This window comes from Streptomyces acidiscabies (assembly GCF_020010905.1).
GTDB lineage: Bacteria > Actinomycetota > Actinomycetes > Streptomycetales > Streptomycetaceae > Streptomyces > Streptomyces acidiscabies.
Genome location: NZ_JAGJBY010000001.1, coordinates 1,853,865 through 1,910,410, shown reverse-complemented (window position 1 = coordinate 1,910,410; position 56,546 = coordinate 1,853,865). Strand labels below are relative to the sequence as shown.

At 71.3% G+C, this 56,546-nt stretch carries 50 protein-coding genes and 4 tRNA genes (2 of these 54 cut by a window edge); 34 read left to right on the top strand and 20 right to left on the bottom strand.

All coding sequences use genetic code 11. The features are described from left to right. The 8 genes from J8M50_RS09055 to J8M50_RS09020 all read left to right on the top strand — a co-directional run. Positions 1 to 816, top strand: partial view of a hydroxymethylglutaryl-CoA lyase gene (locus J8M50_RS09055; protein WP_010350197.1) — the 3' portion only. Its footprint begins 135 nt before the window's first position; only the last 816 of its 951 coding nucleotides appear in the window; its start codon lies beyond the left edge, outside the window; its stop codon occupies positions 814 to 816. Continuing rightward, on the top strand, positions 816 to 1,976 hold the full coding sequence (locus J8M50_RS09050; protein WP_010350198.1) for an acyl-CoA dehydrogenase family protein: 1,161 nt from the start codon (positions 816 to 818) through the stop codon (positions 1,974 to 1,976). Before J8M50_RS09055 ends, J8M50_RS09050 begins: the two co-directional genes overlap by 1 nt. A gap of 134 nt (positions 1,977 to 2,110) precedes the next feature. Further along, complete coding sequence (locus J8M50_RS09045) at positions 2,111 to 3,163, top strand: ABC transporter substrate-binding protein (protein ID WP_010350199.1); 1,053 nt, start codon at positions 2,111 to 2,113, stop codon at positions 3,161 to 3,163. Between the two features lie 73 nt (positions 3,164 to 3,236). Next, positions 3,237 to 4,679, top strand: a complete 1,443-nt coding sequence (gene desA, locus J8M50_RS09040; RefSeq protein WP_010350200.1) for a lysine decarboxylase DesA — start codon at positions 3,237 to 3,239, stop codon at positions 4,677 to 4,679. Continuing rightward, positions 4,663 to 5,931 carry a lysine N(6)-hydroxylase/L-ornithine N(5)-oxygenase family protein gene (locus tag J8M50_RS09035; RefSeq protein WP_010350201.1) on the top strand — a complete coding sequence of 423 codons (1,269 nt, stop codon included), beginning with the start codon at positions 4,663 to 4,665 and terminating at the stop codon, positions 5,929 to 5,931. The genes desA and J8M50_RS09035 overlap by 17 nt, the downstream gene beginning before the upstream one ends. Next, entirely contained in the window at positions 5,928 to 6,464 is a 537-nt protein-coding gene (locus tag J8M50_RS09030; protein WP_010350202.1) for a GNAT family N-acetyltransferase, read from the top strand. The genes J8M50_RS09035 and J8M50_RS09030 overlap by 4 nt, the downstream gene beginning before the upstream one ends. Then, positions 6,461 to 8,227 (top strand): IucA/IucC family protein, encoded by a 1,767-nt coding sequence (locus J8M50_RS09025; RefSeq protein WP_010350203.1) that lies wholly within the window; start codon positions 6,461 to 6,463, stop codon positions 8,225 to 8,227. The genes J8M50_RS09030 and J8M50_RS09025 overlap by 4 nt, the downstream gene beginning before the upstream one ends. 14 nt (positions 8,228 to 8,241) lie before the next feature. Further along, a complete protein-coding gene (locus J8M50_RS09020) occupies positions 8,242 to 9,114 on the top strand; it encodes a DUF4429 domain-containing protein (RefSeq protein WP_010350204.1) in 873 nt (290 codons plus the stop codon). Positions 9,115 to 9,206: 92 nt separating this feature from the next. On the opposite strand, the gene J8M50_RS09015 is transcribed toward J8M50_RS09020, so the two are convergent. Continuing rightward, on the bottom strand, positions 9,207 to 10,772 hold the full coding sequence (locus J8M50_RS09015; protein ID WP_010350205.1) for a purple acid phosphatase family protein: 1,566 nt from the start codon (positions 10,770 to 10,772) through the stop codon (positions 9,207 to 9,209). A gap of 199 nt (positions 10,773 to 10,971) precedes the next feature. Between J8M50_RS09015 and J8M50_RS09010 the strand changes: the two genes are divergently transcribed. Beyond that, complete coding sequence (locus tag J8M50_RS09010) at positions 10,972 to 11,229, top strand: hypothetical protein (protein WP_010350206.1); 258 nt, start codon at positions 10,972 to 10,974, stop codon at positions 11,227 to 11,229. A gap of 41 nt (positions 11,230 to 11,270) precedes the next feature. Beyond that, positions 11,271 to 13,088 (top strand): glutamine--fructose-6-phosphate transaminase (isomerizing), encoded by a 1,818-nt coding sequence (gene glmS, locus J8M50_RS09005; RefSeq protein WP_010350207.1) that lies wholly within the window; start codon positions 11,271 to 11,273, stop codon positions 13,086 to 13,088. A gap of 104 nt (positions 13,089 to 13,192) precedes the next feature. Here the strand turns inward: glmS and J8M50_RS09000 are convergent, their stop codons facing one another. Further along, positions 13,193 to 13,768, bottom strand: a complete 576-nt coding sequence (locus J8M50_RS09000) for a GPR1/FUN34/YaaH family transporter (RefSeq protein ID WP_010350208.1) — start codon at positions 13,766 to 13,768, stop codon at positions 13,193 to 13,195. 149 nt (positions 13,769 to 13,917) lie between these two features. Continuing rightward, positions 13,918 to 14,445: a universal stress protein gene (locus tag J8M50_RS08995; protein ID WP_010350209.1), complete on the bottom strand. Its 528-nt coding sequence runs from the start codon at positions 14,443 to 14,445 to the stop codon at positions 13,918 to 13,920. Positions 14,446 to 14,780: 335 nt separating this feature from the next. Between J8M50_RS08995 and J8M50_RS08990 the strand changes: the two genes are divergently transcribed. From J8M50_RS08990 to J8M50_RS08975, 4 genes are all read left to right on the top strand, one after another. Then, positions 14,781 to 15,116: a hypothetical protein gene (locus J8M50_RS08990; RefSeq protein ID WP_010350210.1), complete on the top strand. Its 336-nt coding sequence runs from the start codon at positions 14,781 to 14,783 to the stop codon at positions 15,114 to 15,116. A 377-nt stretch (positions 15,117 to 15,493) separates the two neighbouring features. Then, the gene (locus J8M50_RS08985) at positions 15,494 to 16,741 is read left to right on the top strand and encodes a helix-turn-helix domain-containing protein (RefSeq protein WP_010350211.1); all 1,248 of its coding nucleotides are present in this window, start codon (positions 15,494 to 15,496) and stop codon (positions 16,739 to 16,741) included. A 164-nt stretch (positions 16,742 to 16,905) separates the two neighbouring features. After that, entirely contained in the window at positions 16,906 to 17,508 is a 603-nt protein-coding gene (gene orn / locus J8M50_RS08980) for an oligoribonuclease (protein ID WP_010350212.1), read from the top strand. A gap of 109 nt (positions 17,509 to 17,617) precedes the next feature. Further along, a tRNA-His gene (locus J8M50_RS08975) sits at positions 17,618 to 17,690 on the top strand. Between the two features lie 40 nt (positions 17,691 to 17,730). Here the strand turns inward: J8M50_RS08975 and J8M50_RS08970 are convergent. Beyond that, complete coding sequence (locus J8M50_RS08970; protein ID WP_010350213.1) at positions 17,731 to 18,522, bottom strand: serine/threonine-protein kinase; 792 nt, start codon at positions 18,520 to 18,522, stop codon at positions 17,731 to 17,733. A 210-nt stretch (positions 18,523 to 18,732) separates the two neighbouring features. Between J8M50_RS08970 and J8M50_RS08965 the strand changes: the two genes are divergently transcribed. Continuing rightward, complete coding sequence (locus tag J8M50_RS08965; protein WP_010350214.1) at positions 18,733 to 18,987, top strand: hypothetical protein; 255 nt, start codon at positions 18,733 to 18,735, stop codon at positions 18,985 to 18,987. Positions 18,988 to 19,002: 15 nt separating this feature from the next. On the opposite strand, the gene J8M50_RS08960 is transcribed toward J8M50_RS08965, so the two are convergent. Further along, a complete protein-coding gene (locus J8M50_RS08960) occupies positions 19,003 to 20,049 on the bottom strand; it encodes a LacI family DNA-binding transcriptional regulator (RefSeq protein ID WP_029183342.1) in 1,047 nt (348 codons plus the stop codon). A gap of 350 nt (positions 20,050 to 20,399) precedes the next feature. Here J8M50_RS08960 and J8M50_RS08955 point away from each other — a divergent pair, with 350 nt between their 5' ends. From J8M50_RS08955 to J8M50_RS08940, 4 genes are all read left to right on the top strand, one after another. Continuing rightward, positions 20,400 to 21,737 carry an ABC transporter substrate-binding protein gene (locus J8M50_RS08955; protein ID WP_029183343.1) on the top strand — a complete coding sequence of 446 codons (1,338 nt, stop codon included), beginning with the start codon at positions 20,400 to 20,402 and terminating at the stop codon, positions 21,735 to 21,737. A gap of 5 nt (positions 21,738 to 21,742) precedes the next feature. Next, a complete protein-coding gene (locus J8M50_RS08950) occupies positions 21,743 to 22,756 on the top strand; it encodes a carbohydrate ABC transporter permease (RefSeq protein WP_010350217.1) in 1,014 nt (337 codons plus the stop codon). A gap of 10 nt (positions 22,757 to 22,766) precedes the next feature. Next, a complete protein-coding gene (locus tag J8M50_RS08945) occupies positions 22,767 to 23,675 on the top strand; it encodes a carbohydrate ABC transporter permease (protein ID WP_010350218.1) in 909 nt (302 codons plus the stop codon). Between the two features lie 234 nt (positions 23,676 to 23,909). Further along, positions 23,910 to 25,343 carry a GH1 family beta-glucosidase gene (locus J8M50_RS08940; protein ID WP_010350219.1) on the top strand — a complete coding sequence of 478 codons (1,434 nt, stop codon included), beginning with the start codon at positions 23,910 to 23,912 and terminating at the stop codon, positions 25,341 to 25,343. 102 nt (positions 25,344 to 25,445) lie between these two features. Here the strand turns inward: J8M50_RS08940 and J8M50_RS08935 are convergent, their stop codons facing one another. After that, positions 25,446 to 26,309: a spermidine synthase gene (locus tag J8M50_RS08935; protein ID WP_010350220.1), complete on the bottom strand. Its 864-nt coding sequence runs from the start codon at positions 26,307 to 26,309 to the stop codon at positions 25,446 to 25,448. A 121-nt stretch (positions 26,310 to 26,430) separates the two neighbouring features. Continuing rightward, on the bottom strand, positions 26,431 to 26,820 hold the full coding sequence (locus J8M50_RS08930; protein ID WP_010350221.1) for a hypothetical protein: 390 nt from the start codon (positions 26,818 to 26,820) through the stop codon (positions 26,431 to 26,433). Positions 26,821 to 27,104: 284 nt separating this feature from the next. Here J8M50_RS08930 and J8M50_RS08925 point away from each other — a divergent pair, with 284 nt between their 5' ends. Further along, positions 27,105 to 28,565, top strand: coding sequence for an NsdA family TPR-like regulatory protein (locus tag J8M50_RS08925; RefSeq protein ID WP_010350222.1), 1,461 nt, complete (start codon positions 27,105 to 27,107; stop codon positions 28,563 to 28,565). A 67-nt stretch (positions 28,566 to 28,632) separates the two neighbouring features. On the opposite strand, the gene J8M50_RS08920 is transcribed toward J8M50_RS08925, so the two are convergent. Beyond that, positions 28,633 to 29,226: a histidine phosphatase family protein gene (locus J8M50_RS08920; protein ID WP_010350223.1), complete on the bottom strand. Its 594-nt coding sequence runs from the start codon at positions 29,224 to 29,226 to the stop codon at positions 28,633 to 28,635. A gap of 189 nt (positions 29,227 to 29,415) precedes the next feature. Here J8M50_RS08920 and J8M50_RS08915 point away from each other — a divergent pair, with 189 nt between their 5' ends. The 7 genes from J8M50_RS08915 (at position 29,416) to J8M50_RS08885 (ending at position 35,738) form a co-directional block, all read left to right on the top strand. Next, on the top strand, positions 29,416 to 30,357 hold the full coding sequence (locus J8M50_RS08915) for a phosphatase PAP2 family protein (protein WP_010350224.1): 942 nt from the start codon (positions 29,416 to 29,418) through the stop codon (positions 30,355 to 30,357). Continuing rightward, positions 30,308 to 31,471: a hypothetical protein gene (locus J8M50_RS08910; RefSeq protein WP_010350225.1), complete on the top strand. Its 1,164-nt coding sequence runs from the start codon at positions 30,308 to 30,310 to the stop codon at positions 31,469 to 31,471. The genes J8M50_RS08915 and J8M50_RS08910 overlap by 50 nt, the downstream gene beginning before the upstream one ends. Beyond that, positions 31,462 to 33,051: a hypothetical protein gene (locus J8M50_RS08905; RefSeq protein ID WP_059047587.1), complete on the top strand. Its 1,590-nt coding sequence runs from the start codon at positions 31,462 to 31,464 to the stop codon at positions 33,049 to 33,051. Before J8M50_RS08910 ends, J8M50_RS08905 begins: the two co-directional genes overlap by 10 nt. Continuing rightward, positions 33,048 to 34,382, top strand: coding sequence for an AAA domain-containing protein (locus tag J8M50_RS08900; protein WP_010359775.1), 1,335 nt, complete (start codon positions 33,048 to 33,050; stop codon positions 34,380 to 34,382). Before J8M50_RS08905 ends, J8M50_RS08900 begins: the two co-directional genes overlap by 4 nt. 130 nt (positions 34,383 to 34,512) lie before the next feature. Next, on the top strand, positions 34,513 to 34,893 hold the full coding sequence (locus tag J8M50_RS08895; RefSeq protein ID WP_010359773.1) for a DUF8844 domain-containing protein: 381 nt from the start codon (positions 34,513 to 34,515) through the stop codon (positions 34,891 to 34,893). Between the two features lie 196 nt (positions 34,894 to 35,089). Then, positions 35,090 to 35,674, top strand: a complete 585-nt coding sequence (locus J8M50_RS08890) for a bifunctional DNA primase/polymerase (protein WP_010359772.1) — start codon at positions 35,090 to 35,092, stop codon at positions 35,672 to 35,674. Continuing rightward, positions 35,665 to 35,738: transfer RNA gene (locus J8M50_RS08885), tRNA-Lys, on the top strand. The genes J8M50_RS08890 and J8M50_RS08885 overlap by 10 nt, the downstream gene beginning before the upstream one ends. Before the next feature lie 91 nt (positions 35,739 to 35,829). On the opposite strand, the gene J8M50_RS08880 is transcribed toward J8M50_RS08885, so the two are convergent. Beyond that, positions 35,830 to 37,104, bottom strand: a complete 1,275-nt coding sequence (locus tag J8M50_RS08880; protein WP_010359771.1) for a M6 family metalloprotease domain-containing protein — start codon at positions 37,102 to 37,104, stop codon at positions 35,830 to 35,832. Positions 37,105 to 37,434: 330 nt separating this feature from the next. On the opposite strand from J8M50_RS08880, the gene J8M50_RS08875 reads away from it, so the two are divergent. Then, positions 37,435 to 39,309, top strand: coding sequence for a putative bifunctional diguanylate cyclase/phosphodiesterase (locus tag J8M50_RS08875; protein WP_050987408.1), 1,875 nt, complete (start codon positions 37,435 to 37,437; stop codon positions 39,307 to 39,309). A gap of 1,202 nt (positions 39,310 to 40,511) precedes the next feature. On the opposite strand, the gene J8M50_RS08870 is transcribed toward J8M50_RS08875, so the two are convergent. Then, on the bottom strand, positions 40,512 to 41,594 hold the full coding sequence (locus J8M50_RS08870; protein ID WP_010359769.1) for an LLM class flavin-dependent oxidoreductase: 1,083 nt from the start codon (positions 41,592 to 41,594) through the stop codon (positions 40,512 to 40,514). A 185-nt stretch (positions 41,595 to 41,779) separates the two neighbouring features. Beyond that, the gene (locus J8M50_RS08865; RefSeq protein ID WP_010359767.1) at positions 41,780 to 42,433 is read right to left on the bottom strand and encodes an aspartate racemase/maleate isomerase family protein; all 654 of its coding nucleotides are present in this window, start codon (positions 42,431 to 42,433) and stop codon (positions 41,780 to 41,782) included. 259 nt (positions 42,434 to 42,692) lie between these two features. Between J8M50_RS08865 and J8M50_RS08860 the strand changes: the two genes are divergently transcribed. From J8M50_RS08860 to J8M50_RS08850, 3 genes are all read left to right on the top strand, one after another. Then, on the top strand, positions 42,693 to 43,640 hold the full coding sequence (locus J8M50_RS08860) for a D-2-hydroxyacid dehydrogenase (protein WP_010359766.1): 948 nt from the start codon (positions 42,693 to 42,695) through the stop codon (positions 43,638 to 43,640). Positions 43,641 to 43,904: 264 nt separating this feature from the next. Next, entirely contained in the window at positions 43,905 to 44,663 is a 759-nt protein-coding gene (locus tag J8M50_RS08855) for an IclR family transcriptional regulator (RefSeq protein ID WP_010359765.1), read from the top strand. Positions 44,664 to 44,744: 81 nt separating this feature from the next. Next, positions 44,745 to 44,818: transfer RNA gene (locus J8M50_RS08850), tRNA-Lys, on the top strand. Here J8M50_RS08850 and J8M50_RS08845 read toward each other — a convergent pair. From J8M50_RS08845 to J8M50_RS08830, 4 genes are all read right to left on the bottom strand, one after another. Continuing rightward, positions 44,784 to 46,433: an AMP-binding protein gene (locus J8M50_RS08845; RefSeq protein ID WP_010359764.1), complete on the bottom strand. Its 1,650-nt coding sequence runs from the start codon at positions 46,431 to 46,433 to the stop codon at positions 44,784 to 44,786. The two genes, J8M50_RS08850 and J8M50_RS08845, sit on opposite strands and share 35 nt — an antisense overlap. 40 nt (positions 46,434 to 46,473) lie before the next feature. Further along, positions 46,474 to 46,992, bottom strand: a complete 519-nt coding sequence (locus J8M50_RS08840; RefSeq protein ID WP_010359763.1) for a DUF3592 domain-containing protein — start codon at positions 46,990 to 46,992, stop codon at positions 46,474 to 46,476. A 153-nt stretch (positions 46,993 to 47,145) separates the two neighbouring features. Next, positions 47,146 to 48,324, bottom strand: coding sequence for an SPFH domain-containing protein (locus tag J8M50_RS08835; RefSeq protein WP_029184586.1), 1,179 nt, complete (start codon positions 48,322 to 48,324; stop codon positions 47,146 to 47,148). A 73-nt stretch (positions 48,325 to 48,397) separates the two neighbouring features. Continuing rightward, complete coding sequence (locus J8M50_RS08830; RefSeq protein WP_059047589.1) at positions 48,398 to 49,699, bottom strand: peptidoglycan-binding protein; 1,302 nt, start codon at positions 49,697 to 49,699, stop codon at positions 48,398 to 48,400. 185 nt (positions 49,700 to 49,884) lie between these two features. Between J8M50_RS08830 and J8M50_RS08825 the strand changes: the two genes are divergently transcribed. Next, positions 49,885 to 49,958, top strand: a tRNA-Lys gene (locus J8M50_RS08825). Positions 49,959 to 50,365: 407 nt separating this feature from the next. Here the strand turns inward: J8M50_RS08825 and J8M50_RS08820 are convergent. From J8M50_RS08820 to J8M50_RS08800, 5 genes are all read right to left on the bottom strand, one after another. Next, positions 50,366 to 51,031, bottom strand: a complete 666-nt coding sequence (locus J8M50_RS08820; RefSeq protein WP_010356349.1) for a class F sortase — start codon at positions 51,029 to 51,031, stop codon at positions 50,366 to 50,368. 3 nt (positions 51,032 to 51,034) lie between these two features. Further along, the gene (locus J8M50_RS08815; RefSeq protein WP_010356348.1) at positions 51,035 to 51,763 is read right to left on the bottom strand and encodes a hypothetical protein; all 729 of its coding nucleotides are present in this window, start codon (positions 51,761 to 51,763) and stop codon (positions 51,035 to 51,037) included. A gap of 143 nt (positions 51,764 to 51,906) precedes the next feature. Further along, positions 51,907 to 52,686, bottom strand: coding sequence for an HAD-IIA family hydrolase (locus tag J8M50_RS08810; protein ID WP_010356346.1), 780 nt, complete (start codon positions 52,684 to 52,686; stop codon positions 51,907 to 51,909). A 247-nt stretch (positions 52,687 to 52,933) separates the two neighbouring features. After that, positions 52,934 to 53,743: a hypothetical protein gene (locus J8M50_RS08805; RefSeq protein ID WP_029184204.1), complete on the bottom strand. Its 810-nt coding sequence runs from the start codon at positions 53,741 to 53,743 to the stop codon at positions 52,934 to 52,936. 258 nt (positions 53,744 to 54,001) lie between these two features. Next, entirely contained in the window at positions 54,002 to 55,069 is a 1,068-nt protein-coding gene (locus J8M50_RS08800) for an ROK family transcriptional regulator (RefSeq protein ID WP_010356344.1), read from the bottom strand. Between the two features lie 56 nt (positions 55,070 to 55,125). Here J8M50_RS08800 and J8M50_RS08795 point away from each other — a divergent pair, with 56 nt between their 5' ends. Together J8M50_RS08795 and J8M50_RS08790 are read left to right on the top strand one after the other, a co-directional pair. After that, positions 55,126 to 56,205: a Gfo/Idh/MocA family oxidoreductase gene (locus J8M50_RS08795; protein ID WP_040837332.1), complete on the top strand. Its 1,080-nt coding sequence runs from the start codon at positions 55,126 to 55,128 to the stop codon at positions 56,203 to 56,205. Next, positions 56,205 to 56,546 carry the 5' portion of a heme-degrading domain-containing protein gene (locus J8M50_RS08790; RefSeq protein ID WP_010356342.1) on the top strand. 150 nt of this gene lie beyond the right edge of the window, so the window shows 342 of its 492 coding nt (coding positions 1–342); it begins with the start codon at positions 56,205 to 56,207; the stop codon falls past the right edge of the window. The genes J8M50_RS08795 and J8M50_RS08790 overlap by 1 nt, the downstream gene beginning before the upstream one ends.

Sequence of the window (56,546 nt, the reverse complement as noted above, 5' to 3'; positions counted from 1 at the left end):
CGCCTGGCCGCCGCCGGCCTCACCACCATCGAGGCGACGAGCTTCGTCCACCCCAAGTGGGTCCCCCAACTGGCGGACGCGGAGGCCCTGTTCCCGCAGATCAGCCAACTCCCGGTGGATCTCCCGGTGTTGGTCCCCAACGACCGCGGCCTCGACCGGGCCCTCGCGCTCGGCGCCACCCGGATCGCCGTCTTCGCCAGCGCCACGGAGTCCTTCGCCAAGGCCAACCTGAACCGCACGGTCGACGAGTCCCTGAAGATGTTCGAACCGGTGGTCACGCGCGCGAAGGAGCACAAAGCCCACGTCCGCGGCTACCTCTCGATGTGCTTCGGCGACCCCTGGGAGGGCCCGGTCCCGATCCCCCAGGTCGTCAGGGTCGCCAAGGCCCTGCACACCATGGGCTGCGACGAGTTGAGCCTCGGCGACACGATCGGCGTGGCGACCCCGGGCCACGTGAAAGCCCTCCTCGCAGCGCTCAATGAGGCTCAAGTCCCCACCTCCGCCCTGGCCGTCCACTTCCACGACACCTACGGCCAGGCCCTCGCCAACACCCTCGCCGCCCTCCAGCACGGCGTCACCACGGTCGACGCCTCCGCAGGGGGCCTCGGCGGCTGCCCGTTCGCCAAGTCGGCCACCGGCAACCTCGCCACCGAGGACCTCGTGTGGATGCTCCAGGGCCTCGGCATCGACACGGGCACCGACCTCGGCCAACTCGTCGCCACGAGCGCATGGTTGGCCGGTCACCTGGGCCGCCCGAGCCCGTCCCGAACCGTCCGCGCCCTCGCCCGCGAGGAACTCTCCCACAAGGAACAGTGATGGACTACCGCCTCTCCCCCGAGCTGGAAGAACTCCGCCGCACGGTCGAGGAGTTCGCGCACGACGTCGTGGCCCCCAAGATCGGCGACTTCTACGAACGGCACGAGTTCCCGTACGAAATCGTCCGCGAGATGGGCCGCATGGGCCTGTTCGGCCTCCCGTTCCCGGAGGAGTACGGCGGGATGGGCGGCGACTACCTCGCGCTGGGCGTCGCGCTGGAGGAACTGGCCCGCGTCGACTCGTCGGTGGCGATCACCCTGGAGGCGGGCGTCTCGCTGGGCGCGATGCCGATCCACCTGTTCGGCACGGACGAGCAGAAGAGCGAGTGGCTCCCGCGCCTGTGCACGGGCGAACTCCTCGGCGCCTTCGGCCTGACGGAGCCGGACGGCGGCAGCGACGCGGGCGCGACGCGCACGACGGCCCGCCTCGACCCGGAGACGGACGAATGGGTCATCAACGGCACGAAGTGCTTCATCACCAACTCGGGTACGGACATCACGGGGTTGGTGACCGTGACGGCGGTCACCGGCCGCAAGCCGGACGGCAAGCCGCTGATCTCGTCGATCATCGTCCCGTCGGGGACACCGGGGTTCACGGTCGCGGCCCCCTACTCGAAGGTCGGCTGGAACGCCTCCGACACCCGCGAGCTGTCCTTCGCGGACGTGCGCGTCCCCGCCGCGAACCTCCTCGGTGAACTCGGCCGCGGCTACGCCCAGTTCCTGCGCATCCTGGACGAGGGCCGGATCGCGATCGCCGCGCTGGGGACGGGTCTCGCGCAGGGCTGCGTGGACGAGTCGGTGAAGTACGCGAAGGAGCGCGAGGCGTTCGGCCGCCCGATCGGCGCGAACCAGGCCATCCAGTTCAAGATCGCCGACATGGAGCTGAAGGCGCACACCGCGCGCCTGGCGTGGCGGGACGCGGCGGCGCGGCTGGTCGCCGGTGAACCCTTCAAGAAGGAGGCGGCGTTGGCCAAGCTGCACTCCTCGACGGTCGCGGTCGACAACGCGCGCGACGCGACGCAGATCCACGGCGGCTACGGCTTCATGAACGAGTACCCGGTGGCCAGAATGTGGCGCGACTCGAAGATCCTGGAGATCGGGGAGGGTACGAGCGAGGTGCAACGGATGTTGATTGCAAGGGAGTTGGGCCTCGTGGGCTGACATTCGGCATCCCACAGGCCACACACAGCTTTCGTTCCAAGGCGACCACCCCTAGGAAGATCTACTTAGGTTAGGCTAACCTAGCTTCGATCTGTCCCGGCGGTGATCCCGCACGTCCGAAAGCAGCCTTCCCCATGCCCAACGCCAGAACCACCCACCTCACCCGCCGCGGCGTCCTGGCCGCCGGCGGGGCCCTCGGCCTCGGTGCCGCCCTCGCCGCCTGCGGGGACGACGACGCGAAAAGCGGTGGTTCCGACGCGTCGGCGAGCGCGAACACCGCCAAGTCGGGCCCGTGGACGTTCAAGGACGACCGCGGTACGACCGTGAAGCTCGACAAGATCCCCTCGACGATCGTCGCCTTCACCGGCGTCGGCGCCGCGCTCTTCGACTACGGCATCCAGGTCAAGGGCGTCTTCGGCCCGACGAAGACGCCCGCGGGCAAGGCCGATGTCCAGGCCGGCGACATGGACGTCTCGAAGGTCGAGATCCTCGGCAACGTGTGGGACGAGTTCAACGTCGAGAAGTACGCCGCCCTCGCGCCGGACGTCCTCGTCTCCACGATGTTCGACACGGCCGGCACCCTCTGGTACGTCCCCGAGGCGTCCAAGGACAAGATCGCCAAGTTGGCGCCCAGCGTGGGCCTTTCGGTGTACGACCGCCAGCTCACCGCGCCGCTGGAGCGCATGTGGGAGCTGGCCGAGTCGCTCGGCGCGGACATGACGGCCGCGAAGGCGACCGCCGCGAAGAAACGGTTCGAGGACGCGGCGGCCCGGCTGCGCGCCGCCACCAAGGCGAAGCCCGACATCAAGGTCCTCGCCGGTTCCGCGAGCGCCGAGCTGTTCTACGTCTCCGGCAGCAACCTCTCCATCGACCTGGAGTACTTCAAGGCCCTCGGCGTCAACTTCGTCGAGCCCCCGGCCGGCACGCTCAAGGCGAGCGGCGGCTGGTTCGAGCCGCTGAGCTGGGAGAACGTCGACAAGTACCCGGCGGACCTGATCCTGATGGACGACCGCACCTCGGCGATCCAGCCCTCGGCGATCACCAAGGACACCTGGAAGAAGCTCCCCGCCGTCAAGGCCGGCCAGGTCATCGCGCGTTCGCCCGAGCCGATCCTGTCGTACGACAAGTGCGCGCCGCTCCTGGAGAACCTCGCGGCGGCCATCGAGAAGGCGAAGAAGGTCTCCTGATCCCCGCGTGACCGATCACCCCGTTCCCCCCACACACACGCCGCCGCCGTCCCCTTCCCCCGGAGGACCCCGCATGCGCTCGCACCTGCTCAACGACACGACCGCGGAGCAGTACCGCCGCTCCGTGACCGACGGAGTGGCGCGGGTGGCCGCCAGACTCGCCGCCACCGACCGTCCGTTCACCGGCGTCACGGCCGACGCCCTCGCCCCCCGCATCGAGCGGATCGACCTCGACAGGCCGCTGTACGACACGACGGCGGTCCTCGACGAGCTGGAGGAGGTCTACCTCCGGGACGCGGTCTACTTCCACCACCCCCGCTACCTCGCCCACCTCAACTGCCCGGTCGTCATACCGGCGGTGCTCGGCGAGGCGGTCCTGAGCGCGGTCAACTCCTCGCTGGACACGTGGGACCAGTCGGCGGGCGGCACGCTGATCGAGCGGAAACTGATCGACTGGACGACCGAGCGCATCGGCCTCGGCCCGTCGGCGGACGGCGTCTTCACCTCCGGCGGCACCCAGTCCAACCTCCAGGCGCTGCTGCTGGCCCGCGAGGAGGCCAAGACCGACTCCCTGGCGAAACTGCGCGTCTTCGCCTCCGAGGTCAGCCACTTCAGCGTGAAGAAGTCCGCCAAACTCCTGGGCCTGCCCACCGATTCGGTCGTCCCGATCCCCGTCGACCACGACAAGCGGATGCAGACGGTGGCCCTGGCACGGGAGTTGGAGCGCTGCGCAGCCGCCGGCCTGACCCCGATGGCCGTCGTCGCCACCGCCGGCACCACCGACTTCGGCTCCATCGACCCGCTCCCCGAGATCGCCGAACTCTGTGCCCAGTACGGGACTTGGCTGCACGTGGACGCGGCGTACGGCTGCGGCCTGCTCGCCAGCCGCAAGTACCGGCACCGCATCGACGGCATCGAGCGCGCGGACTCCGTCACCGTCGACTACCACAAGTCCTTCTTCCAGCCGGTGAGTTCGTCGGCCGTCCTGGTCCGCGACGCGGCGACCCTGCGCCACGCGACCTACCACGCCGAGTACTTGAACCCGCGCCGGATGGTGCAGGAGCGCATCCCGAACCAGGTCGACAAGTCCCTCCAGACGACCCGCCGCTTCGACGCGCTCAAGCTGTGGATGACGTTGCGCACGATGGGTTCGGACGGCATCGGCGAACTCTTCGACGAGGTCTGCGACTTGGCCGTCGAGGGCTGGCAACTCCTCGCCGCCGACCCGCGTTTCGACGTCGTCGTGGAGCCCTCGCTGTCCACGCTGGTGTTCCGCTACATCCCGGCGGCGGTCACCGACCCCTCGGAGATCGACCGCGCCAACCTGTACGCCCGCAAGGCCCTGTTCGCGTCCGGTGCCGCGGTCGTCGCGGGCACGAAGGTCGGCAACCGGCACTACCTGAAGTTCACCCTGCTCAACCCCGAGACCACGGCGGACGACATCACCGCCGTCCTCGACCTGATCGCCGGCCACGCCGAGCAGTACCTGGGAGAGCCCCTTGACCGCGCTTCCTGACACCACGTACGACTTCGTGGGGATCGGCCTCGGCCCCTTCAACCTCGGCCTCGCCTGCCTGACCGAGCCGATCGCCGAACTCGACGGCGTCTTCCTGGAGTCGAAGCCCGACTTCGCGTGGCACGCGGGCATGTTCCTCGACGGCGCCCACCTCCAGACCCCGTTCCTGTCGGACCTGGTCACCCTCGCCGACCCCACCTCGCCCTACTCCTTCCTCAACTACCTGAAGGAGAAAGGCCGGTTGTACCCGTTCTACATCCGCGAGAACTTCTATCCGCTGCGGGTGGAGTACGACGACTACTGCCGCTGGGCCGCGGGCAAGCTGACCAGCGTGCGCTTCTCGACGACGGTCGAGGAGGTCACGTACGACGACGAGGTGTACGTCGTGAGGACCACGACCGGTGACACCTACCGCGCCCGCAGGCTGGTCCTCGGCACCGGCACCCAGCCGTACCACCCGCCGGCCGTCCAGGGGCTCGGCGGCGACTTCCTCCACAACTCCCGTTACGTGCAGAGCCGTTCGGAGCTGGTGAAGAAGGAGTCGATCACGCTGGTCGGCTCGGGCCAGTCCGCCGCCGAGATCTACTACGACCTCCTGAGCGAGATCGACGTCCACGGCTACCGGCTGAACTGGGTGACGCGCTCGCCGCGCTTCTTCCCCCTCGAATACACCAAGCTGACGCTGGAGTTGACCTCCCCGGAGTACATCGACTACTTCCGCGCGCTGCCCGAGGCCACCCGCTACCGGCTCGCGTCCCAGCAGAAGGGGCTGTTCAAGGGCATCGACGGCGAGCTGATCGACCAGATCTTCGACCTGCTCTACCGGAAGAACCTCGGCGGCCCCGTCCCCACCCGGCTGCTCACCAACTCCTCGCTGAACAGCGCCACTTACGACAGCGGCAGCTACACCCTGGGCTTCCGCCAGGAGGAGCAGGGCAAGGACTTCGAGCTGACGACCGAGGGCCTGATCCTCGCGACCGGGTACGCCTACACCGAGCCGGAGTTCCTCGCGCCGGTCCGCGACCGGCTGCTCTACGACTCCCACGGCAACTTCGACATCGCCCGCAACTACGCGATCGACACGACGGGCCGGGGCGTCTTCCTCCAGAACGCTGGCGTGCACACGCACAGCGTCACCTCCCCCGACCTGGGGATGGGGGCGTACCGCAACAGCTGCATCATCGCGGAGCTGCTGGGCCGGGAGTACTACCCGGTGGAGAAGACCATCGCGTTCCAGGAGTTCGCGATATGAACTTCACCTTCCGCCCGGTCGACCCCCTCACCGACTCCGAGCTCCTGCACTCCTGGCTGACCCACCCCAAGGCGGCCTACTGGATGATGCTGGACGCGAAACTGGAAGACATCGAGCGCGCCTACATGGCGGTCGCCGCCGACGAACACCAGCAAGCGTTCCTCGGCCTGGAACACGGCGTCCCCGCCTTCGTGATGGAGCGCTACGACCCCGTCCACCGCGAACTGCCGGGCCTGTACGACCCGTTGCCCGGCGACGTCGGCATGCACTTCCTCACCCCCGCGACCGACACCCCCCGCAGCGGCTTCACCCTGGCCGTCATCACCGCCGTCATGGCCCACCTCTTCGCGGACCCGGCGGTCGCACGGGTCGTCGTCGAGCCGGACGTGTCCAACACCGCCGTCCACGCCCTGAACGAAGCCGTCGGATTCGTCGCCGAGCGCGAGATCCAGAAGCCGGAGAAGACAGCGTTGCTGAGTTTCTGCACCCGCGAACAGTTCCTCGCGAAGCGCCCGGCGGCGGTGACCGCATGAGCCTCGCCGACTCCGTGGCCCACCTCTCCCCCGACCACTGGGAGAAGGCCAACCGCCGGCTGATCCGCAAGGCCCTCGCCGAGTTCGCGCACGAGCGCCTCCTCAACCCCGAGGAGCGGGACGGGAGTTACACGGTCCGCAGCGACGACGGCCAGACCGTCTACCGCTTCACGGCCGTCCGCCGCGCCCTCGACCACTGGCAGGTCGACGCGGACTCGATCACCCGCACCCGCGACGACGCCCAACTCCCCCTGGCCGCCCTGGACTTCTTCATCGAGCTGAAGGACACCCTCGGCCTCAGCGACAAGGTCCTCCCGGTCTACCTGGAGGAGATCTCCTCCACCCTCTCCGGCACCTGCTACAAGCTCACGAAGCCTCAACTCACCTCCGCCGAACTGATCGACGCCGGTTTCCAGGCGATCGAGACCGGCATGACCGAGGGCCACCCCTGCTTCGTCGCCAACAACGGCCGGCTCGGCTTCGGCGTCCACGACTACCTCGCGTACGCCCCGGAGACCGCGAACCCGGTCCGCCTGGTCTGGCTCGCCGCCCACCGCTCGCGCGCCGCGTTCACGGCAGGCGCCGGCATCGAGTACGAGTCGTTCGTACGGCGGGAGTTGGGCGGGGAGACCGTCGACCGGTTCGAGGCGCGCCTGCGTGAACTCGGCCACGACCCCGCCGAGTTCCTCCTCATCCCGGTCCACCCGTGGCAGTGGTGGAACAAGCTCGCGGTGACGTTCGCGGCGGAGGTCGCGCGCGGGACGCTCGTACCGCTCGGCGAGGGCGACGACGCGTACCTGGCCCAGCAGTCGATCCGCACCTTCTTCAACAGCTCCCACCCCGAGAAGCACTACGTCAAGACGGCGCTGTCGGTCCTCAACATGGGCTTCATGCGCGGGCTGTCGGCCGCATACATGGAGGCGACCCCGGCCATCAACGACTGGCTCGCCCAACTGATCGACAACGACCCGGTGTTGAAGGAGTCCGGCCTGTCGATCATCCGGGAGCGCGCCGCCGTCGGCTACCGCCACCTGGAGTACGAGGCGGCGACGGACCGCTTCTCGCCGTACCGCAAGATGCTCGCCGCGCTCTGGCGGGAGAGCCCCGTCTCCGCGCTCCAGGAGGGCGAACAGCTCGCCACGATGGCCTCGTTGATCCATGTGGACCACGAAGGCCGGTCGCTGGCCGCCGAGTTGATCGAGCGGTCGGGCCTGGCACCCGCCGCGTGGCTGAGGCGCTACCTGGACGCCTACTACACGCCGCTGCTGCACTCCTTCTACGCCTACGACCTGGTGTTCATGCCGCACGGCGAGAACACGATCCTGGTACTGAAGGACGGCGTCGTGCAGCGGGCGGTCTACAAGGACATCGCCGAGGAGATCGCCGTCATGGACCCGGACGCGGTGCTGCCGCCCGAGGTCCGGCGGATCGCCGTCGAGGTCCCCGAGGACAAGAAGCTGCTGTCGCTCTTCACGGACGTCTACGACTGCTTCTTCCGCTTCCTCGCCTCCGACCTCGCCGCCGAAGGCGTCCTCACCGAGGGCGAGTTCTGGCGGACGGTCGCGGAGACGACCCGCTCCTACCAGGAGGAGCACCCCGAACTCGCCGAGAAATTCCGGCAGTACGACCTGTTCGCCCCCGAGTTCGCGCGCTCCTGCCTCAACCGGCTCCAGCTGCGCGACAACGAGCAGATGGTCGACCTGGCCGACCCGGCGGGCGCCCTCCAGCTGATCGGTACCCTGAAGAATCCCGTCGCCTTCTGATGGACAATCATGGCATGGCGGAAATCATCCAGAAGGACGGCACCTGGGTCTTCGACGGCGACCGGCTGAGGCTGACGCCGGGACACGACAAGAACGTCAGCCCGCTCCGCAAGGAACTGGGTGAACTCACCGTCCCCCTGGAGGCGTTGGCCGGTGTCTCCTTCGAACAGGGCAAGAAGAACGGCCGGTTGAGACTGCGCCTGCGCGACGGCGCCGACCCCCTGCTGCTGGCCACCGCGGGGCGGCTCACCGAACCCCACGACCCCTATCAACTCGTCGTCGAGTCCGACCGCTACGGCGTCGCCGAGTACGTGGTCGACGAGGTCCGCAACGCGCTGCTCCTGGAGCAGATACCGGGCACCCCGGTGGACGCGTTCCTGCTGGCGGGTCCCGCCGTACCGCTCTCGGTGTCCGCCGGGGACGGCAGCGCGAGCTTCGACGGGGACACCGTACGGCTGGAGTGGAACTGGAAGACCGAGGACGCCAAGTCGGCTGCCGGGGCACGACAGTTGGCGATCGGCGACATCCTCGGCGTGGAGTGGCTGCCGGCCGCCGGGCTGGAGAACGGGCATCTGCGCTTCACGGTCCGGGGCGCGGCCACGAAGGCGCCGCCGAAGTACGACCCCAACTCGGTGGAGCTGTGGGGGTTCAAGAAGGACCCGCTGATGGCGCTGGTCGCGGCGGCGGTCCAGGCACGGCTCCCGCATCCGGCGGCGGAGCCCGTCACCGCCGTACCGGCCGCCGAGGCAACTCCCGTACCGGCGAGCGGAGATGACCACGACGCGCTGCTGCGGCGGCTGCGCGAACTCGGGGAGCTGCACCGGGACGGGGTGCTGACGGACGACGAGTTCACGATGGCCAAACAGGCCGTCCTCAAACGCCTTTGACGCCCCGGAACGCGAAGTGGGCTGCCCTCGACCAGCTTTGAGGACAGCCCGACATCAACTCACCTGTACGCCCTGCCTTCTGGGCGCACGGTTCACTTCGCGCGCCGCGCCACCGTGAAGTGGTCGACCTGCTCACCGGTCTCGGCGATCCCGCGCACGGTCAGCGTCGCCGTACGCCCCTTGGCGGCCGGGGTGACGTCGACGCGCAGGAACGAGTAGTCGAGGTAGCGCACACGCGACCAGGTGACCGTCTCATTCACCTTGCCGTCCTTGGTGTTGATGAAGGAGGCGACGGAGTCGACCTCGTTCTCGTGGCCCTCGTACGACAGCGGCGCGGTGAACGCGTACAGGCTGCGGCCCGCCGCGCCCGCCGTGACGTAGACGACGCCGTCGGTCTCGGGGTACGCCGTACCGCCGATCGGGAGCTTCTTGGTGACCGCGCCCTTCTTGATGACGTCGGTGCGCTCGTACTGGTGGTTGTGGCCGTTGATGACCAAATCGACCGTGTACTTCTCGAACAGCGGCACCCACTCCTGCCGGACCCCGCCCTCGGAGGCGTGCGCGGTGGAGGTGCAGTAGGCGCAGTGGTGGAAGAAGACGACGACGAAGTCGATGTCCTTCGACGCGCGGTACTTCTTGAGCTGCGTCTCCAGCCATTTGGTCTGAGTCCCCCCGGAGATACCGAGGTTGGCGGGGATCTCGAACGAAATGTCGTTGGCGTCGAGGGAGATGATCGCCGTGTTGCCGTAGGTGAAGGTGTAGACGCCCGGCAGGTTCTTCTTGTCGGGGCCGTTGTCGGGGAGGTTCCAGCGGGCCTCCTCGCCGCCGTAACCGTTGGGCGAGTACCAGGCCTCCATGTCGTGGTTGCCGTAAGCCGGCATCCACGGAACGGACTTGGCGACCGACTCGGTCTGCGCGAGGAACTGGTCCCACACGCGCGAGTCGAAGCCGGTGTCCCCGGTCTTGCCGGCGCCGGTCGGGTCGGCGTACGCGATGTCGCCCGCGTGCAGGTGGAAGGCCGGATTCTGGCCCAGGAGAAGGGAGTTGTTGGCGAGGCCGTGGTAGCTGACGCCCTCGTCGCCGAACGCGGTGAAGGTGAACGGCGCCTTGTGCGCGGGCGCGGTGGTGAACGTGCCGAGCGTGCCCAGGAGATGGGGCGCGGCCGGGTCGAAGCCGGCGTGGCCGACGCCGTAGTAGTACGTCTTGCCGGGGCGCAGGTGGGTCAGCTTGGCGTGCAGGTAGTACTGGGTGTGGTTGCCGCTCGCGCCGACGCCGGCCGGCGTGAAGAGCGTGCGGACCTCGGCCTCGATCTTGCGGGAGAGGTCCCAGGGGTGGGCGCCGATGCGGATGTACGGCTTCTTGACGGCGACCGGGACCTGCCAGGAGACGGTGATCTCGGTGCGGGGGTCGTTGCCGTAGGCGAGGTGGCGGCCGAAGGGGGCGACGAGGGAGCCGTCGACCTTCTCGGCGGCCGGCTTCGGGGAGTGGGTGCGGGGCGCGGCCTGGGCGACGGCGCCCGGCACGAAGACGCCGCCGGCGACGGCGCCGAGGGTCACGGCGCCGCCTCTGACCATCGACCGGCGGGAGAACTTGGCGCGCAGGTACTCGTGCTGCTCCGCCATCGTCATGCGGGCGGCGAGCTGCTCGGGTACGCCCATGCGAGGAGTGTCCATGAGGTCTGAAATTGGTCGTTCCGGACGACGCCTGACAAGACGCCGAATGGACGATTTACGAACAAGGGCTCATGAGACCTTCAACACCGTCCCAAGAGTTTCCCTCCCGGGTTTCCCGCAGGGCCGTGCCCGATAGCGGGCAGATTTCTTGCGAAAGACGCCCTTGTCCCTCAGGATCTACCGGGTGCACGACGAACTCGTTGATCATCTGACGCGGTCCACGCCCCTCCAGCGGGGCGAGGCGCTGCGGGTGATCCAGGACGTGCTCGCCTACTTCGACGAGACGACGGAGGACTACGTCCGCCGCCGCCACCGGGAGCTCCAGGCGCAGGGCCTGGTGAACGCGGAGATCTTCGAGCGGATCGAGGCGGAACTGAAGTACAGGGCGGTCGCCCCGCCGGAGCTCTCGCTCCGGCAGCTCCGGCGGATCGTCTACGGGTAGTCACTCTCAGGAGTGACTCGGACCATGAGGACCTTTTACGTATGTGCGGAATTGTCGGATACATCGGCAAGCGTGATGTGGCCCCCCTCCTCCTTGAGGGTCTCCAGCGGCTGGAGTACCGGGGGTACGACTCGGCGGGCATCGTCGTGTCCTCCCCGAAGTCGGCCGGTCTGAAGGTCGTCAAGGCCAAGGGCCGCGTCCGTGACCTGGAGGCGAAGGTCCCGGCGCGCTTCAAGGGCACGACCGGCATCGCGCACACCCGCTGGGCCACCCACGGCGCCCCCTCCGACGTGAACGCGCACCCGCACCTGTCGGCCGACCTGAAGGTCGCCGTCGTCCACAACGGCATCATCGACAACGCCTCCGACCTGCGGCGCAAGCTGGAGGCGGACGGCATCGAGTTCCTCTCCGAGACCGACACCGAGGTCCTCACCCACCTGATCGCCCGCTCGCAGGCCGAGAAGCTGGAGGACAAGGTCCGCGACGCGCTGCGCCTCGTCGAGGGCACGTACGGCATCGCCGTCATGCACGCCGACTTCCCCGACCGCATCGTCGTCGCCCGCAACGGCTCCCCGGTCGTCCTCGGCATCGGCGAGAAGGAGATGTTCGTCGCCTCGGACATCGCCGCGCTGGTCGCGCATACCCGTCAGGTAGTAACGCTGGACGACGGCGAGATGGCCACGCTGAAGGCGGACGACTTCCGTACGTACACCACGGAGGGGACCCGTACTACTTCGGAGCCGACCACGGTCGAGTGGGAGGCCGCCTCCTACGACATGGGTGGCCACGACACCTACATGCACAAGGAGATCCACGAGCAGGCGGACGCCGTGGACCGCGTCCTGCGCGGCCGGATCGACGACCGCTTCTCCACCGTCCACCTCGGCGGCCTCAACCTCGACGCGCGCGAGGCCCGGCAGATCCGGCGCGTGAAGATCCTCGGCTGCGGCACCTCGTACCACGCGGGCATGATCGGCGCCCAGATGATCGAGGAGCTGGCCCGCATCCCCGCCGACGCCGAGCCGGCCTCCGAGTTCCGCTACCGCAACGCCGTCGTCGACCCCGACACCCTGTACATCGCCGTCTCCCAGTCCGGTGAGACGTACGACGTCCTCGCGGCCGTCCAGGAGCTGAAGCGCAAGGGCGCGCGCGTCCTCGGCGTCGTCAACGTCGTCGGCTCGGCGATCGCCCGCGAGGCGGACGGCGGGATGTACGTCCACGCCGGTCCCGAGGTCTGCGTCGTGTCGACGAAGTGCTTCACGAACATGACGGTCGCGTTCGCGCTGCTCGCGCTGCACCTGGGCCGTACGCGTGACCTCTCGGTGCGCGACGGCAAGCGGATCATCGCGGGGCTGCGCAAACTCCCGGGCCAGATCGCGGAGATCATGGCGAACGAGGCCGAGTACGAGAAGCTGGCGGCCGAGTTGGCGGAGGCACGCTCGATGCTGTTCATCGGGCGCGTGCGGGGCTACCCCGTCGCCCGTGAGGCATCCCTGAAGCTCAAGGAGGTCTCCTACATCCACGCCGAGGCCTACCCCGCCTCGGAGTTGAAGCACGGGCCCCTCGCGCTCATCGAGCCCGCCCTCCCGACGGTCGCCATCGTCCCCGACGACGACCTGCTGGAGAAGAACCGCGCCGCGCTGGAGGAGATCAAGGCCCGCAGCGGCCGGATCATCGCCGTCGCGCACCGCGAGCAGGAGAAGGCCGACCGCACGATCGTCGTCCCGAAGAACGAGGACGAGCTGGACCCGATCCTGATGGGCATCCCGCTCCAACTCCTCGCGTACTACACGGCGAAGGCGCTGGGCCGTGACATCGACAAGCCGCGCAACCTCGCGAAGTCGGTGACGGTCGAGTAGTTCTCGCTCCCGCTACAACGGAACGGGTCCCCGGTGATGCCACCTTCACCGGGGACCCGTTCATGTGTGCCGGGGAAGCCCAACTCCCCGGCTGCGGCTGCCATTTAGCCGGTGGCCGTCACCCCCCGGCCGGCAGCGCGTCCACGTCGGGGCAGGGCGGTGGGCCAGTGGGCCAGGGCCGCTGTCGCGGCGTACCAGGCGACCGCGCCCGCCGCGACGGCGAACCAACCGCCCACCTTGGCAAGGGAGTCGGGGCCCCACAGCCGCGCGACGGCCATCAGGACCAGCGCGACGAGGAACAACCCGTAGGTCCCCTGGGTGAGTTGGTCCCCGCCGGAGACGGTCAGGGACAGGGCGATGAGCGCGAACAGCAGCAGGAACAACCCGGCCCCGTTGTCGGAGACCTGGTTCCCGGCGGACACGGCCCAGGTGAACCAGAACGCCCCGACGGCCACGAACCCGGTCCCGTTCAGGGTGTCGTGGTCCCGGAAGGCGAAGAGTCCGGCGACGAAGAGAGTGACTCCGCCGACGTAGTGGGCGACGGAGACGGCGTCGGCCGCCGAGACCCCGTCGATGACATCGGCGTACCCGAGCCCGAAGGCCAACAGGGTGACGGCGAGGGCGAGTCGGCCGGCGATCGTTGAGGTGCCTGTGATTCCCGCAGGGACGTCGTTGGCCACGGCGGGGCTCCCTTCAAGCATGTGCAGTTGTGCGGTGTGCGATATATGCCCTTCACCAAGGCACGAACACCTCTACGCGCCGGTAGGGTTCACGCCCGCACAAAAGCCTGACCTCAGCAGTCACCCGTCCCTCAAAAGGCTTACGGGTACTACGGGATGACGACCACGGGCCGCTGCGCGCGCTTCGCGAGCCGCCCCGCGACGGAGCCGAAGATCCGGCCCACGATGCCGTGCGTGGAGCCGACGACGATCGCGTCCGCCTCGTACTCCCGCCCCACCTCTTCGAGTTCGTGGCAGATGTCGCCGCCGCGCTCGACGAGGATCCACGGCACCTCGGACAGGTACTCCGCACAGGCGAGTTCGAGGCCGAGGACCTCCGTGCGGTGGTCCGGGACGTCGACGAAGACCGGGGGCTCGCAGCCCGCCCACACGGTCGTGGGCAGCCGGTTGGCGACGTGGACGATGATCAGACCCGAGCCGGAGCGGTGGGCCATGCCGATGGCGTACGCGAGGGCCCGCTCGCTCGACGTGGAGCCGTCGAAGCCGACGACCACGCCGTGCTTGAAGGCGGGATCGCAGAGGGGGCGTGCGTCTTCCGCCGCCAGGGGCTCGGCCGCCGTTGGGTCGGCGACGGGCCGCTTGCGGTCTGCGGGTTCGAAGAATTCGTGACCGGCCATGGCTGTCTCGGCGAATCGATCCTTGTGATGGGAGGGCGACAGGAGCGGCGGAGCTGTTGTCCGGGAATCATCTTCCCAACCCCATACCCCCAAGGGTACGGCGGCACGCCTCCGCAGCCCATATCCCGTGCCCTACCGGTGGGGGGTTCCAGGGAGCATGCACGAGGTGGCGCCCGTAACGCAATGGTTGCTGCCCCGTGCAGGCGGTTTGCACAGGATTCGCTGACGCGGCGCCTACACCCGAGTGACCGACCGGTCGAACGGGCGTTGAACCCGGTGCCCGACCGCACCGCCGACCACCCCGCCGACCGCCTCCGGGAGTCAGGAAGCCCACCGTGCCCGTACCCCGTAGTACCTCCGAGGGACCCCCGGGATCCCCCGAGGACCGGACGACCGATCTCATCCGCTGGGCGGTCTTCTCCTGTCTGCTCGTACCCGTAGTACTCCTTTGGTACGGCACCTCGCTCGGCGGCACCGCCGGCACCGCGCTGGGGCTGGCCGCCGTGACGGCCGTGTGCCGGGTGCTGCTGCGGCAGTCGGAGCGCTGCGAGGCGCGCGTGCTCGCCGAGGAACGCGCGCCGCACCCGCACCACCACAGGCGCCCCGCGCATGCGGGCGCGGGCGCGCACCGAGGCGGACGTCACACCGGGGGAGGCTCACCGGTCGGCTGACCGGTTTCCGCGCACAACCACATCGCTTTTCAGCCAACTTCCCGCACCTGTGCATCAGCTGGTCCGAACACCCCCCACCCCCCGTTTGACCTGCACGGAAAGGGTCTCAGGGCCCCCCTGCACCCTACGCAGATTAGCCACTGCCACGAGGCGCACTTCCCTGCACGTCCTCGTAGTGCAACGCTTCGTGATCGAATGCTTCACGCCAAGTTGCCATGTCGACAATGCGCCGGGTGGAGAACTGGCCACCGCGGCACGACGCGACACAGTAGATTCGATCTTGACTGTCTACGGCGGGGGACTCGTGCAGGACCGAGGGGAAACGTGCAGGAGCGACACAACCGAGGAGCCGCGACCACCGAGGGGGGCTTAGCAGGATGAGCCACGACTCCACTGCCGCGCCGGAAACCGCTGCCCGGAAGCTTTCCGGGCGCCGCCGCAAGGAGATCGTCGCGGTGCTGCTGTTCAGCGGCGGCCCCATATTCGAGAGTTCCATACCGCTGTCGGTGTTCGGCATCGACCGCCAGGACGCCGGCGTACCGCGCTACCGCTTGCTGGTGTGCGCCGGTGAGGACGGCCCGCTGCGGACCACAGGGGGCCTGGAACTCACCGCGCCACACGGCCTGGAGGCGATCTCCCGCGCCGGGACGGTCGTCGTACCGGCCTGGCGCTCGATCACCGCGCCACCGCCCGAGGAGGCGCTCGACGCGCTGCGCCGGGCGCACGAGGAGGGGGCCCGCATCGTCGGGCTCTGCACGGGCGCCTTCGTGCTGGCAGCCGCAGGGCTGCTGGACGGCCGTCCGGCGACCACCCACTGGATGTACGCGCCGACCCTGGCGAAACGTTATCCGTCGGTGCACGTCGATCCGAGAGAGCTGTTCGTCGACGACGGCGACGTCCTCACGTCCGCCGGTACGGCGGCCGGGATCGACCTGTGCCTGCACATCGTGCGCACGGACCACGGCAACGAGGCGGCCGGCGCGCTGGCCCGCAGGCTTGTCGTCCCGCCGCGCCGCTCGGGCGGTCAGGAGCGCTACCTCGACCGGTCTTTACCAGAGGAGATCGGGGCCGACCCGCTCGCCGAGGTCGTCTCCTGGGCGCTGGAACACCTCCACGAACAGTTCGACGTGGAGACGCTCGCCGCGCGCGCGTACATGAGCCGGCGCACGTTCGACCGCCGGTTCCGCTCGCTGACCGGCAGTGCGCCGCTCCAGTGGCTGATCACCCAGCGGGTGCTTCAGGCGCAGCGGCTGCTGGAGACGTCCGACTACTCGGTGGACGAGGTCGCGGGGCGCTGCGGCTTCCGTTCGCCGGTGGCGCTGCGCGGGCACTTCCGCCGGCAGCTCGGGTCGTCGCCGGCCGCCTACCGGGCCGCGTACCGGGCCCGCCGGCCGCAGAGCGAACGCCAGTTGGACAGTGATCCGACACCGGCCCCGCTGGGTCCGCCGTCCCCGGGGATGCACTCCGAGGCGCCGGTCCCGCTCCAGGCCCGCCGTACGGCGTCCGTCGGCTCCTCCGCGTCCGGGCTCTCCCCGGACCACGCGGTCTCCCGCGATCGGGACCGGGACCGGGACCCGTACGCCACCGCCCGCGCGGCCCTGCCGGGGCAGCGCAGCGGAGGCTGACCATACCGATCGGTCGACCGGTCGACGTCCGGCCCGGAGGGGGTAACCCTTCCGGGTCGGGCATCTGCGGTGCCGTACCTCTGGGGTCGTACCCGTGTACTACCGGGGAGCTACCCCAGGTCGCGGTACACCCGATCGGTGGATGTCAGCCTTAGGGTGGACGCATGAACGATCGCATGGTGTGGATCGACTGCGAGATGACCGGCCTCTCGCTGTCCGACGACGCGCTCATCGAGGTTGCCGCCCTCGTCACCGACTCCGAGCTGAACGTGCTCGGCGAGGGGGTCGACATCGTCGTCCGCCCGCCGGACGCGGCGCTGGAGACGATGCCGGACGTGGTGCGTCAGATGCACACCTCGTCCGGGCTCCTCGACGAACTCGCGGGCGGTACGACGCTGGCCGACGCGGAGGCGCAGGTCCTCGCGTACGTCCGCGAGCACGTGAAGGAGCCCGGGAAGGCGCCGCTGTGCGGCAACTCCGTCGGCACGGACCGCGGCTTCCTCGCCCGGGACATGGCCGCGCTGGAGTCCTACCTCCACTACCGCATCGTCGACGTGTCCTCCGTCAAGGAACTCGCGCGGCGCTGGTACCCCCGCGCCTACTTCAACAGCCCGGAGAAGAACGGCAACCACCGCGCCCTGGCCGACATCCGCGAGTCCATCGCGGAGCTGCGCTACTACCGCGACGCGATCTTCGTCCCCCAGCCCGGCCCCGACTCCGACACCGCGAAGTCCATCGCGGCGCGGCACGTACTGCCCGCGAGCTAGGTCCGCAGGTCACCCGGAAGGGGTGCCGTGAAACCCGTGCGCGAGCACCCCTTCGGACCCTGTACACTTTTCTCAGCCGGTCGGAAAGAAACAAACAGTGCCGGTCATGGTGGGTGTAGCTCAGCTGGTAGAGCACCTGGTTGTGGTCCAGGATGCCGCGGGTTCAAGTCCCGTCACTCACCCTGAAGTACTAAGGGCCGATCCGCTCAGGCGGGTCGGCCCTTAGTCGTACTCCCCCTCTACGAGGGTCTCGCGCCAGGCATCCGCCAACTCCCGTACGCCCGCGAACCGCTCCCCCGGCCTCTCCCTCGTCGCCCGTTCCACCACCGCGTACTGGTCCGCCGTTCCCCTCCACCCGCGTTCGTCGTCCCCCGCGTCCAGCAGCAGCCGTACGGCTCTTCCGAGTACGTGGACCGTCGTCCGGCTGTCGATCCTGGCGCCCCGGCGCCACTCCTCGGGCGCCATGAAGCGGCGGGAGCCGGGGAGGCGGTCGGTGTCGAGGCGGAAGGGGGACGGGCGGTACTCGTCCAGGTCGATGAGGTGGAGGGTCGCGCGGGGGAAGTCGTAGAGAAGGGCGCCGTCGTAGAAGTCGACGGGTTGCCAGCCCGCCGACTCCACGGCGAGGTGGGCGTCCAGGAGGGTGTCCAGCGCGCGGTGGATCTCCGGGAGCGGCAACCGGCGGAAGCGGGCGCGGTGTTCGGGGTCGTGGAGCAGGTCGCCGTCCCGCCACGGCATCACCACCGCCGGGCCCAGCCGGTGGAGTTGGGGCACGATCGCGGGATGCCGCACGGCCCGGTGGAAGCGCCAGGCACGGTCCAGGGTGCCGTACGCCTCGGGCGCCGTCGGGGCCTTCACGAACCAGCGCTCACCACTTGGGAGGCGTACCCCGTAGGAGGTACACCCCGAGTCCTGCTCCGGGGCGGCGAAGCGCCGGAAGACCTCACCGATACCTGAGAGGTAGCTCTCCAGGGGGACGGGGGTGTCGTCGATGTCCAGGAGGGGGTGCGGGGGCATGGCGGGGAGTGTCGCAGGGCCTCGGTGACGGCGTCCATCGAGAAACTGCCGGGTCATGGCGGGGGGCGTACCGTCGAGGTGTGAGCCGTTCGTGTGGTTGGGAGGCTCGTCATGTCGTACCAGGGATGGACCAGTCCTACGCCTCCGCCGGTAGCGCCGCGTGCGCGTACCCGTCGTAGGCATCGGCCCCGGTGGCGGGCGCTCACGTGGGTGATTCTGGGGTTCAACGCGTTGATGCTGGTGTGGCTCGTCACCGGGGTCAATGCCGCGTCCGACGGCGGCGAGGACTGCGGGACCAGCAAGGCGTGTCAGGACGCCAACGACGCCGGAACCGCCATCGGCGCGGGGATCATCATCTTCCTCTGGGTCGCCGGCGCCATCATCCTCGGCGTGATCTGGCTCGTCACCAACAGGTCCGCAGACCGCGCTGCCCGGCGTCAACCACCCCCGCCCGACCGCTGGTGAGTGGAGTCCCCGGCCTCAGGAAGACGCCCGCACCACCAGCTCCGTAGCCGCCACGATCTGCCTCCGCTCCAACCCCCGCGACACCGCCGGACGGCGATCCGCGATCTCGGTCAGGAGGAGGTCCAGCATGTGGCGGCCCATCTCCTCGATCGGCTGGCGGACGCTCGTGAGGGGCGGGTCCATGTGGCGGGCGATGGCGGAGTCGTCGTACCCCACCAGAGCTACGTCCTCAGGGGTACGGCGGCCGGCCTCGCGGAGGGCCTGACGGGCGCCCGCGGCCATGACGTCGGAGCCGGCGAAGACCGCGTCCAGCAGGGGGGCACGGGACAGCAGGCGCTGGGCCGCCCGGTAACCGCTCTCCTCCGTGAAGTCCCCGGCCTCGATCAGCGGCTCCCGGCCCGCGTCCTCCATCGCGTCCCGGTACCCGTCGACGCGCCGCTGCGCGCCGTACACGTCCGGCAGCCCGGTGATGTGCGCGATCCGTTCCCGCCCCCGCGACAGCAAATGCTCGGCGGCGCTGCGGCCACCGCCGTAGTTGTCGGAGTCGACGGACGGCAGCGTCTCGGCGGCGGAGCGGGGGCCGCTGATGACGGAGGGGATCTCCAGCTGGGCGAGCAGGTCGGGGAGGGGGTCGTCGGCGTGGACGGAGACGAGGAGGACGCCGTCCACGCGGTGCGCGGCGAGGTACTGCGCGAGCCGCTTCCGCTCCCGGTCGCTGCCCGCGAAGATCAGTAGCAACTGCATCTCGGTGTCGGAGAGTTCGGCGCCGACACCACGCAGGATGTCGGAGAAGTACGGCTCGGAGAAGAACCGCGTCTCGGGCTCGGGGACGACGAGCGCTATCGCGTCGGTACGGTTCGCGGCGAGCGCGCGGGCGGCGGTATTAGGGACGTACCCCAACTCCGCGACGGCGGCCTCGACGGCGGCGCGCGTCGCGTCGGAGACCCGGGGGGAGCCGTTGATCACGCGGGAGACGGTGCCCCGGCCGACCCCCGCGCGTGCGGCCACTTCCTCCAGGGTCGGGCGGCCACCGCTGCGCCCTCGCGCTCCGTGGGTTGCCATGGGCCCCGCCTTCCCTCGTCCGCTACGCACTGGCCTGGAATCTAACAGCCCTGTCCTGACATGAAACGGCCCGCACCTCACCCTCGCCAGCGGGATCGGTCCGGCCGAAAACCGCCCCACCCCGCTTCCAGTTAACGTCCCGATAACTGAACGCATCTCTCCGCGTCGACTCCCTTGACACCCCCGCCGGAACCGACGAACCTTCAACACATCACTTGTGGGAGCGCTCCCACACTACCTGACACATACACATCCCGCACGTTCCCCGCCCGAGCCGCAGCGAGAAAACAACGGGCCCAACCATGCACGTTGGCCGGGGGGTCGGCACGTCAGGGCAACAGGAGGACGCAATGCGAGCACGTTCCCGAACCTCCCGTCGGGTGGTGGTCCTGGCGGCTGTCGCGTCGCTGGGCGCCGGGCTGCTGGCCGGCTGTGCCGACGACGGCGACAAGGCATCCGACGACCCGTCGGCGTCGTCCGGCGGCGGTGGCGGCAAGGGGCAGACGACGATCACCCTCGGCCTCTTCGGCACCATGGGCTTCAAGCAGGCCGGTCTCTACACCGAGTACGAGAAGCTCCACCCCGACATCAAGATCGCCGAGAACGTCGTCGAGCGGAACGAGAACTACTACCCGGCGCTGCTCAACCACCTGACCACCAACGCCGGCCTGATGGACGTCCAGGCCATCGAAGTCGGCAACATCGCGGAGATCGTCGCGACGCAGGCGGACAAGTTCGAGGACATCGGCAAGGCGGAGGGGGTCGTCAAGAGCAACTGGCTGGACTGGAAGTGGTCGCAGGGCACGACCAAGGACGGCAAGACGATCGCTCTCGGCACGGACGTCGGCCCGATGGGCATCTGCTACCGCAAGGACATGTTCCAGGCGGCGGGGCTGCCCACCGACCGCGACAAGGTGAGCCAGCTGTGGGCCGGCGACTGGAAGAAGGTCGTCAGCGTCGGTGAGCAGTACAAGTCCAAGGCGCCGAGCGGCACTTACTTCATGGACTCGCCGGGCGGGCTGTTCAACGCGATCGTCGGCAGCGGCCCGGAGAAGTTCTACGACAAGAACGGCGAGGTCGTCTACAAGAAGAACCCGGCGGTGCGGGCCGCGTTCGACATCGCCGGTGACGCCGCCAAGAAGGGCCTGGTCCAGCCGGTGACGCAGTTCCAGCCGAACTGGGACCAGACCATCGCCAACAGCAAGTTCGCGGCGGTGTCCTGCCCGCCGTGGATGCTCGGCACCCTGAAGGAGAAGTCGAAGCCCGACGCGGCCGGCAAGTGGGACGTCGCGCAGGCGCCGAAGGCCGCCAACTGGGGCGGCAGCTTCCTCGCCGTCCCCAAGGCCAGCAAGCACGCCAAGGAGGCCCAGGCGCTGGTGACTTGGCTGACCCAGCCCGAGCAGCAGGCCAAGCTCTTCGCCATCCAGGGCAGCATCCCGAGCACACCCGCCGCGTACACCTCGCCCCAGGTCCTCGACGGCAAGAACGCGATGACCGGTGACGCGCCGATCGGCAAGATCTTCACCGAGGCCGCCAAGAACGTGTCGGTGCAGCCGATCGGCCCGAAGGACCAGATCATCCAGCAGGGCATGACCGACAACGGCGTGTTCCTGGTGACGAAGGGCAAGTCGATCCAGGAGGCATGGGACACCGCCACCAAGACCATCGACAACAACCTGGACAAGTGACCCGCATGGCCAGTCATGACACCGCCGCGCCCCCCGCGAAGGGGGGCGCGGCCCCGGGCCGCCCCGAGCCCGGTGAGCCCTCCGAGGCGGATCGAAAGCACCGGGCCCGGCTCTCGCGGCGCTGGCAGCGGGACCTCAAGTGGAGCCCGTACGCGTTCGTTTCGCCGTTCTTCCTGCTCTTCCTGGCCTTCGGCCTGTTCCCGCTGGTCTACACCGGCTGGGCCTCGCTGCACCAGGTCGAGCTGACGGCCCCCACCGACATGAAGTGGGTGGGGCTGCGCAACTACACGCGGATCTTCGACGACGACTTCTTCTGGAACGCGGCGAAGAACACGCTGACGATCGGCATCATCTCAACCGTCCCGCAGCTGCTGATGGCGCTGGGGCTCGCCCACATCCTCAACTACCGTCTGCGCGCCTCGACTTTCTACCGGGTCGTCATCCTCGCGCCGTACGCGACGTCCATCGCCGCCGCCTCGCTCGTCTTCGTGCTGCTCTTCGGCCACGACTACGGGATGATCAACTGGGGCCTGGATCTGCTGGGTTTCGGCAAGGTCGACTGGCAGAGCGACAAGTGGCCCTCCCAGATCGCCGTTTCGACGATCATCATCTGGCGGTGGACCGGCTACAACGCGCTGATCTACCTCGCCGCGATGCAGGCGATCCCCAACGATCTGTACGAATCAGCGGCGTTGGACGGCGCGAGCCGCTGGAAGCAGTTCATCCACGTGACGCTGCCGTCGCTACGGCCGACGATCCTGTTCACGGTCGTCGTCTCCACGATCGGCGCGAGCCAGGTCTTCGGCGAGCCTTTGCTGTTCGACCCCAACAAGGGCGCGTCGGGCGGGGCGGAGCACCAGTTCCAGACGCTCGGCCTCTATCTGTACGAACAAGGCTGGGTCAACCAGCACTTGGGCCGCGCCTCGGCGATCGCCTGGACGATGTTCCTGATCCTCATCGTGATCGGCATCGTCAACTACGTCATCTCGCGCCGCCTGCGCGCCAGCAGTGGCAGTTAGGAGTACGACGGTGACGACGACGTTGCCCAAGCCCGTCCCGGAGGAGACGGCACCCAGGCCCACGCGCCGCCGCCTCGCCAAGTCGGGCCGCGCGGGAGGGCAGTTGTACGCCGGCCCGATCGCCTACATCATCCTCGGGCTGTTCACGTTCGGCTCGCTGGCCCCGCTGATCTGGACGGCGGTCGCGGCCTCGCGCGACACCAACCGGCTGGCCCAGACGCCTCCCCCGTTCTGGTTCGGCTCCAACCTCTTCACGAACCTCGACAAGGCGTGGGGGGACGCCAATCTCGGCAAGGCGTTCTTCAACACCACGATCGTGGCCGGGACTTCATCGATCACCATCGTGATCCTGTCGACCATCGCCGGGTTCGCGTTCGCCAAACTCCGGTTCCGGGGGCGGGGCGCGATGATGCTGATCGTCATCGGGACGATGATGGTGCCGCCGCAGCTCAGCATCATCCCGCTGTACATGATGGTCGCGAAGCTGGAGTGGACCGACCAGCTCCAGTCCGTCATCCTGCCGTCGCTGGTGAGCGCGTTCGGGGTGTTCTTCATGCGGCAGTACCTGATCCAGGCGTTGCCCGACGAACTCATCGAGGCGGCCCGGGTGGACGGCGCGAGCAGCTGGCGGATCATCTGGCACGTCGTGTTCCCCGCCGCGCGGCCGGCGATGGCCGTCCTCGGCATGCTGACGTTCGTCCAGTCCTGGAACGACTTCCTGTGGCCGTTCCTCGTGCTGAGCCAGACCGGCAACCCGACGGTCCAGGTCGCGCTGGCCGGACTCGGCCGCGGCTACACCCCCGACCAGTCCCTCATCATGGCCGGCGCCTTCCTCGGCACGGTTCCCCTCCTGATCGTCTTCGCCATCTTCGGCAAGCAGATCGTGGGCGGGATCATGCAGGGGGCGGTCAAGGGCTGAGCGAGGAGCGGGAGTTGAGGGAGTTGGCCGGAATCTCCGAGTCGGCGGCGGGTATTTTCCACTGATCCGGATACGGCCAACTCCCCCCGCTCGTCGGCCTCCTGACCGTCATCCGCTCAACTCTCCTCGTCCGTCCCCCACTTCAGTCTCCCGGCACGACTCTCCGCAGGCTCACCCCCACCATCCCCCCTCCACTCTCCGTCGGTCTCGACGACCACCTATGGGAGCGCTTCCATGTCTGAGCCCATTACGCCCGTCTCCTTCCCCTCCACCTTCCTCTGGGGCGCCGCCACCTCCGCGTACCAGATCGAGGGGGCGGTACGGGAAGGCGGCCGTACCCCGTCGATCTGGGACACCTTCAGCCGTACGCCGGGGAAGACCGCCGGTGGTGAGACCGGTGACATCGCTGTCGACCACTACCACCGCTACCGCGACGACGTGGCGCTGATGGCGGACATGGGCCTGACCGCCTACCGCTTCTCCGTCTCCTGGTCGCGGGTGCAGCCCACCGGGCGCGGGCCCGCCGTCCAGGTCGGCCTCGACTTCTACCGGCGGCTCGTGGACGAGCTGCTCGCGGCCGGGATCAAACCGGCGCTCACGCTCTACCACTGGGACCTGCCGCAGGAGCTGGAGGACGCGGGGGGCTGGCCGGCGCGGGACACGGCGCTGCGGTTCGCGGAGTACGCGCAGATCGTCGGCGAGGCGCTCGGGGACCGGGTGGAGCACTGGATCACCCTCAACGAGCCCTGGTGCAGCGCCTTTCTGGGGTACGGATCCGGGGTGCACGCGCCCGGGCGGACCGACCCGGCCGCCGCGCTGAAGGCCGCCCACCATCTCAACCTCGGCCATGGTCTTGCCACTTCGGCGCTGCGGTCGGTGATGCCGGCCCGCAACTCGGTGGCGCTCAGCCTCAACTCCCATGTCCTGCGGCCCCTTTCGCAGGATCCCGCCGACCTCGCGGCCGTCCGCAAGATCGACGACCTCGCGAACGGGATCTTCCACGGGCCGATCCTGCACGGCGCGTACCCGGAGAGCCTGCTGGCGGCGACCTCGTCCGTCACCGACTGGTCCTTCGTCCAGCACGGCGATCTGCGCACCGCGAACCAGTCGTTGGACGCGCTCGGGCTCAACTACTACTCCCCGACGCTGGTTTCGGCGGGCGGGGCGCCGACGAAGGCGCGGCGGGCCGACGGGCACGGGGCCAGTGAGCACACGCCCTGGCCCGCCGCCGACGACGTCGCCTTCCACCAGACCCCGGGCGAGCGTACGGAGATGGGGTGGACCATCGACGCGACCGGGCTCCACGAGCTGATCATGCGGTACACCCGCGAGGCGCCCGGGCTCCCCCTCTACATCACCGAGAACGGCGCCGCCTACGACGACAAGCCCGACCCCGACGGGCGCGTCCACGATCCCGAGCGGATCGCCTACCTCCACGCCCACCTCGCCGCCGTCCGCCACGCCCTCGCGGACGGGGCGGACGTCCGCGGGTACTACCTGTGGTCGCTGCTCGACAACTTCGAGTGGTCCTACGGGTACGGGAAGCGGTTCGGGGCGGTGTACGTGGACTACGCGACGCTGGCCAGGACGCCGAAGTCGAGTGCGCTGTGGTACGGGCAGGTGGCCCGGACCGGGGTGCTGCCGGGGGAGGCGGGGGGCGAGGCCTAGTACCTCGGGGGTAACTCGGAGGTACTACACGTACGCGGGGTGCGGCACGGGGAGGGGACGTGCCGTGCCCCGTCCGTGTGCTCGGCGCCGGCCGCGGGGGCGTCAGCGGAACACCGACTCCGGTGGGGCCGGGGACGGGGTCGCCGAGGCGTCGGTGATCGGGGTGGCTCCGCCGGTGAAGTCGGTGAGGGGGCGGCCGTGTTCGATGCGGACGGGGTGGGGGTCCGTGGCGGCGCGGCGGGTCAGTTCGGGGAGGGGGAGGGGGGTGTCGGACGCCGTGAGGATCGCGTTGCCGAAGCGTTTGCCTCGCAGGACCGTGGGGTCCGCCAGGAGGGCGAGGTGGGGGAAGCGGGAGGCCGCCGTGGCTATCTGGGCGCGGAGGTGCGTCAGGGGCGGGCCGTCGGCCACGTTCGCGGCGTAGACCGCGCCCGGGCGCAGCGTGCGGCGGACCTCGTCCAGGAACTCCGTCGACGTCAGGTGGGCCGGGGTCCGCGCGCCGCTGAAGACGTCGGCGATCACGAGGTCCGCCCAGCCGTCGGGGACCTTCGCGAGCCCCTCGCGCGCGTCGGCCGAGCGGATCCGGATCCGGGCCGCCGGGTCCAGCGGGAGTTCCCTGCGGACGAGCTGGACGAGGCGCGCGTCCCGCTCGACGACCTGCTGGGTGGAGCGGGGGCGCGTCGCGGCGACGTACCGCGCGAGCGTGAGCCCGCCGCCGCCGAGGTGCACGGCCTGGATCGGCTTCCCCGGCGGTGCGACGAGGTCGATGACGTGCCCGAGCCGGCGCTGGTACTCGAACGACAGGAACCGCGGATCGTCGAGGTCCACGTGCGACTGCGGTGCCCCGTCGATGAGCAGCGTCCACGCCCGCGTGCGGTCCCGGTCGGGCACGAGCCGCGCCGTCCCGCCGTCGACCTCCTCGGCCACGCCCTCGGCGTCTGCCCGCCTGCCACCCTTGCCCTTCGCCATGCCCCCATCCTCGCAGCCAGGGCCGACACGTGCCGCTGACAGCGGCCGGCCTGTGGATAACCCTGCGCCGGGAAGGGCTGAGCACCTCCTGAAGGACCGTTTCCCCTCCCCCAGTGGCCGTTCACCGGCAGCTGTCCGCCGCCTCGATGAGCCGCGCCGCCTCCCCCAGGGCCCGGCGCAGCTGCGCCGGGTCCGTCGCGAGGTCCGTGTCGCCCGGTGGCAGGAGCCAGTCGGAGCCCTCCACGGGGGGTTCGGGGGCGAGGCGCAGGCCCCGGCCGTCCGTCTCCGTGCAGGTGCTGCCCGGGACGTCCCAGGCCGCCGCCGTGCCGGGCGGGACGAGGAAGCCGAGGGTGCGGCCGTCGTCGTCGTGCAGGACGGGGCCGACCGCGTCGCAGGCGCCGCGGCGGAGGATGTCGACCGCCTCCAGGCCCTGCCGTGTCGGCACCGTCACGAGATCGCACGGCGCCGGCGACGGCGTCGTACAGGGTTCGTTGCTCTGGCTGGTCTCCATGCCGGCCTCCACCGCGCAGCCCGATTGCAGTCCACAGCGTTCAACGCGCCACCGCGTCAACGGCTACGGCGGAAGTCAGCCGCAAAGGATGGCACTTCATGGCAGATCACGCATGAGATATCCGGTTTGTAGCCAAATCCTGTGTGGCGACCCCGGAACAGCAGGTACGTTCTTGCCCGCCGGAAACAGTTGGATACGGCCGTTACTGCCTGATACAGGGCTTTACTCGGCCAATTCTCCCTGGAACCGGCATGGTTCGACGGTTCGCACGAGAGGACCCGGCCATGGCGTCGTCAACGGTGACCCCACCCCGTCCCGACCGGCCCGCACACCCCAACCACGCCTTCCGGCGCCTGCGCGGACAGCGCTCGCCCGCCGAGTTCGCCGCCCTGGTGCGGCGCGCCGCGCGGGAGATCGGAGAGCGGGTCAGCTGTGACGCGCGTTACATCGGGCGGGTCGAGGCGGGCGAGATCCGCTGCCCCAACTACGCGTACGAACGGGTGTTCCTGCACATGTTCCCCGGTCGCACGCTCACCGACCTGGGCTTCGCCCCCCGCGCGTCCGTACGCGGGCGCGCAGCGCGCGATCCGGACAACGCGCCCCGCGCGCGCATCCCGAGCCCCGTACACACCACCGCGTCCGCGCGGGGGGCGGATGAACCGCGCGCGGCGGGTCATTCGTATGACACGCAGGACCCGTACGACACGCACCACGACCACGAGGAGAGCGACGTGCTGCGTCGCGCATTCATGACCGGCGGGGGCGCCACCGTGGCGGCCGTCTCGCTGGGCTCCCTGGGCCTCGCCACCGACGCGTACGCCTCCGGACGGCCCCCGCGCCGCGCCGGGGCGGGCGAGGCGGGCGCCCTGGAGGAAGCGGTCCGCAGAATCCGCCTGCTGGACGACCGGCACGGCGCGGACAGCCTGTACCGGCGTGCCGCCGAGCCGCTGCGCGCCGCGTACGCGCTGCTGGACGCCGGCACGACCCGCCGCACGACGGCGGACCGGCTGTACTCCGGCGCCGGGGAACTGGCGATCTCGGTGGGCTGGCTGGCCCACGACTCCGGGCGGTACGAGGAGGCCCGCTCGCACTACGCGGAGGCGCTGGCGACCGCCCGGATGACCGGCGACCGCGCGCTGGAGGCGCACGCCTTCTGCAACACGGCGTTCCTGTCGCGCGACGCGGGGCGCCCGCGCGAGGCGGTGCGCGCGGCACAGGCCGCCCAGCGTGTCGCGCGCCCGCTGGGCTCCGACCGGCTGCTGTCGCTGCTGTCCCTCAGGGAGGCAGGCGGCTGGGCCGGGCTCGGGGACCCTACCGGCTGCACCCAGGCGCTCACACGCGCGCACGCCCTGTACGAGCGAGGCCCCTCGGACGCCGACCCCGAGTGGATGAGCTTCTACGGGGAGGCGGAGCTGGCGAGCCTGGAGGCGCAGTGCTGGTCCGCCCTGGGCCACTGGTCGCGGGCCGCGCGCCGGGCGAGCGACGCCGCCGACCTCCAGGACCCCGACTTCAGCCGCAACATGGCGCTGTACACGGCCGAGCTGGCCGACGACCTCGCGCGCGACGGCCGTCCCGACGAGGCCGCGCGCGCGGGCCTGCGCGTCCTGGAGCTGCTGGGCCACGTCCAGTCGTCCCGGATCCGGGGGATGCTGGGCGACACCGCGCGCGTGCTGCTGCCGCACCGCAGGACGGCGGACGTCTCGGAGTTCCTGGAGCGACGGGTGCCGCGCCAGAGGGGGCGGTGACCCGCGCGGGCGGGCTTGCGGCGTCTCGCGCGCGGGTGCCCCGGATGACCGGGCGGTCCCGGGGTACCTACGAGAGGTGTCCCAGGTCGTTCCAGCTCTCGATCGCCGGCTGTCCGTAGGCCCAGCCCAGTACCGACAGGGAGGTCGGGTTGAGCCGTATCCGGGCCGCGAAGTCCAGCGGCAGGCCGAGCCAGCGGGCCCCTATGGAGCGAAGGATGTGCCCGTGGGCGAAGACCAGGACGTCCCGGTCGGCCTCGCGCGCCCACGCGACGACGTCGTCCGCGCGCGAGGTCACCTCCGCGACGCTCTCCCCCTCGGGCACGCCGTCGCGCCAGATGAGCCACCCGGGGCGGACGGCCTGGATCTCGGCGGGCGTGAGCCCCTCGTACGCGCCGTAGTGCCACTCCATGAGCGTGTCCCACTCGGTGGCGCGCTCCCCGAACCCGGCGATGTCGCACGTCTCGCGCGCGCGGGCCAGCGGACTCGTGCGGACCTCCACTCCCGTGAGACCGTCGTAGGGCATCCTGCGCAGCCGTTCGCCGAGCAGCTTGGCGCCCCGGCGGCCCTCCTCCAGGAGGGGGACGTCGGTCCTGCCGGTGTGCTTCCCGGACAGCGACCAGGCGGTCTGTCCGTGCCGGGCCAGCAGGATGCGCGGTGCCATGAGGGACCTTTCCGGGAGAAAAACGGGAGCGGAACTTCTCCATCATCGCGCACCGTGGATCAGGGCAACCCGGTGGGCGATCCCGACGTCTTCACAGGCCGAGGGCGCCCGGTCCGGGCGCGCACATACGCCGTAAAGTGACACGTCCGCACGGCATGTCCACCACGAATCGGAAGGGGAGGCGATCGGATGCCGAAGACCAAGACACCGGGCACCCAGGAGGCTCCCCCGGGACGGCTGCGCTGGTGGACGGAGCTGCCGCTGATCGTGCTGGTGTACGCGTGCTACTCGGCGGGCCGCCTCCTGGCGCGCGGGGACGTGTCGACGGCCGTGGACCACGGCCTGACGCTCCTCAGAGTCGAGAAGGCGCTGCACATCAACGCGGAGCACCCGCTGAACCGGCTGTTCACGCGCGAGGCGTGGCTCGGCGTCCCGGCGGACTTCTGGTACGCGTCGCTGCACTACGTGGTGACCCCGGTGATCTTGATCTGGCTGTTCCGCTCGCGCACGGTGCGCTACCGCGCGGCGCGCACGTGGCTGATGACGTCCACGTTCATGGGCCTGATCGGCTTCACGCTGCTGCCGACCTGCCCGCCCCGGCTGCTGGACGCGGGGCACGGTTTCGTGGACACGATGGCGCAGTACAGCTCGTACGGCTGGTGGGGCGGCGAGGCGAGCGCCCCGCGCGGGCTCGGCGGCATGACGAACCAGTACGCGGCGATGCCGAGCCTGCACGTGGGCTGGGCGCTGTGGTGCGGGGTGATGCTGTGGCGGTTCGGCGGGTCGCGCTGGACGAAGGCGGCCGGCGTCGCCTACCCGCTGATCACGACGATCGTGGTCATGGGCACGGCGAACCACTACTTCCTCGACGCGGTCGCGGGGGCCGCCGTGATGGGCGTCGGGCTGCTGCTGACGCCGTTCGTGATGCGTGGCGCCGACCGGCTCAAGTCCCGTTTCCTGCCGGTCAAGGCGCATGTCGCAGCCGTCCCGGCAGCCTCACGGACCCCGATTGTCAGTGGCGGATGCCAGACTTCGACGGGTGAGCACTTCTCCCGGCCCCGCGACTCCCGAGCCGAGCCGAGTGCCTCCTCCGCGGACGCGGGGGACGGCGCTCCGGCACCAGCTCGCTGAGCTGCGCGGACCCGACGTCCCGGCCAAGGCGCTGGACGCCCGCGCCCTCGCGGCGCTCGCCGCGAACCCGGGCTGCGGGCGGCGCGCGCTCCTCGACGGCGCGGGGGTGGACAAGACGGCGCTGGCGAGCGCGCTGGGGTCCCCCGCGGTCTTCGGCCAGTCCCAGTTCGCGCTGACGCGCGGGAACGCGTTCGAGGCGAAGGTCAAGGCCGACGGCGGCGCGGAACTCCTGCGCCTGGCGCACGCGGCGCTGGACGCGTCCGCCGAGCCGCCCGCCTCGGCCGCCGTCCCGGACCTGACGGCCGCGGGCCCCGAGGGGCGTACGGCGCGTACGGCGCTGGCGCTGCGCGAGGCGGCCTCCGCGCCGGGGGCGTGGACGCTGCTGGACCACCCGATGCTCGCGCTGGACGTGGCCGGTTCGCCCGCCTTCCTGGAGCCCGACGCAGTCGTGGTGCACCCGGACGGGGTGTGGACGGTCGTCGAGATCAAGTCGTTCCCGATGCTGGACGGTTCGGCGGACCCGGCGAAGGTGGGCGCGGCGGCCCGGCAGGCGGCGGTGTACGTGCTGGCGCTGGAGCAGGTCGCCGCGCAACTGCCGGTCCCCCCGCGCGTGCGCCACAGCGTCCTGCTGGTCTGCCCGAGGGACTTCTCCAACCTCCCCACGGCGTCCGCGGTCGACGTCCGCAAGCAGCGCGCGGTGACGGCCCGCCAGCTGGCCCGCCTCACCCGCATCGAGGACATCGCCGCCGGCCTCCCCGAGGGCACCTGCTTCGCCCCGTCCCTCCCCGCCGAGCAGCTCACGGCGGCCGTCGAGTCGGTGCCCGCGACGTACTCGCCGGAGTGCCTCGCCACCTGCGAACTCGCCTTCCACTGCCGGGCCCGCTCCCGGGCGACGGGCGCCGTCACGACGCTGGGCCGCTCGACCCGGGCGGAGCTGGGCGGCCTGAGCAGGGTGGAGGACGTCCTGGCCGCCGCGCGCGGCGAGGAGGGCGACCCGGACGACCCGGCCGTGGCGGCGCTGCGCAGAGCGGCACAGCTGCGCGCGGAGGCGCTCGCGGGATCGGTCTCCGGCAGCCCGGCGAACCCCCTTCGCGAGGTGACCCCATGTCGCTGATCTCCACCCTCGCGCGCCTGGAGGCCGACTCCACGGGCCGCGCGCAGCCGACGGCGACCGTCCTGCACCGGCATCTGTCCGAACGCCCCATGGTGCTGGTCCCGTTGATCACGGGCGGTGAGGCGGGGGCGCCGCTCGGCGCGCTCGTGGGGACGGACCGCGACGCCCCGCGCCTGTTGGCCGTACCGCAGCCGCGCAACCCGGAGCTGCGGTTCGCGTTCCTGTCGCGGCTCGCCGACGTCGTCCTGCCGTACATCGACGAGTACGGCGAGCTGGTGGAGGCGGCCGAGCGCAATGAGACCGACCCGGAGACGGGGAAGCGGGTCAAGGTCGAGGTCGAGCTGTGCGCGGACGCACCGCAGCTGATCGTGCCGAGCCGGGGCGGCGTGGACCTGCTGCGCCTGCTGGGGCGGTCGATGCGGTTCCGGCGTACGGCGGAGCAGGACCCGCAGGCGCCCTATCCGGCGCCCCCGCGCGTGCCGTTGCTGGGGCGCTGGCTGACGCACTACGCGGAGCGCGCGCGGGTGCCGGGCTCGTCGCTGCTGCTGGCGCTGACGGACGTCCTGGCGCTGCACTGGGCGACGGGACAGTCCTCCCTGGAGGACCAGCACCTGGGGTCGCTGCTGGCGTGGATCGATCCCCCCGAGGGCGCGTCCGGCGCGCGGGAGGCGCTGCGGGTGGAGCTGGCGCGGGACGACGACGGCCAGTTGACGCACCCCCCGGCGGGGCCCGCGACGGACCCGGCGTTCGACAACAAGCTGCTCGCCCCGGCGATCGAGCGCTACGACCGCGCGCGCACCGCGCTGGCGCTCGCCGAGGACGGCCTGGAGGCCGACGACCGGCTGGGCGACCTGACCGCCGCTGAGGAGCGCGTCCGGGAGCTGGTGCTGAGCCGGACCCTGCCGACCTGGGAGCGCGTGTGGCGGGGCCTGGACCTGCTGCGGGAGCTGCCGCCGGGGGCGCACGTCGAGGAGCGGTGGACGCGCGACCGCTGGTCGTTCACCGGCCACCGTGACCGCGTGCGTGCGGGTGAGCCGCCGCAGCCGCGCCGGGACGACGCCGTGACGGCCGCGAACAAGCTGGCCACGCGCGAGCGCGAGCAGGCCCGTCTGGACGCGCAGGAGGCCCTGGACGACCCGCTGGTGATGGCCGGCCGGCGGCTGACCGGCGAGGCGTTCGCCGGTGAGGTCGTCGACGTCGAGATGGCCTACAGCGAGGGCCGCTCCCCGCGTCCGCGCCCGCTGGTGACCGTCCGTACCGACGACCGCCCGCACCTGGGCGAGCGCGCGAAGGTGTACCGCTCCCTCGCGGGCAAGCCCCAGGCGGCCGAGTTCGTCGCCGCCGAGGCGGACGGCGTCCTGACCCTGCGGCTCCTCGACAAGATGGGCCGCGGCAAGGAGCCCGACCAGGGCTCCGTGCCCGAGAAGGGCGACCGTGTCTGCTGGACCACGTTCGAGCACGAGCAGCGCGGCGGCGCGAAGCTCCCCGACCCCGAGGACACGCCGTGGACGCACGGCGGCCCGCCGGGCGAGCCGGTGCTCGAAGCGGCCGACCCGGTGACCGAGGAGGACGTCCTGTGACCACCGTCTTCGACCCCGGTACGGCCGCCGCCCAGGCCACCGACGCGATCCTGCGCGACACCCTGCACGGCACCGCGCGCGGGGTCGTCGTCGACTCGCCCCCGGGCGCGGGGAAGTCGACCCTCGTCGTGCGCGCGGCCCTCGAACTCGCGGACGCCGGGCGCTCCTTGATGGTCGTCGCGCAGACCAACGCGCAGGTGGACGACCTGGTCCTGCGGCTCGCCGAGAAGGCGCCGGAGCTGCCGGTGGGGCGCCTGCACAGCAGTGACGCGGACGCGTACGACAAGGCGCTGGACGAGCTGCCGGCCGTCCGGACGTCGGCGAAGGCGGCGGATCTCGCGGGGCTGCCGGTGGTGATCTCGACGGCGGCGAAGTGGGCGCACGTGAAGGTCGACGAGCCGTGGCGGCACGCGATCGTGGACGAGGCGTACCAGATGCGCTCGGACGGGCTGCTGGCCGTCGCCGGGCTGTTCGAGCGGGCGCTGTTCGTGGGCGACCCGGGCCAGCTGGACCCCTTCGCGATCGTCGGCAGCGAGCAGTGGGCGGGGCTGTCGTACGACCCGTCCGCGTCGGCCGTGACGACGCTGCTGGCGCACAACCCGGGGCTCCCCCAGCACCGCCTGCCGGTGTCCTGGCGGCTCCCGGCGTCGGCGGCGCCGCTGGTGTCGGACGCGTTCTACCCGTACACGCCGTTCCGCAGCGGCACCGCGCACGCGGACCGGCGCCTGACGTTCGCCGTGCCCTCCGACGGCTCCGGCCCCGACCGGGTCATCGACGAGGCCGCGGAGTCCGGCTGGGGCCTGCTGGAGCTGCCCGCGCGCCACACCCCGCGCACCGACCCGGAGGCCGTCCGCGCGGTCGCCACGGTCGTACGGCGCATGCTGGACCGGGGCGGCGCGGCGACGTCCGAGCGCTCGCCGGACCCGGCGCCGGTGACGGCCGCGCGGATCGCCGTCGGTACGGCCCACCGCGACCAGGCGGCGGCCGTCCGCGCGGCGCTGGCGGACCTGGGCGTGAGCGACGTCACCGTGGACACCGCGAACCGCCTCCAGGGCATGGAGTTCGACGTCACGGTCATCCTGCACCCCCTCTCGGGCCGCCCCGACGCGACGGCCTTCCACCTGGAGACGGGCCGCCTGTGCGTGCTGACGTCCCGCCACCGGCACGCGTGCGTGGTGGTGTGCCGGGAGGGCGTGAGCGACCTGCTGGACGACTACCCGTCCACGGAGCCGGTGCAGTTGGGGACGCTGGTGAAGTTCCCGGACGGCTGGGAGGCGAACCATGCCGTGCTGGGGCACCTCGCGGAGCACCGGGTGCGCTGGAGACCCTGACGTACCCGCGCGCGGGAACACCCGTCACTCCTCGCGCGTTGGTTCTCGGGGTCACTGTCCGAATGCCTCTTGCGTATGCGGGGGACAATGGAGGGTGGTCCGGAATCGCACCGTACGAGGAGGAGAAGACATGGCGGAGCCCACGCCGCGTCGGAACGAACCGCGGCCACGCCCCGCGCCCCTGCTCTTCGAGCCCGCCCACGCGGCGGCCGACCCGGAGCACTTCTTCGACCTGGAGTCGATCGACGACCCCGCGGCGCTGTTCGCGCGCGCGAGCGAGCTCGCTCAGGCCTTCCAGGCCGCCGCGGACCGGGCGTCGGAGTTCCAGGCCATGGCCGCGGCCCAGCTCGCCGATCCCCGGCGGTTCGACCGGCTGACGCCCGCGGACCTCGCGGAGCGCGCGGAGTGGACCGAGGACTACGCGCGCAAGGTCGTGGAGTTCGGGCGGGACCTGCTGCGCGCCGAGGGCGAGAACGCCGGGGGGAGCCACAGCCGGGTGGAGCCCATCTAGAGCGCGGCGCCGCGGGGGGCTCGCGATCGGCCGTACGCGCGCGAGGGGGCCGTACACCGGTACGACCCTTCACCCCGTAGGACCCTCATCCGTCCGGCATATGCCAGCGGGGCAAGATACCGCTCCGGCCGTCACCTGTCCCCGTTTTCGGCAACTCTCCGGGATCTTCCGCTCACCCCCGGTAGACCTTTAGCCCATGAGCGGCTCTTGGGACGAGTGTGACGAGATCGGCGGGGTGACCCCGGACGGCGCGGCGTGGCTGGCTTCGGCGGGGGCGCACCCGCGCAGCCTGCTGTCCTTCTGGGAGGAACGGCCGGACGCGCCGGTCGTGCTGTCGTGCGGCGCGGTCTTCGACGTCGTGAGCACGGCGGCGGTCTTCGGCCGGCGGATGCTGGACCGCCTGTGGGGCGAGGGGGAGGGCACGGGCCCGGTGGCGGTCTTCCGGGGCCGGATGCTGCTGTTCGCCGCCCCTGGGACGGCGCAGCGCCTGCCGTCGCTGCTGTCCTGGGAGGAGTGGGGCGGCGACAGCCGCCGTACGGCGTGTCTCCCGCCGCTGCTGTGCCATGGCCCCGGCGACGCGATCACCGTCCCGCCGGTCGCCGGCGAGGCGACCTCGGCGGCGCGCTGGCTGGTCGCTCCGGACACGCGTCACCCCTGGCTGCCGGGGGCGGAAGTGCTGCTGTGGGCGGCGGTGCGGGCCGCGCGGGCGGCCGTACGTCTATCGATTTCGCCGGGTCCCGATCAGGGTGCTAAGGTCTACGACGTCAGCAGGCGCCGCTAGCTCAGTTGGTTAGAGCAGCTGACTCTTAATCAGCGGGTCCGGGGTTCGAGTCCCTGGCGGCGCACTTGACGGCAAGGCCCCTCGTGGAAGCGGGGGGCCTTTCGCGTGCCCTCCTCGCCTGCGCGCGCACCCCCTACCTGAGAGTTAGTGCGGGACTACCGTGGCGTGATCCGCACCGTCCATGCCCCGGAAGCCGTACGACCCTCCACCTCCAGGCGTACGGCCCGCTCCCCCGGTACGGCGGGCACGGTGAAGCTCTCGCCCGTGCCGACCGGCGCGTCCGCGAGGGGCGGGTACACGGAGCGCTCCCAGCAGGCCTCGCTGTGCGGGTGCGCGTCGACGACCTCGACGGGGCCGCGCCCGGAGTCCGCCGTACTGCGGACCCGGTAGACGAGGACCCCGGCGCGGCAGGAGGCCGTGTCGTCGCCGACGGGGCCGCGCGCCTCGAAGGCGAGCGTGCTGCCCGCGCCGGTGCGGACGACCGCGAGCTTCGTGCCGTTGCCGAGCCCGAAGGCCGGGGAACCGGAGGCTCGGGTGACGGGTACGCCGGGGCCGGCGCCCAGCGGTTCCAGGGTGAGGCGGGTCGTCCCGGCCTCCCGTACGCAGACCACCTGGCGCGGCCGGAGCCAGCCCAGCTTCCACTTGTGCCAGCCGAACAGGTCCGGCGCGAGGCCGAACTGGCTGCCCATCAGGTCCCAGTCGCCGACGTACGTATCCCAGTCGCCCTTGCCGTCGGCGGGCCGGTGGTACAGGTCGGGGAGGTCGAAGACGTGGCCGGTCTCGTGCGCGAGGACCAGCCGGTCGGGGGGGTGCTGCTCGAAGACGGTGACGACCCGGCGGATGTCGACTCCGTCGGCCCTGAGAGGGATGTCGAGGTTGACTACTTTCGTCGCGTCCGAGTCGACGCCGGGCGCGTCGGGGTCGGCGACGAAGTAGACGACGTCGTACCGGGTGAAGTCGACGCCGGGGTCGGCGGCGGCGAGCGCGTCGCGCAGGTAGGCGGCGCGGTGCCCGGCGTTCCAGTCGCGCTGTATGGCGTACGCCGTGGACGGTTTCGGCATGCGGATCCACCGATCGAGGGGGTGGGCGCGCAGCGTGAAGCGGCCGTAGGAGGCGCGGCGGAAGAAGTCGGAGGTGGCCGGGAAGTGGTCGGCGGCGAGTTCGGCGGGGGTGGTGCGGGGGCGGCTGTCGGGGAAGGACAGGAAGACCATCACCGCGTCGAGGGAGCGGGCCGGGCGCGGATAGGCGGCGTTCCAGGTGTCGAGGCCCTCGGAGTGGTGGGCGGTGGTACGGGTGAGGGCGCAGGGCGCGGTGGAGAAGGGTTCGGCCACCGAGGGGGCGCCCGCGAGGGAGGTCGCGGCGAGCGCGGAGAGCGTGGTGCACACGGCCGCCGACTTGCGCAGTCGGGGGCGCGGGAGCGGACGCGGCACGAGGACCTCCGGAGGCGGGCGGTTCTGGGGACACCTCCACCCACCCTGTACGGGTTTGTCATACTGCGCCTCGTTTGTCTGCCCCGGAAGAGTGAGCGGTATGACATACCGGGGGACCCTCGACACCCCGGAACACTCACGGAACGTCACATGTGGTCCCAGGTCCGCAGAACCGGTCCCGCTGCGGGCAGAAACGATCTGTCAGAAGAGTGGGTAGGTCATGGACACTTGGCAGTGGCTGCGGTGGTCCGGGCCCAGCCTCTATGATCGGCACACTTTCCTGACACTTTCCTGCGCGGACAGAGATCGAGTGCACTGCGGGAGCGAGCGGTGAGCGGAACGTCCGAAGGGCCGACGCCCGCGGCAGACCTCGACCGGTCCGCCGTTACAGAGAGTGACACTTTGGCATCGGATGGTGCCCGAGGGCTGAACGGCGCCCTCGGCGCCTCCACCTATCAGGCGGTCTTCGCCGCGTCCCCCTCGGCCATGGCCGTCGTGGGGCGCGACGGGCTGATCGTCTCCGTCAACGCGGCCTTCGGGGAGATCCTCGGGGCCGACCCCGGCGGGCTGGTCGGGCGGGTCGCCGCCGACCTCCTCGACCTCGCGTCCGACGCGCGCACCTGGCACGCGTACCGCGAGGTGCTGTGCGGCCGGCACGCCGAACTCCGGTGCGCCCGGCGGCTCAAGCAGCCCGACGGGCGGGCCGTGTGGGCGCGGGTGACCGTGTCCCCCCTCGGCGGCGACACGCCCGGGGTGCTGCTGTCGGTCGCCGACATCAGCGCGCGGCGCGAACTCCAGGCGCGGCTGCGGCATCTCCAGATGCACGATCCGGTGACCCGGCTCCCCAACAGGGCGTTGTTCTTCGAGCGGTTGTCGGCCGCGCTGGAGCCCGACGCGTACGAACGGGGCGGCACCGGGCGGATCGGGCTGTGCTACCTCGACCTCGACGGGTTCAAGGCCGTCAACGACACGCTCGGGCACCGGGTCGGCGACCGGCTGCTCGCCGCCGTCGCCGACCGACTCAACTCCTGTGCGGAGGAGGCGGGTCGGGCCAGGGCGGCGGCTCCGCTCGTCGCGCGGCTCGGCGGGGACGAGTTCGCGCTCCTCGTCGCGGACTCCACGGGCACGGATCAGCTCGCGGAGCTGGCGGAGGCCGTCCTCAAGTCCCTTCAGGCGCCCTTCGATCTGGACGGGCAGCGGCTCAACGTCACCGCGTCCATCGGGGTCGTGGAGCGGCACGCGGCGGGGACGACGGCAACTGGCCTCGTGCAGGCGGCGGATACGACGCTGTACTGGGCCAAGGTCGACGGGAAGTCCCGGTGGACGCTGTTCGATCCCGAGCGCAACGCCCACCTGATGACCCGTCAAGCTCTCGCCTCCACCCTCCGGCCCGCCATCGAGCGGGGTGAATTCGTGCTGGAGTACCAGCCGTTGGTCGGGATGTCCGACGGACGGCTGCGCGGAGTCGAGGCGTTGGTGCGCTGGGACCATCCCCGGTTCGGGCTGCTGCCGCCGAATCGGTTCGTCGGGCTCGCCGAAGAGGACGGCTCCATCGTGCCGTTGGGGCGCTGGGTGCTGGCGACCGCCTGCCGGCAGGCGCGGCGCTGGCAGCTCGACCATCCCGACGAGACGCCCCTCTTCGTCAGCGTCAACGTCGCCGTCCGGCAGGTGTGGGACTCCGACCTCGTCGCGGACGTCGCGGAGATCCTCGCGGAGACCGAACTCGCGCCGGGGCTGCTCCAGTTGGAGCTCACGGAGTCGGCGGTCATGGGGTCCGCCGGGCGTCCTCTCCAGGCTCTCCAGGCCCTCAGCGACATGGGTGTCCGCATCGCCATCGACGACTTCGGGACGGGGTACTCCAACCTCGCGTACCTGAGCCGGCTGCCGGTGTCGGTGCTGAAGCTGGACGGTTCCTTCGTCCGCGGCTTCCAGTACGACGGCTCCGGCGCGCCGCCCAATCCCGCCGACGAGGTCGTCGTCGAGGCGATGATCGACCTCGCGCACCGGCTGGGGCTCACGGTCACCGCCGAGTGCGTGGAAACGGCTTCGCAGGCGGCGCGGTTGAGGCGGATCGGGTGCGATACGGGGCAGGGGTGGTTGTACTCCCGGCCGGTGTCGGCGGAGCGGATCGCGGAGTTGCATGGAGGCGGGGCGGAGGGGCCCGGGAAGAATGGGGAGGTTCGGGGGCGGGCTGTTCGGCCGTAGGGGGTGGGGTGTCGCGTCGGCTGGTCGGCTGGGGAGTTGAGGGGAGTTGCGTCGGTCGGTCTGTGGGAAAGGCCGGCCGGCGTGAGGGGTGGGGGAGGTGTCTGTGGGTGGGTGGTGATCGGCCCTGAAGGGTCCTCGTCCTCAAACGCCGGACGGGCTGAAATGGGAGGGTGCGTCGGCCGGTTGGGGCGGCTCGGGTGCTCGGTGAAGGGATTGGAGGTGAGGGTGCATCGGCCGGTCGGCGCGGCGGTTGTGTCGGGTGGTCAGTGAAGGGGGCGAGCCGGAAGGGAAGTTGACGTGAGGATCAGCGCCCGCCGGTCGGGGCGAGAGGGCGGTCGGCGCGGGAGTCGTGTCGGCTGTCAGTTGAAGGGGTTGGCTGGTGCGGGAGTTGGGGCCTGATGGTGTCGATGTGCCGCTAGAGGGCGGGGAGTTGGCGGCGTACGGGTGAGGTGTCGGCGGCCTCAGCCGGGCGGCGGGCGTCGGGAACTATTCGGCCAACCATCCGTGTACGCCCCGCCTCACGCCGCCCGCCTCTCACAACTCACGCTGCTCATCGGGGGATTGCCGGGCCGTCACCGCATCACGCTCCGCGATCGGTGCCGCGGGGCCAGGGCTCACGTTGTTGGCCGCGGGCCGCGTTCGCCCCGTATGGCACTGGTTTCCCATAGGCGTCTCTCGTCAACGAGCCCCGGACGTAGTACTGGTGGCGCTCCGTTCGCCCCGTAACGGCACAGGCTTCCCGGCAGGTGTGCGCGTCAACTCACGCCGGGCACCGTTCCTTTGGCGAGTCGCCGGACAACACCCCACGCACGGCGCCCCGTTCCTGCACGGCGAGGGCGGCTCGGGCCTCTGCTGTGCGCACCCGACGCCCCACCTCAGCGCAGGCACTGCCGGCGTCGCCGAGCACCACTCCGCGCCCGGCGACGCTCCATCCCTCGGCCACCGCTCGGCGCACCACCGGCCTCGCGCGCCAGGATCTCACCCAGCGACGCGCGGAGTAACGCCGCGCCCCGGCTGGGCGCCAACGGGGCGACGCCCGGCACCACTTCACCCCACCGCCGACGCAACACCAGGCACCACCGCGTCAGCGGCGCGACGCCAAGCGCTGCTCCGCCTCACCGCCGACGCGACGCCAAGCGCCACCCAGTCCTGGCCCTCAGGCCCTCACTTCACCAGCGCCCAGCCCCGACCCCCCGCCCCCTTCACTCCGTAGGCAACCCATACGCATCCGCGATCAACTCGTACGACCGCACCCGCAGTTCCCCCCGATGCGCATGGCTCGTCAGCATCAACTCGTCCGCTCCCGTCCGCTTCTGGAGGTCGTCGAGGCCGGTGCGGACCTCGTCCGCCTGGCCGTGGATGACGTTGGCGTTCCAGGAGTTGATGAAGTCGGCTTCCATGTCGGTGAGTCGGTGGGCCTCGGCCTCCTCGGGGGAGGGGAAGAGGCCGGGGCGGCCGGTGCGGAGGCGGACCATGTTGAGCCCGGCGGCGAGGAGTTGACGGCGGGCCTCGGCCCCGTCGTCGGTGGCGAGGACCGAGACGCCGATGAGGGCGTAGGGCGCGTCGAGGACCGCGGAGGGTTTGAAGGACTCGCGGTAGAGGTCGAGCGCGGGGACCGTGTTCTGCGCGGAGAAGTGGTGCGCGAAGGCGAAGGGCAGCCCGAGGACCCCGGCGAGGCGCGCGCTGAACCCGGAGGAGCCGAGGAGCCAGACGGGCGGACGGTGGGGGGACTGGACCCCGCCGGGCGCGCTGCCCTGGATCGGCCCGGGGATGGCGTGGATACGGGAGTAGGGGTGCCCGTCGGGAAAGTCGTCGTCGAGGAAGCGCGTCAACTCGGCGAGCTGCTCGGGGAAGTCGTCCGCGCCCTCGTGGAGCCGCTCGGTCCGGCGCAGCGCGGCGGCGGTAGCCCCGTCCGTACCGGGCGCCCGCCCGAGCCCGAGGTCGACCCGGTTCGGCGCGAGCGCCTCCAGCGTCCCGAACTGCTCGGCGATGACGAGCGGCGCGTGGTTGGGGAGCATGACGCCGCCGGAGCCGAGCCGGATGCGCCCGGTGTGGGCGGCGAGGTGGGCGAGGATGACGGCCGGCGAGGAGGAGGCGACGCCCGGCATGGAGTGGTGCTCGGCGACCCAGTACCGGTGGAACCCGCGCCGCTCGGTGTACTTCGCCAGCTCCACGCTCGTCCGCAGCGCGTCGCTCGCCGTCCGCCCGCTGCCGACGGTCACCAGGTCCAGTACGGAGAGGGGTACGGGCGCCTCGCCCTGAACCGTGCCGCGGATCTCGTCCACCGATTGCCTCCTGCGTCGCGTCGTCGACTGCCTTCCCCGCGATAACAGGAGGCCGTCTCCGTTTATTCCCGCCGGTTCCGCACGCCTTCACGCCGCTACCCCTCTGGTACTACCCGGTTAGTACTCCAGTCCGGTCTCCTCTCGGGGGTCCTCGAAGAACACCAGGCCCACGCCAGGCGCCCCGCTCAGACCTGCACCACCGGCTCCCGCGTGAACAGGACGCCCAGTTCGGGCGCGTTGACGCGCCGGTCGGTCAGCCGCAGCGCCTCCCAGACGGCGACCTGGTGGGCCGACAGGACGGGCTTGCCCAGCCGGCGCTCCAGCGCGGTCAACTGGGCCACCGTGCGCAGCGATGTGTCCGGCAGGAACAGCGCCTGCGCGTCCTCGTGCGCGGCGGGGTGCACCGACGCGGCCAAGTCCTCGCCGAGCGGCGCCGTGCAGACCACGCCCACCCCGCCCGCCCGCAGGAACTCCGTGAAGGCGGCGTCCCCGTGCGCGGTCACCACGGCGACCCGGCTCACCGCCAGCTCCCGGGCCGCGTGCACGAACCCGAACGCGGTGGACGACGCCGGCAGCCCCGCCGCCCGCGCGAGCATCCTGACCTGCCCGTGCGCTCCCTCCCACCCGGCGGCCACGGCGGCGGTCGTACTCGCCCACACGACGGAGTCGGCCCCGGCGAGCCGCAGCTCCTCGGTGCGCGCGGCGAGCCGCTCGGGCGGGTCCCCGGCCGGGTCGGCGCGGATCAGGTCGATCCGTACATCGCTGCCGAGGAGCTGTTCGAGGCGCGGGTAGTCGTCCTCGGCGGCCTCGCCCGGGACGAGCAGTCCGAGTGCGGTCATGGTGGGGGTCCTTCCTCGTGGCGGCGGTTTCCGCGGCTTTCCTGCGACACGACGGCACCCGGTACGACCCGTGTAATACCCGAGTACGACCCGACGGGTCACCCGTCCCGTTCCGGCTGCCTCCCTCCGCCGGGTACCCCGTACGGCGCCGACCCCCGCACCGCATCCCCCGCAGCCATCCGTACGGCCCTGTTGACGCCACCCGGCGGCGGTGCCAGCGTGTTCCCACCCACCGGCACGAGCCAGGTCACGAGGTGCCATGCCCGCCCCCACCCTCCTGGTCCTGGACGCCGACCCGCTCCCCCGGCTGGGCCGCCTGACCGGCCGGGCCACGATCGTGCACACCGGCGCGGACTCCCTCGCCGCACGCCTGCCGGAGGCGGACGTCCTCCTGGTGTGGGACACCGCTACCGAAGTACTACGGGACGCCTGGGCCGGAGAGGGCGCGCGGCCCGCGTGGGTGCATGTCGCCGGGGTCCCCGTGGACCGGGTCCTGGGACCGGCGCTCACCTCGTCGGACACGGTCGTGACGAACGCGCGGGGCGTCTTCGAGGACGCGGTCGCGGAGTACGTCATGGCGCTGGTGCTGGCGATGGCGAAGGGGCTGCCGGGGGCGTGGGAGGCGCAGCGGGCGCGGCAGTGGCGTCCCCGGGAAGTACTACGGGTAGGGGGTACCAGGGCGGTAGTCGTGGGGGCGGGCCCGGTGGGCCGTACCGTCGCGCGGGCGCTGAAGGCGGCCGGGGTGGGGGTGGCGCTGGTGGGGCGGGCGCCGAGGACCGGGATCCACGGCCCCGGGGACCTGGACCGGCTGCTGGCGCGGGCCGAGTGGGTGGTCGCGGCGGCGCCGCTCACGGAGGCGACGCGGGGGATGTTCGACGCGCGCCGGTTCGGGGTGATGCTGCCGTCGGCGCGGTTCGTGAACGTGGCCCGGGGCGAGCTGGTGGACGAGGCGGCGCTGGCCGAGGCGCTGCGCCGGCGGTGGATCGCGGGGGCGGCGCTCGACGTGTTCGCGCGCGAGCCGCTCGGCCGGGACAGCCCGCTGTGGGACGTACCGGATCTGCTCGTGACGCCCCGGGCGAGCGGTGCTTTCGTGGGGCAACACGACCGTCTGGCCGCGCAGTTCGTGGAGCTGTGGGAACGTAGAGAGGCGGGGAGACGGCTGGTGAACGTGGTGGACAAGGCCCGTGGGTACGTCCCCGGCCACTGACACCCGCCGCCGATGCCGTAGATATTTCTGCTCGGAGCACGTGGTGCGACCGCGCAACCGCCAGGCGTGCACACGTCAAGCATGCAGGTCCGGGCTCCGGTTCATGTCAAAGGCATATGCCATTCGAACGTTGCCGCACGTGAGAGGCCCTACGGTCACCCCACGTTCTCGTCAACACCCCCTCCGTATCCGGCGGTTGGCGGTTATCGTGGAGGAGATCCGCCACCCGGATCACGGCCTGAAAGCGACCGCAGGGGGAAAACCGTGGCGCTGAAGCACGAGCCGCCCACGCCGTACCACTCCGCGCGGGAGGCGCTCTGGGTCCTGGAGACCATCGCCAGGCACTCCGACGGTGTCACCGACACCGCGCTCGCCCGCCGCACCGGCCTGGACGACCGCAGACTGACCCCGCTGCTGCGGATGCTCCGCCGCGAGGGGTACGTCGAAAGGACTACGGACGGGGCGTACGTGACGGGCGCCGCCCTCGCCCGCCTCGGTTCCGCGCAGGACCGGGAGACCGCCCTGCGCGAGAAGCTCCAGCACACCCTGGACCGGCTGCGGGACTCGGTCGGCGCGGCGGTCTACATCAGCCGGTACGTCGACGGCGAGATCAAGGTCGACCAGTACGCCGCCGGACCTACCACTCCCGTGGTGCACGAGTGGGTGGACTTCCGGTACTCCGCGCACGCGACCGCGATCGGCAAGAGCCTGCTGGGGCAGCTCGACCGCGACGGGCGCCGGGACCACCTCTCCCGCCACAAGATGGCCCGCCTCACATCGCGCACGATCACCAGCGACAAGCTGCTGCTGTCCCGGCTGGAGGCCCAGCCCCCGAGTAGTCCCGCACTAGACCTCCAGGAGTACGCCGTGGGGACGGTCTGCGCGGCCGTGCCGATCACCGACGGCACGTCCGTGGGGTGCCTCGCGCTGTCCCTGCCGGTCTCGGACGCGCACCGGCTGAGGCAGGCGGCCGACCGGCTGCACCGGCACGCGACGCCGCTGCTGCTGTCGCTGGCGATCTGAGGGCGGTCAGGAGCACCCTTCCGGACCAGGTAGTATTTTCTCTGTCGCCGGGAAAAGCATGACAAACCCGGCGAGAGTCACGCGCCGCTAGCTCAGTTGGTTAGAGCAGCTGACTCTTAATCAGCGGGTCCGGGGTTCGAGTCCCTGGCGGCGCACATTCGGGAAGCCCTTCACTCCGGTGGAGGGCTTCTCTGCTGTCCGCAGTCCGAATTCGCCGCCTGACCGCTCCCACACCGGGTCCCCGCACTCCACCCCCTCCCTCCGCAGCCGCGCCCGCTGGATCTTGTTCGTCGCCGTCACCGGCATCCGCTCCAGCACCCGTACGAACCGGGGCGCCATCTTCGTCCCCAGATCGGGCTGGGCGCGCAGGAACGCGGCGAACGACTCCGGCTCGAACCTCCCGGCGATCGCCGCCATCACCTGGTCCCCGGTCACCGGATCGGGCACCGCGTACACGGCGACGGCGTCGGCACCGTCGTACCGCGCGAGGATCGACTCGATCAGCGCCGCCGCCAGGTTCTCCCCGTCCACCCGGATCCGGTCGTCGCCGCGTCCGGCGAAGTAGAGGTAGCCGTTCTCGTCGCGGTAGAAGAGGTCGCCGGTCCAGTACGCCCCATCGCGCCGGCGCTCGGCCTCGGCGGCGGGGTTGCGCCAGTACCCCTCGAAAGGGCTCGGGCCGTGGTTGACCAACTCCCCTATCGCCTCGGTGCCGTTGAGGAGTTCCCCGGCCAACCCGAAGACGGCGGGCGGGCATTCGGCGTACGTCTGCGGGTCCCGTACGACGAGACCGGGCACCGCCGGACCGACCGCCCCGGTGGGCGTCCCGGGCGCCCACTGGATCGCCGCCCCGCCCTCGCTGGACCCGTACCCCTCCACCAGCCTTGTGCCGAACCGGAGTTGGAACGCCGCCGCGTCGACCGCGCCCGCCTCGGTGCCGAAGCCGAGCCGCAGCCGGTGGTCGCGGTCCTCGCCGGGTCGGGGCGGCGTGGCCAGGACGTACTGGATCGCCCGGCCGACGTAGGTGAAGTACGTGGCCCGGTAGCGGCGTACGTCGTCCAGGAAGCCGGAGGCGGAGAAGCGGCTGCGCAGGGCGAGGCCGGCACGGGCGACGAGGGCGGGGGCCCAGCCGGCGATGACGGCGTTGCCGTGGAACATCGGCATGCACAGGTAGTGGACGTCGTCCTCCACGACCGCGAACTGCTCGGCGAGGCGGTGACCGGCCGCCGCGAGGCGCCCCTGGGTGCAGATCGCCGCCTTGGGGGCGCCTGTTGAGCCGGAGGTGAAGTAGAGGAGGAGGCGGTCGGTGGGCTCGGCGGCGCTCCGGTGGAGGGCGGTCGCCGTGAACTGCCCCAGGAGGGCGGCGTATTCGTCCGTCCCGGTGATCAGGAGGCGGACGCCGGGGAGGTCCAGGCCGCGCAGGAGCGGGAGTTGGGCCGGTTCGGTGATCAGGAGGGCGCAGTCGGTGTGGAGGATGTCGCGGGCCAGGTCGGGGCCGCGGTGGGTGGGGTTGATGCCGGCGACGGCGGCTCGCGCGAGGGCGGCGGCCGAGAGCCAGTGGACGAACTCCGGTGTGTTGTCGAGGAGTACGCCTATATGCGGGGGTGCGTCCGGCGGGAGGAGGGCGGTGAGCAGGGCCGCCCGGGTGGAGGCTTCGCGGGCGAGGTCGTGGTGGGTGAGGACGGTGTCCCGCCACCACAGGGCCGGGCGGTGGTCGGCCCAGCCTTGGGCGACGAGTTCGGCGGTCGTGGTGGCGCGCTCCGTGGACTCCATGACGGGGCACGGTAGTTGACGGACCGTCAGATGAGGATGGTCACGGCGTGGGGAAGTCGGTCGGGAAGTCGGCGGGAAGGTCGCCGCTGTCGCTGCCGAAGACTCCGTCGGCCAGGTCGAAGAAGGTGTGCACGCCGATCATGAAGGCGACGCAGAGCGCGGCGAACACCCCGAGGAAGACGAGCAGTACGCCGGATTCGGCCATGAGGCGGCCCCGCATGGGCGGCAGTGCGGTCGCCTGCTCGGGGTGCTCGGGGGTGTAGTGGACGGTGACGTAGTCGCCCTCGATGACGGTCCCCGGGCCGTTCTTCTCCTCGAAGCGGACGGGGCGGCCGTCGGCGGCCGTGAACTCGTAGACGTGGTGCAGGGTCGTCCGGGTGTGGTGATGCTCGCCGGCTTCGCTGCTGGTCGTCGTGTACGAGCGCAGACAGCGGCCCTCGGCGGTGAAGCCGCTGTTCCAGGCGGTGCTGATGCGCCGGGAGCGGCGGACCACTGCGGCGGCCATGGCGAGCACGCCGGCGAGCATGAGCGACGGGACGAGGTAGAAGATGACGTCCATGGCGGTTCCCCCGGATGTGCTGGTCGGTGCACAGGCGTGCCGGTCGGTGCACGTGTCGGGAACGTACCCCTGAGGTACTACGGATTGCCTCAGGGGAAGCTCAGAGTTCCGGGTGATACCTCGGTACTACCTCACTACCTCGCCGGTACTACGTCACCCGCCGCTCTCCCCCCGCCCCGCGCAGAACGCCACGGTGAGGTCCTTCACCAGCGCCTTGCGCTCGTAGTCGTCCAGTTCGACCAGGCCCCGCATGGTGAGCCGGGTGACCGTGTCCTCCACCGAGTCGACGACCGACGTGAGGACCGAGGCCCGGTGCTGCGCGTCGAGCGCGGCGATGCGGCGGCGGTGCATCGCGGTGGCGACCTCGGGGGCGTACTCGACCCGGACGGGCTGGACGGAGTACACCTCGAGTCCGATGGCCCCGGCGTCCGCCGCGACCAGCCGGGTCAGCGCGTCCCCGGCGGTCTCGACCGGGCCGCGCCCGGCGCCCGGCATCTCCACCGGCACCCTCGCCAGCGCCGCCTCGACGCATTCGCGCAGGTAGGTCTCGTGGTCCTCGACCCCGAGCGTGGCCCGCGCGGTGTCGCGCACCCGCCATACGACGAGGACGACGGCCCGCAGCGCGACCCCGCTGCCGTCGGCGGCCGGCATCGGCTCGCTGCGCCAGTGCCGCAGCCGTACGTCGACCCGGCGGCGCAGCAGGAGGGGGTTCACCCACATCAGCCCCGTACGCCGGACGGTCCCCCGGTACCGGCCGAACAGCCCCAGCACCCACGCCCGCCCGGTCCGGCCGCGCGCGAGGCCGCCGAACCCGAACAGGCCGAGCGCACCGGACCCGGCGTACGCGGCCCACTGCGCGAGGCCGAGTCCCGTCCCCGTGTACATCGGAAGGTGGAGGGCCTCGGTCGCGAGGTGCGGGAGGACGCCGGCCCACCAGGAGGCGGCGACGCAGCCCGCGGCGCCGCAGGTGCCGGCGAGGACACCGACGGTTCCGGGGAGGACCCGCGCGGGGCGCTCCACCAGGGCGGGGTCGACCTGGGCGGCCGGGCGGGGGGTGCCCTGGCCGGGGCGTCTGAAGCGGGGGGTGGGGGGTTGTAGTCCTTGAGTACTACGGGGAGTACCGCCCGGGGTACGGCTGATCAGCGCCTGGTCCACTGATACCAGAGGACCAGGCTCGGGGTCGTCCCGGAAGAGGAGGTGTACGGGGATCTCGGTGGTGGCCTCGTTCTGGATCAGCCGGGTGGGGCGAGGGGTCCCCTCGGGCATCCCCTCCGGCCGTTCCTCCGCGGGCCCTCCGGGACCCGGCGTCTGTGAAGTGGTCGTCCTGCTCATGTCTGCCTCCAGCCTCCGCGCCAGATGCGTCAACGTTTCTGCGGTCCGCGCGGCATCCGCGCCCACGACAGGGTCAGGAGAAGAGGCGCCTCCAGGTCTCGGGGCCGGGATAGCCGTCGGCGGCAGCGCCCCGCCAGCCCTGGGCGCGCTGGAACGCCTCGACGGCACGCCGGTCGGCGTCACCCCAGCGGGGGGTGGGTCCGGTGCCGTAGTACCGCCCGTACCCCTTGCGTACGAACTGTTCGCCCAGCAGGGTGACGTACGTGTTCTCGGCGCCCGGCCGGAAGTACGCGCGCCCCGGGAAGGCGGGCGCGCCGGCCGCGTGGGCGGGCGGGCCGGCCGCGTGGGCGGGCGGGCCGGGGGTGCCGGTGACGATGTCGCGGCCCTTGCCAGTGATCAGCAGGGCCCAGGTGTCGGGGCCGGGGATGCCGTCCGCGTCGGTGCCCCGCCAGCCCTGGGCCTGCTGGAAGGCCTGGGTGGCGCGCCGGTCGGCGTCGGACCAGCGGGGGCCGGGACCCGTCGCGTAGAAACGTTTCGCCCCGCGTTCGACGAGCATCTGTCCGAGCGCCGTGACGTGGGTGTTGTTCGCGCCGGGGCCGAAGTGGGCGCGCCCCGGGAAGGGGGTGGTGCCATCGGTCTGGGCGCCCCCCGTACCCGTAGGACCCGTCACTCCTGAGTACCGGTAGGCGACGTACCGGTCGGAGTGGGTCCAGTAGGCGTAGGGGGTGGCCTGGCGGCGGGTGCCGGGGCGGGTCTGCTCGTACGCGATGTAGTAGCTGTGGGTGTAGTCCGTCCAGCCGCCGAAGATCACCACATGGGATCCCTTCTGGGGGTCGACCGGGTTGTGGAACAGGAGGATGTCGCCGGGCTGGAGGTCCTCCTTGGCGATACGGACGCCGTAGCGGTCGAGGGTGCCCGTCCACTCGTTGCCGGGGAGGTTCCAGGCCATCGAGACGAACCCGGAGCAGTCCTGCCGGTAGCCGTCCGACCAGTACGCGGTCATGCTGTACGGCACTTTCGTGGCGACCCACGTCTTCGCGCGCCGGATGATGTCGGCGCGGGTGGTGGCCGGGGCCTTCACCGGGGTCGCCGGGCGGCCGGGCGGGCCGTGCAGCGGGGCCGAGCCGCCCTGGGGGGTCTCGGGCTCGCCATCTGCGGGAACGGCGCGGGCGGGGCTCTGGGGCGCGGCCTGGGCGGGGGGCGCGTGCGCGGCGCCGAGGGCCGCGGTGGCGGCCGACGCGGTGGCCACGACGATCACCGCGCGGGGGGTGACGGCGAGCGCCGGGCGGCCGGAGCCGCTCAGTCTGCGGCGTACGCAGCCGGTGCAGCCGCAGTCGTTCGCGGGATCGATCTCCTCGAATACCGGAGTCTCCATGAGACGCCCCTCACACTCCGCCAGACATATCCACTTCCATGCACATTCGCCAGCTTCTCAACTGTCGCCCGGGCTCGCATGTTGACGGTCCGAATGATGTACCCGGGTAGCACTCCGGTGTTCGACCAGACGTTCGGGCGGTCGGGATCACCCTCGGGGGTCCTGTAGAGTTACGCCGTCAGCAGGCGCCGCTAGCTCAGTTGGTTAGAGCAGCTGACTCTTAATCAGCGGGTCCGGGGTTCGAGTCCCTGGCGGCGCACAGACCGGAGAAGCCTCCCGAGTGATCGGGGGGCTTTTTCGCGTTCCCGTGCTGTCAGGGGAGCGCGGGATCATGCTGGCCGGCGACGGGGGTGACGGTTAGTCACAGCCTCGGGACTTGGCGTCAAAAGAACCTAGGCTCCGGGCCCTGATCCGTTCTACAGTTTTTCTCGGACACCTCGGTCTCCCCGGCTCTACAGCCTTGCGGTGCCGCTCAGTTACTCTTCTCGGACGGCCCCAGCCCCCGGTCGGCCACAAACCCACCGAGGTTTCCACGAGCCTCCCGCGCCGGTCGCCGGGTTTCTCCCGCAGCCCGTGCGCGCGCGGTCGAGGACCTGCCCGGTCGGCGGTTTCGGGGGAGCGGGCCGCCGGCCGGGACAGGTGTACTCCCTTGCCGGGTACGGGAGTTCAGGATCCCGCGCCCGTGAGGTACGCGGAGACGATCACGTTCGCCGTGTAGCTGCGGCTGACCCGGTCGAAGGTGCCGCCGCAGGTGATCAGCCGTAGCTCCGCGCGCCCGGACTCCCTTGTGCCATACGCCCGTTGGGCGTCGAAGCGGTCGCGCCGGACGACCTCCACGTCGTCCACCGTGAACTCGGCGACCTTTCCGTCGCCGCGCACCACGCGGATCGTCTCGCCCGCCTTCACCGTGCTGAGCTTGTAGAAGACGGCCGGGCGGGTCTCGGTGTCGACGTGCCCCACCAGCAGCGCGGTGCCGCGTGCGCCGGGGGTGACACCGGCCGCGTACCAGCCGACGACGCCGGCCTGGTCGTAGGGCGGCGGGTCGATCGCGCCGCTCGTGTCGAGGCCGCGGGCCACCACGGGGGCCTGGACGCCGAGTTCGGGGATGTCGATGCGCTGCGGGAGGGCCTTGGTCAACGGGCGTGCGGCGGGCGGGAGTTGCTGCTCCGGCGGGCGTCCCACCGCCGCTATGTCGCCCGTTGTGGGGGCGGATATCCCGCCGGGGACCTCGGTGACTTCGCGTCCCCACAGCCAGAGGCCCAGGAGGAGGAGCGCCCAAGCGAGGCCGGTGAGGAGGCGGGTGGGGTGGGAGGCGCGAGGGTGGTCGGACACCGGTCAGGGCTTTCGGGGGGTGGTGTCGGGGGGTGTGGGGGTGACGCCGGGTACGGGGGTAGGGGTGACGGGGGTGAGGGTTTCGGTGGGTACGGGGGTGGAGGTGAGGCCGGTCGCGGTGGCCGCGGTGGCTCCGCGTCTGCGGAGGACCCCCCTGAGGGCCAGTACCGCGAGGGCGGCGAGGCCCGCGAGGGTGAGGCCGGTGACGGCGTGCGCGGTGTTGGGGGCGGTGGCTCGGGGCTGGGCCAGGGTCTGGGGGTGGGGCCGGGTTTCCGCCGGGTTCTCCACCCGCGTCTCCACCCGGTTCGCGAGCAGGTCCGCCGCTCCTCCGCCGCCCGCGTGGACCGGGGCCACCGGGGTCGCGTGCGGCGTCGCGCCGGGGCCCGCGACCGTGATGCTGCCCTTGATCTCGATGTCCGCGCAGGTGATCGTCACGGCGTACGCGCCCGGCTCGGTCGTCGAGCGGATCTTCGTCTCACCGACGAGGGTGCCGTCGGCGCCGATCAGGCGGGCATCCGAGACGAAGGCGCCGGACACCGCCTTCGCCGTCTTCCCTGTGCAACCACTGACCTTGAGAGCTACTTCGCCGCCGGCCACGGGCGTCGACGGGACCACCGAGACGCCCCGGTCTCCGTCCGCCGCGTACGCCGCGTACGCCGCAGGTACGACCGGGGCGAGAGCCAGGGCGGCGGCCAGCACGCCGGTACAGAGTGTGAAGCGGGGTGAACCCATCGCGAAACCTCCAGATAACTGGAGGCTCCCTCACGGGGGCGGCTCCTGCACCCTCAGTAGGGGTGGGCTACTCCGTACGGGTGGGGGTCACGAGGGGGGCCGGGGTGTCCCGGAAGCGGCGGCGTTCCGGGCGCCGGGGTGGTTCAGATCCGTTCGACGAGGTCGGCGATCGAGTCGACGATCCTGGACGGGCGGTACGGGAAGTTCTCCACCTGCTCGGGCCGGGTGAGCCCCGTGAGGACCAGGTACGTCTTCATGCCCGCCTCGATGCCGGCCAGGACGTCGGTGTCCATCCGGTCGCCGATCATCGCGCTGCTCTCGGAGTGCGCGCCGATCGCGTTCAGCCCGGTCCGCATCATCAGGGGGTTCGGCTTGCCCGCGAAGTACGGCTGCTTGCCGGTCGCCTTCGTGATCAGCGCGGCCACGGCACCGGTCGCGGGGAGGGGTCCCTCTGTGGAGGGACCGGTCTCATCCGGGTTGGTGCAGATGAACCGGGCGCCGTCGTTGATCAGCCGGACCGCCTTCGTCATCGCCTCGAAGGAATATGTCCGGGTCTCGCCGAGGACGACGTAGTCCGGCTCGTGGTCGGTCAGCACGTACCCGATGTCGTGCAGCGCGGTCGTCAGACCGGCCTCGCCGATCACGTACGCCGTGCCGCCCGGCCGCTGGTCGTCCAGGAACTTCGCGGTCGCGAGCGCCGAGGTCCAGATGTTGTCGACCGGCACGTCCAGGCCCATCCGCCGCAGCCGGGCGTGCAGGTCGCGGGGCGTGTAGATCGAGTTGTTCGTCAGCACCAGGAACGGCTTGCCCGACTCCCGCAGCTTCTTCAGGAACGCGTCGGCCCCCGGGATCGGGACACCCTCGTGAATCAGCACACCGTCCATGTCGGTGAGCCACGACTCGATGGGCTTGGGGTCTGCCATGTGCGGGGTCTCCTGCCGTGCCGTACGCGAACGCACCGTGAGTACGTCCTCGGGCCCACCCTAAGCACAGGTCGGATCTTGAGGGAATGGGTGGATTTTCTGGGGATGGCCGGTGGGTTACGGGGTGGGGGACTTGAGGGGGATGGGGGTGAGGGCCGAGGGCTCGGAGGTAGGGGGTACTTGAGGGGTAGGGGGTGACCCGTAGTACCGGGGAGGGACGGCCGTACGGTACGACGCGTCGGCCCCCTTACCGGTAGCGCCTCCGGCGTACGACGACCAGTCCCGCCCCCGCCGCGACAAGGCCACCGGCGACCGCCGCCACCCCCACGACGACCGGACCGGCCCCCGTACCGGCGAGTTCACGGCCCTCCTCGGTACGCGCCCCCGTCCTCTGCGGGACGGAGGTGGAGGCCGGGGTGGAACCGGTCGTCCCCTCGACGGTGAACCGGTAAGCGTCGGACTGGCCGACCCACTCCCCGTCGCCCCCCCGGCGCTGGACGACGGCCGCGTGGGCGGTGACGTCGTCGGCGACGGCGTCGGAGGTGAACGAGAGGCGGAGCTTCACGGTGAGGGTGCGGTGCGCGGGGACGGAGAACCCGGCGAAGCCGTCGCCCCCGGCGCCCGCGTCCCCCTCGCCGAACGGCCCGACCAGCTCATCCGCGTCCGTCTCCTCGAACTGGACCGCGCGGGGGCGCTCACCGTCGTAGAACTCCAGATGGACCTGGCCCGCCTTCAACTCCCGCCGCCCGTCGACCAGTACGACCACGGGGTGCACCCCGGCACAGTCCCGCCCGGTGCTGTTCACGAGGTCCAGGTACCAGACTCCGTACCCGCCCCCGGACTCGTAGCTCTCAGGTCCACCTCGCAGCCGGGCGGTGAGCGGGAAGTCCCGGGCTTCGGGGGTGGCACAGGCGGGTGCTTCGGCGGCGGGCGCGGGGAGGGTGGCGGGGGCTAGGGCGAGGGCAGCGGCGGGGACGCACAGGAGGGCTTGGCCGAGGAGGGCGGGGCCGAGGGCTGCCCCGGCGAGTCGGCGGGCGTGGGACAGGCAGGGTCGCATGGTCACGTGAGCCTGCCGGAGGGCGCCGGGTTCAAGGGGGCGCCGCTCCGGTGGGGTGCCGGAGTCCGCCCGTTCAGCTCATATGACGTACATATGAGGCGCGTACGGGTGTGGGGGCGGCGTGGGTATTAGCGGGGTACAACTGCGGGACGTCGCGGGACCAACCGCGTACGGCCGCAAGACGCCGTAGGTATTAACCGTCTACCCCTCCGGAGCTACGGCCCCCTCCCCCGCCGCACCCGCCGTCCCTCGCAAGTCCTACCCCCTCCCGAACACCTCCCCCAACCACAGCTGCGCCGCCCCCACCGCAACCCCCCACACCCCGCCGTCAGCGACCCGCACCGGCACCTCCCCCACCTCTGTGGAAACCCCTCGCACGAACACCTCCGGTGTCTGTTCGATCCGGCGTCCGCCGAGCAGGACCTGGTCGATGTCCAAGAGGCCGACGAGGTTCGCGGCGCCCACGCCCAGTACCCGGGCCGCCTCCTCCGGGTTCTCGCGGTCGAGGGCGGCGAGGCACAGTGCCTCGACGCAGCCGGACTTTCCGCAGGGGCAGGGCGGGCCGTCGAGGAGGATCACCTGGTGGCCGAACTCGCCGGCGCCCGTGCGCGCGCCCCGGTGGACCGTGCCGGCGATGACGAGCCCCGCGCCGAGGCCGGTGCCGAGGTGGAGGTAGGCGAAGGAGCCGCCCTCGCCCGCGACGGCGAGGCCGAGGGCGGCGGCGTTGGTGTCCTTGTCGACGACGACAGGGACGCCGAGTTCGCGGGCGAGGACGTCGCGCAGGGGGAAGCCGTCCCAGTCGGGAAAGCCGGTGACGCGGCCGAGTACCCCGTACGTATGGTCCAGCGGCCCCGGCAGAGCTGCCCCCACCCCCAGAAGTCCTACGACCCCCTCCGCGAGCAACCCCCGCACCTCACGTACTAGACCGTCTACGACCTCGGAGGTACCCGCCCCCAGATCCAGCGGGGTACGCCGTTCGGCGACGACCCGCCCGTCCAGCCGGACAAGGACCACGCGCAGCTCGTCCCGGTCGAGGTGTACCCCCACGGCGTGGCCCGCCTCGGGGACGAGCCGCAGGACAGTGCGGGGCTTGCCGCCGGTGGAGGCGCGGCGGCCGGCCTCCGCCGCGAGGCCCTCCTCCCGCAGCCGTGCGGTGATCTTGCTGACGGCCTGGGGGGTGAGCCCGGTGCGCTCGGCGAGTTCGAGGCGGCTGATCCCGTCGGCGCCAGCCGTGCGCAGCAGGTCGAGCACGAGCGCGGTGTTGTGCCCGCGCACGGCGAGGAGGTTGGTGCCCGTCGTACGCCCCGGGTCGTTCGTCCTGTTCACGGCTCCATTCTCGCCCGCGCTTGCACTTTGGCAACAGCGTTGCCAAAGTGGACGGCATGAGTACTGGCGCTGCTGCGAACCCCCTCCGCGTGGGCCTGATCGGCTACGGCCTCGCGGGTTCCGTCTTCCATGCCCCGCTGATCGACACGACGAAGGGCCTGACCCTCGACACGGTCGTCACCTCGAACCCGGACCGCCAGGCGCAGGCGCGCGCCGAGCACCCGGGCGCCGAGGTCGTGGCGACGCCGGACGAACTCCTCGCGCGGGCGGGCGAGTTGGACCTGGTGGTGATCGCGTCCCCGAACAGGACGCACGTCCCGTTGGCGACCGCCGCGCTCGACGCGGGGCTGCCGGTCGTCGTCGACAAGCCGGTCGCGGGGACGGCGGCGGAGGCCCGCGCGCTGGCGGCGCTCGCCGAGGAGCGCGGTCTGCTGCTGTCCGTCTTCCAGAACCGCCGCTGGGACAACGACTTCCTCACGCTCCGCAAGCTCCTCGCCGACGGCGAGCTCGGTGACGTCTGGCGGTTCGAGTCCCGCTTCGAGCGCTGGCGTCCGCTGCCGAAGGGCGGCTGGCGCGAGTCCGGCGACCCGGCAGAGATCGGAGGTCTGCTGTACGACCTGGGTAGTCACCTCGTAGACCAGGCGCTGGTGCTGTTCGGTCCGGTCGCGTCCGTGTACGCGGAGGCGGACGTCCGTCGGCCCGGCGCCGAGACCGATGACGACACGTTCATCGCCCTGACGCACGTGAGCGGCGTCCGTACCCATCTGTACGCGTCCGCGACGACCGCTCAACTGGGGCCGCGTTTCCGGGTGTTGGGGTCGAAGGCGGGGTTCGTGAAGTACGGGCTCGATCCGCAGGAGGCGGCGCTGCGGGAGGGTGCGCGGCCGGGGTCCGGGTGGGGCGTGGAGCCCGAGGAGCTGTGGGGGCGGGTCGGCTCCGGGGAGTCGCCGGTGACCGGGGGCGGCCGGGCCGTGCCGACCCTACCTGGGGACTACCCCGCCTACTACGCTGCGGTGACCGAGGCACTGATCGGCGGCGGCCCGAACCCGGTGCCCGCCACCGAGGCGGCCACCGCTCTCGACGTCCTGGAGGCGGCCCGCCGTTCGGCACGAGACGGATCGACGGTGAACCTGTGATGGTGAACAACAACCCCGCCCTGGAAATCACCCCTTCGCTCGACGAGCTGAAAGCCCAGGAACGGCGACTGGTCTTCCGGCAATTCACTTATGACGACGCCTGGGCGCTGGGTTCTCTCCTGGTCGAATTGGCCCGTGAGCGCGAGGCGCCCGTGGCGATCGACATCCACCGCGCCGGACAGCAGCTCTTCCATGCCGCGCTGCCCGGCTCGTCCCCCGACAACGACGCCTGGATCGCCCGGAAACGCCGGGTCGTGGAGCGGTACGGTTCCGCTTCCTATCTGGTGGGCACGGAATTCAGGGCGAAGGGGACGACCTTCGAGGAGTCGTCCCGTCTCGAC

What these genes read in the sequence shown, in the direction of transcription:
- J8M50_RS09025 (WP_010350203.1), top strand. Translation starts at nt 6,461, where the DNA reads ATGAGCCTCGCCGACTCCGTGGCCCACCTCTCCCCCGACCACTGGGAG.
- J8M50_RS09015 (WP_010350205.1), bottom strand. Translation starts at nt 10,772, where the DNA reads ATGGGCGTACCCGAGCAGCTCGCCGCCCGCATGACGATGGCGGAGCAG.
- J8M50_RS08805 (WP_029184204.1), bottom strand. Translation starts at nt 53,743, where the DNA reads ATGCGACCCTGCCTGTCCCACGCCCGCCGACTCGCCGGGGCAGCCCTC.
- J8M50_RS08845 (WP_010359764.1), bottom strand. Translation starts at nt 46,433, where the DNA reads ATGGAGTCCACGGAGCGCGCCACCACGACCGCCGAACTCGTCGCCCAA.
- J8M50_RS09020 (WP_010350204.1), top strand. Translation starts at nt 8,242, where the DNA reads ATGGCGGAAATCATCCAGAAGGACGGCACCTGGGTCTTCGACGGCGAC.
- J8M50_RS08960 (WP_029183342.1), bottom strand. Translation starts at nt 20,049, where the DNA reads ATGGCAACCCACGGAGCGCGAGGGCGCAGCGGTGGCCGCCCGACCCTG.
- J8M50_RS08970 (WP_010350213.1), bottom strand. Translation starts at nt 18,522, where the DNA reads ATGCCCCCGCACCCCCTCCTGGACATCGACGACACCCCCGTCCCCCTG.
- J8M50_RS09045 (WP_010350199.1), top strand. Translation starts at nt 2,111, where the DNA reads ATGCCCAACGCCAGAACCACCCACCTCACCCGCCGCGGCGTCCTGGCC.
- J8M50_RS08890 (WP_010359772.1), top strand. Translation starts at nt 35,090, where the DNA reads ATGAGCGGCTCTTGGGACGAGTGTGACGAGATCGGCGGGGTGACCCCG.
- J8M50_RS08920 (WP_010350223.1), bottom strand. Translation starts at nt 29,226, where the DNA reads ATGGCACCGCGCATCCTGCTGGCCCGGCACGGACAGACCGCCTGGTCG.
- glmS (WP_010350207.1), top strand. Translation starts at nt 11,271, where the DNA reads ATGTGCGGAATTGTCGGATACATCGGCAAGCGTGATGTGGCCCCCCTC.
- J8M50_RS08940 (WP_010350219.1), top strand. Translation starts at nt 23,910, where the DNA reads ATGTCTGAGCCCATTACGCCCGTCTCCTTCCCCTCCACCTTCCTCTGG.
- J8M50_RS08935 (WP_010350220.1), bottom strand. Translation starts at nt 26,309, where the DNA reads ATGGCGAAGGGCAAGGGTGGCAGGCGGGCAGACGCCGAGGGCGTGGCC.
- J8M50_RS08985 (WP_010350211.1), top strand. Translation starts at nt 15,494, where the DNA reads ATGAGCCACGACTCCACTGCCGCGCCGGAAACCGCTGCCCGGAAGCTT.
- J8M50_RS08840 (WP_010359763.1), bottom strand. Translation starts at nt 46,992, where the DNA reads ATGGACGTCATCTTCTACCTCGTCCCGTCGCTCATGCTCGCCGGCGTG.
- J8M50_RS08925 (WP_010350222.1), top strand. Translation starts at nt 27,105, where the DNA reads ATGGCGTCGTCAACGGTGACCCCACCCCGTCCCGACCGGCCCGCACAC.
- J8M50_RS08815 (WP_010356348.1), bottom strand. Translation starts at nt 51,763, where the DNA reads ATGGGTTCACCCCGCTTCACACTCTGTACCGGCGTGCTGGCCGCCGCC.
- orn (WP_010350212.1), top strand. Translation starts at nt 16,906, where the DNA reads ATGAACGATCGCATGGTGTGGATCGACTGCGAGATGACCGGCCTCTCG.
- J8M50_RS09050 (WP_010350198.1), top strand. Translation starts at nt 816, where the DNA reads ATGGACTACCGCCTCTCCCCCGAGCTGGAAGAACTCCGCCGCACGGTC.
- desA (WP_010350200.1), top strand. Translation starts at nt 3,237, where the DNA reads ATGCGCTCGCACCTGCTCAACGACACGACCGCGGAGCAGTACCGCCGC.
- J8M50_RS08930 (WP_010350221.1), bottom strand. Translation starts at nt 26,820, where the DNA reads ATGGAGACCAGCCAGAGCAACGAACCCTGTACGACGCCGTCGCCGGCG.
- J8M50_RS08860 (WP_010359766.1), top strand. Translation starts at nt 42,693, where the DNA reads ATGCCCGCCCCCACCCTCCTGGTCCTGGACGCCGACCCGCTCCCCCGG.
- J8M50_RS08895 (WP_010359773.1), top strand. Translation starts at nt 34,513, where the DNA reads ATGGCGGAGCCCACGCCGCGTCGGAACGAACCGCGGCCACGCCCCGCG.
- J8M50_RS08905 (WP_059047587.1), top strand. Translation starts at nt 31,462, where the DNA reads ATGTCGCTGATCTCCACCCTCGCGCGCCTGGAGGCCGACTCCACGGGC.
- J8M50_RS08915 (WP_010350224.1), top strand. Translation starts at nt 29,416, where the DNA reads ATGCCGAAGACCAAGACACCGGGCACCCAGGAGGCTCCCCCGGGACGG.
- J8M50_RS09030 (WP_010350202.1), top strand. Translation starts at nt 5,928, where the DNA reads ATGAACTTCACCTTCCGCCCGGTCGACCCCCTCACCGACTCCGAGCTC.
- J8M50_RS08865 (WP_010359767.1), bottom strand. Translation starts at nt 42,433, where the DNA reads ATGACCGCACTCGGACTGCTCGTCCCGGGCGAGGCCGCCGAGGACGAC.
- J8M50_RS08995 (WP_010350209.1), bottom strand. Translation starts at nt 14,445, where the DNA reads ATGGCCGGTCACGAATTCTTCGAACCCGCAGACCGCAAGCGGCCCGTC.
- J8M50_RS08835 (WP_029184586.1), bottom strand. Translation starts at nt 48,324, where the DNA reads ATGAGCAGGACGACCACTTCACAGACGCCGGGTCCCGGAGGGCCCGCG.
- J8M50_RS08955 (WP_029183343.1), top strand. Translation starts at nt 20,400, where the DNA reads ATGCGAGCACGTTCCCGAACCTCCCGTCGGGTGGTGGTCCTGGCGGCT.
- J8M50_RS08950 (WP_010350217.1), top strand. Translation starts at nt 21,743, where the DNA reads ATGGCCAGTCATGACACCGCCGCGCCCCCCGCGAAGGGGGGCGCGGCC.
- J8M50_RS08795 (WP_040837332.1), top strand. Translation starts at nt 55,126, where the DNA reads ATGAGTACTGGCGCTGCTGCGAACCCCCTCCGCGTGGGCCTGATCGGC.
- J8M50_RS08810 (WP_010356346.1), bottom strand. Translation starts at nt 52,686, where the DNA reads ATGGCAGACCCCAAGCCCATCGAGTCGTGGCTCACCGACATGGACGGT.
- J8M50_RS08830 (WP_059047589.1), bottom strand. Translation starts at nt 49,699, where the DNA reads ATGGAGACTCCGGTATTCGAGGAGATCGATCCCGCGAACGACTGCGGC.